The 44,545-nt window shown below is 58.5% G+C and carries 40 protein-coding genes and 1 pseudogene (1 of these 41 only partly in view); 7 read left to right on the top strand and 34 right to left on the bottom strand.

Features of this window, described 5'->3' with window-relative positions; genetic code table 11:
• Positions 1 to 83: 83 nt before the first annotated feature.
• From ABVS15_RS12040 to ABVS15_RS12020, 5 genes are all read right to left on the bottom strand, one after another.
• Positions 84 to 242: a hypothetical protein gene (locus ABVS15_RS12040; protein ID WP_369283924.1), complete on the bottom strand. Its 159-nt coding sequence runs from the start codon at positions 240 to 242 to the stop codon at positions 84 to 86.
• 125 nt (positions 243 to 367) lie between these two features.
• The gene (locus ABVS15_RS12035; protein WP_369283923.1) at positions 368 to 1,282 is read right to left on the bottom strand and encodes a GerMN domain-containing protein; all 915 of its coding nucleotides are present in this window, start codon (positions 1,280 to 1,282) and stop codon (positions 368 to 370) included.
• Positions 1,279 to 2,622 (bottom strand): sensor histidine kinase, encoded by a 1,344-nt coding sequence (locus ABVS15_RS12030; protein ID WP_369283922.1) that lies wholly within the window; start codon positions 2,620 to 2,622, stop codon positions 1,279 to 1,281. The genes ABVS15_RS12035 and ABVS15_RS12030 overlap by 4 nt, the downstream gene beginning before the upstream one ends.
• An 82-nt stretch (positions 2,623 to 2,704) precedes the next feature.
• On the bottom strand, positions 2,705 to 3,382 hold the full coding sequence (locus ABVS15_RS12025; RefSeq protein WP_369283921.1) for a response regulator transcription factor: 678 nt from the start codon (positions 3,380 to 3,382) through the stop codon (positions 2,705 to 2,707).
• A gap of 20 nt (positions 3,383 to 3,402) precedes the next feature.
• Positions 3,403 to 3,783 (bottom strand): ComEA family DNA-binding protein, encoded by a 381-nt coding sequence (locus ABVS15_RS12020; RefSeq protein ID WP_369283920.1) that lies wholly within the window; start codon positions 3,781 to 3,783, stop codon positions 3,403 to 3,405.
• A 342-nt stretch (positions 3,784 to 4,125) separates the two neighbouring features.
• Here ABVS15_RS12020 and ABVS15_RS12015 point away from each other — a divergent pair, with 342 nt between their 5' ends.
• Positions 4,126 to 5,490: a D-alanyl-D-alanine carboxypeptidase family protein gene (locus ABVS15_RS12015; protein ID WP_369283919.1), complete on the top strand. Its 1,365-nt coding sequence runs from the start codon at positions 4,126 to 4,128 to the stop codon at positions 5,488 to 5,490.
• A gap of 48 nt (positions 5,491 to 5,538) precedes the next feature.
• On the opposite strand, the gene ABVS15_RS12010 is transcribed toward ABVS15_RS12015, so the two are convergent.
• From ABVS15_RS12010 to yedF, 5 genes are all read right to left on the bottom strand, one after another.
• Positions 5,539 to 6,051 (bottom strand): nitroreductase family protein, encoded by a 513-nt coding sequence (locus ABVS15_RS12010; protein ID WP_369283918.1) that lies wholly within the window; start codon positions 6,049 to 6,051, stop codon positions 5,539 to 5,541.
• A 452-nt stretch (positions 6,052 to 6,503) separates the two neighbouring features.
• Positions 6,504 to 6,677: a DUF6472 family protein gene (locus ABVS15_RS12005; RefSeq protein WP_369283917.1), complete on the bottom strand. Its 174-nt coding sequence runs from the start codon at positions 6,675 to 6,677 to the stop codon at positions 6,504 to 6,506.
• A 94-nt stretch (positions 6,678 to 6,771) separates the two neighbouring features.
• Positions 6,772 to 7,008, bottom strand: coding sequence for a DUF3343 domain-containing protein (locus tag ABVS15_RS12000; RefSeq protein WP_369283916.1), 237 nt, complete (start codon positions 7,006 to 7,008; stop codon positions 6,772 to 6,774).
• Positions 7,008 to 8,147 carry an aminotransferase class V-fold PLP-dependent enzyme gene (locus tag ABVS15_RS11995; protein ID WP_369283915.1) on the bottom strand — a complete coding sequence of 380 codons (1,140 nt, stop codon included), beginning with the start codon at positions 8,145 to 8,147 and terminating at the stop codon, positions 7,008 to 7,010. Before ABVS15_RS11995 ends, ABVS15_RS12000 begins: the two co-directional genes overlap by 1 nt.
• Positions 8,144 to 8,761: a sulfurtransferase-like selenium metabolism protein YedF gene (gene yedF, locus ABVS15_RS11990; RefSeq protein WP_369283914.1), complete on the bottom strand. Its 618-nt coding sequence runs from the start codon at positions 8,759 to 8,761 to the stop codon at positions 8,144 to 8,146. The genes ABVS15_RS11995 and yedF overlap by 4 nt, the downstream gene beginning before the upstream one ends.
• A gap of 238 nt (positions 8,762 to 8,999) precedes the next feature.
• Here yedF and ABVS15_RS11985 point away from each other — a divergent pair, with 238 nt between their 5' ends.
• Positions 9,000 to 10,256 carry a diaminopimelate decarboxylase gene (locus ABVS15_RS11985; protein WP_369283913.1) on the top strand — a complete coding sequence of 419 codons (1,257 nt, stop codon included), beginning with the start codon at positions 9,000 to 9,002 and terminating at the stop codon, positions 10,254 to 10,256.
• Positions 10,257 to 10,494: 238 nt separating this feature from the next.
• Here ABVS15_RS11985 and ABVS15_RS11980 read toward each other — a convergent pair whose 3' ends face one another.
• The 7 genes from ABVS15_RS11980 to ABVS15_RS11950 all read right to left on the bottom strand — a co-directional run bounded on the left by ABVS15_RS11980 (position 10,495) and on the right by ABVS15_RS11950 (position 18,099).
• Positions 10,495 to 10,794 carry a hypothetical protein gene (locus tag ABVS15_RS11980; protein WP_369283912.1) on the bottom strand — a complete coding sequence of 100 codons (300 nt, stop codon included), beginning with the start codon at positions 10,792 to 10,794 and terminating at the stop codon, positions 10,495 to 10,497.
• Between the two features lie 85 nt (positions 10,795 to 10,879).
• A complete protein-coding gene (locus tag ABVS15_RS11975) occupies positions 10,880 to 12,250 on the bottom strand; it encodes a penicillin-binding transpeptidase domain-containing protein (RefSeq protein ID WP_369283911.1) in 1,371 nt (456 codons plus the stop codon).
• Positions 12,237 to 14,237, bottom strand: coding sequence for an FtsW/RodA/SpoVE family cell cycle protein (locus ABVS15_RS11970; RefSeq protein ID WP_369283910.1), 2,001 nt, complete (start codon positions 14,235 to 14,237; stop codon positions 12,237 to 12,239). Before ABVS15_RS11970 ends, ABVS15_RS11975 begins: the two co-directional genes overlap by 14 nt.
• 153 nt (positions 14,238 to 14,390) lie before the next feature.
• On the bottom strand, positions 14,391 to 15,578 hold the full coding sequence (locus ABVS15_RS11965) for a toxic anion resistance protein (protein WP_369283909.1): 1,188 nt from the start codon (positions 15,576 to 15,578) through the stop codon (positions 14,391 to 14,393).
• Between the two features lie 223 nt (positions 15,579 to 15,801).
• The gene (locus ABVS15_RS11960) at positions 15,802 to 16,344 is read right to left on the bottom strand and encodes a DUF6512 family protein (protein ID WP_369283908.1); all 543 of its coding nucleotides are present in this window, start codon (positions 16,342 to 16,344) and stop codon (positions 15,802 to 15,804) included.
• 65 nt (positions 16,345 to 16,409) lie between these two features.
• Positions 16,410 to 17,039 (bottom strand): MBL fold metallo-hydrolase, encoded by a 630-nt coding sequence (locus ABVS15_RS11955; RefSeq protein ID WP_369283907.1) that lies wholly within the window; start codon positions 17,037 to 17,039, stop codon positions 16,410 to 16,412.
• A gap of 100 nt (positions 17,040 to 17,139) precedes the next feature.
• Entirely contained in the window at positions 17,140 to 18,099 is a 960-nt protein-coding gene (locus tag ABVS15_RS11950; protein ID WP_369283906.1) for a DUF4349 domain-containing protein, read from the bottom strand.
• A gap of 170 nt (positions 18,100 to 18,269) precedes the next feature.
• Here ABVS15_RS11950 and ABVS15_RS11945 point away from each other — a divergent pair, with 170 nt between their 5' ends.
• Positions 18,270 to 19,307 carry an alpha-hydroxy-acid oxidizing protein gene (locus ABVS15_RS11945; protein WP_369283905.1) on the top strand — a complete coding sequence of 346 codons (1,038 nt, stop codon included), beginning with the start codon at positions 18,270 to 18,272 and terminating at the stop codon, positions 19,305 to 19,307.
• Positions 19,308 to 19,370: 63 nt separating this feature from the next.
• On the opposite strand, the gene ABVS15_RS11940 is transcribed toward ABVS15_RS11945, so the two are convergent.
• From ABVS15_RS11940 to ABVS15_RS11920, 5 genes are all read right to left on the bottom strand, one after another.
• Entirely contained in the window at positions 19,371 to 19,895 is a 525-nt protein-coding gene (locus ABVS15_RS11940) for a DUF4352 domain-containing protein (RefSeq protein WP_369283904.1), read from the bottom strand.
• Between the two features lie 41 nt (positions 19,896 to 19,936).
• A complete protein-coding gene (locus ABVS15_RS11935) occupies positions 19,937 to 20,698 on the bottom strand; it encodes an acyl-[acyl-carrier-protein] thioesterase (RefSeq protein WP_369283903.1) in 762 nt (253 codons plus the stop codon).
• A 17-nt stretch (positions 20,699 to 20,715) separates the two neighbouring features.
• Positions 20,716 to 21,681 (bottom strand): hypothetical protein, encoded by a 966-nt coding sequence (locus tag ABVS15_RS11930; RefSeq protein WP_369283902.1) that lies wholly within the window; start codon positions 21,679 to 21,681, stop codon positions 20,716 to 20,718.
• A 129-nt stretch (positions 21,682 to 21,810) separates the two neighbouring features.
• Positions 21,811 to 23,229 carry a spore germination protein gene (locus ABVS15_RS11925; RefSeq protein WP_369283901.1) on the bottom strand — a complete coding sequence of 473 codons (1,419 nt, stop codon included), beginning with the start codon at positions 23,227 to 23,229 and terminating at the stop codon, positions 21,811 to 21,813.
• A gap of 187 nt (positions 23,230 to 23,416) precedes the next feature.
• Positions 23,417 to 24,820: a GNAT family N-acetyltransferase gene (locus tag ABVS15_RS11920; protein ID WP_369283900.1), complete on the bottom strand. Its 1,404-nt coding sequence runs from the start codon at positions 24,818 to 24,820 to the stop codon at positions 23,417 to 23,419.
• Between the two features lie 201 nt (positions 24,821 to 25,021).
• Between ABVS15_RS11920 and ABVS15_RS11915 the strand changes: the two genes are divergently transcribed.
• Positions 25,022 to 26,584: a sodium-dependent transporter gene (locus tag ABVS15_RS11915; RefSeq protein WP_369283899.1), complete on the top strand. Its 1,563-nt coding sequence runs from the start codon at positions 25,022 to 25,024 to the stop codon at positions 26,582 to 26,584.
• A gap of 205 nt (positions 26,585 to 26,789) precedes the next feature.
• Here the strand turns inward: ABVS15_RS11915 and ABVS15_RS11910 are convergent, their stop codons facing one another.
• On the bottom strand, positions 26,790 to 27,647 hold the full coding sequence (locus ABVS15_RS11910; protein ID WP_369283898.1) for a helix-turn-helix domain-containing protein: 858 nt from the start codon (positions 27,645 to 27,647) through the stop codon (positions 26,790 to 26,792).
• 197 nt (positions 27,648 to 27,844) lie between these two features.
• On the opposite strand from ABVS15_RS11910, the gene thyA reads away from it, so the two are divergent.
• From thyA to recG, 3 genes and pseudogenes are all read left to right on the top strand, one after another.
• Positions 27,845 to 28,675: a thymidylate synthase gene (gene thyA, locus ABVS15_RS11905; RefSeq protein WP_369283897.1), complete on the top strand. Its 831-nt coding sequence runs from the start codon at positions 27,845 to 27,847 to the stop codon at positions 28,673 to 28,675.
• A 16-nt stretch (positions 28,676 to 28,691) separates the two neighbouring features.
• Positions 28,692 to 29,186, top strand: a complete 495-nt coding sequence (locus ABVS15_RS11900; protein ID WP_369283896.1) for a dihydrofolate reductase — start codon at positions 28,692 to 28,694, stop codon at positions 29,184 to 29,186.
• Positions 29,187 to 29,454: 268 nt separating this feature from the next.
• Positions 29,455 to 31,494, top strand: a pseudogene (recG, locus tag ABVS15_RS11895) (ATP-dependent DNA helicase RecG); the annotation flags it as partial.
• Between the two features lie 218 nt (positions 31,495 to 31,712).
• Here recG and ABVS15_RS11890 read toward each other — a convergent pair.
• The 11 genes from ABVS15_RS11890 to ABVS15_RS11840 form a co-directional block, all read right to left on the bottom strand.
• Entirely contained in the window at positions 31,713 to 32,822 is a 1,110-nt protein-coding gene (locus tag ABVS15_RS11890) for a glycoside hydrolase family 5 protein (RefSeq protein ID WP_369283895.1), read from the bottom strand.
• Positions 32,815 to 35,214, bottom strand: coding sequence for a glycosyltransferase (locus tag ABVS15_RS11885; protein ID WP_369283894.1), 2,400 nt, complete (start codon positions 35,212 to 35,214; stop codon positions 32,815 to 32,817). Before ABVS15_RS11885 ends, ABVS15_RS11890 begins: the two co-directional genes overlap by 8 nt.
• A complete protein-coding gene (locus tag ABVS15_RS11880; RefSeq protein ID WP_369283893.1) occupies positions 35,201 to 36,073 on the bottom strand; it encodes a ComEC/Rec2 family competence protein in 873 nt (290 codons plus the stop codon). The genes ABVS15_RS11885 and ABVS15_RS11880 overlap by 14 nt, the downstream gene beginning before the upstream one ends.
• Before the next feature lie 119 nt (positions 36,074 to 36,192).
• The gene (locus ABVS15_RS11875; protein WP_369283892.1) at positions 36,193 to 37,419 is read right to left on the bottom strand and encodes a hypothetical protein; all 1,227 of its coding nucleotides are present in this window, start codon (positions 37,417 to 37,419) and stop codon (positions 36,193 to 36,195) included.
• A 48-nt stretch (positions 37,420 to 37,467) separates the two neighbouring features.
• Positions 37,468 to 38,865, bottom strand: coding sequence for an MBOAT family protein (locus tag ABVS15_RS11870; RefSeq protein WP_369283891.1), 1,398 nt, complete (start codon positions 38,863 to 38,865; stop codon positions 37,468 to 37,470).
• Positions 38,866 to 38,875: 10 nt separating this feature from the next.
• The gene (locus ABVS15_RS11865) at positions 38,876 to 40,453 is read right to left on the bottom strand and encodes a CotH kinase family protein (protein ID WP_369283890.1); all 1,578 of its coding nucleotides are present in this window, start codon (positions 40,451 to 40,453) and stop codon (positions 38,876 to 38,878) included.
• 8 nt (positions 40,454 to 40,461) lie between these two features.
• A complete protein-coding gene (locus ABVS15_RS11860) occupies positions 40,462 to 41,142 on the bottom strand; it encodes a DUF4956 domain-containing protein (RefSeq protein WP_369283889.1) in 681 nt (226 codons plus the stop codon).
• A 56-nt stretch (positions 41,143 to 41,198) separates the two neighbouring features.
• The gene (locus tag ABVS15_RS11855; RefSeq protein ID WP_369283888.1) at positions 41,199 to 41,900 is read right to left on the bottom strand and encodes a polyphosphate polymerase domain-containing protein; all 702 of its coding nucleotides are present in this window, start codon (positions 41,898 to 41,900) and stop codon (positions 41,199 to 41,201) included.
• A gap of 256 nt (positions 41,901 to 42,156) precedes the next feature.
• Entirely contained in the window at positions 42,157 to 42,606 is a 450-nt protein-coding gene (gene sufU, locus ABVS15_RS11850) for a Fe-S cluster assembly sulfur transfer protein SufU (protein WP_369283887.1), read from the bottom strand.
• Positions 42,596 to 43,816, bottom strand: a complete 1,221-nt coding sequence (locus ABVS15_RS11845; protein WP_369283886.1) for a cysteine desulfurase — start codon at positions 43,814 to 43,816, stop codon at positions 42,596 to 42,598. Before ABVS15_RS11845 ends, sufU begins: the two co-directional genes overlap by 11 nt.
• Positions 43,813 to 44,545, bottom strand: partial view of a SufD family Fe-S cluster assembly protein gene (locus tag ABVS15_RS11840; protein WP_369283885.1) — the 3' portion only. It continues 344 nt past the right edge of the window; only the last 733 of its 1,077 coding nucleotides appear in the window; its start codon lies off the right edge, out of view; the stop codon is at positions 43,813 to 43,815. The genes ABVS15_RS11845 and ABVS15_RS11840 overlap by 4 nt, the downstream gene beginning before the upstream one ends.

Below are 44,545 nucleotides of genomic sequence, written 5' to 3'. Positions count from 1 at the left end.
TTTTACCACATCTTACTGTGTTTGTCAAGAACTTTTTCAACTGTTTTCGACATTTGAAACCGTTGTCTTGTTCGGCAACTCGATTAGATTACCACAGTTTCCCATGGTTTGTCAAGCACTTTTTTCAAGTCCTCAACACTTCTTTTCAAGTTCGCCGCCGCCCTCCCGGACAGCTTTGTTAGGATACCAGCATGTGCCCTCATTGTCAACCCTTTTTCGACCATTTTTTCACTTTTGCTCATATTTGCTATGTTTCCTGCTTATACCTCCCCGCCTACTGTCTAATCTGTTGATTAGGGCCTTTTTAGCCTTCCAAAAGGGTAGGCGGCCCCGGCGCACCGCTTTTGCGCCTGGGCCGCCTCTTTATTTAATTCTCCCGTGGATAGGTTTCCGCGATGGAAGCGGAGCCGAAGCTGCTGGCCGGCTCGCCCTCCATCAGATACCGCACCTGCTGCACCGCATCCAAAGAGATCAGGGACAGGGCCAGCGCATCCAGCGCGGTTTGCACGTCCGCATTCTCAGGCAAAGCGGAAAGGACGGCCGCAGAAAGATTGACATAGCACACACCATCGCTGAGCTGGGTGGTCAGCACCGTAAAGCCCTCTGGCAGGGCGGAAATCATTCCCCGCTCCGTCGGGCCCGCCTCCAGAGCTGCCACCAGGGCGGAAAGCTGGGTATCCCCCTCGTAAAGGTCAAGCCGGTCCTGAATCCCCACAAGCTCGCCCGACTCATTCAAAAACCACAGTGTCACCGGCACAGTGCTCACCACGTCCTCCATACTGCTCAAAAGCAGGTCCCCGCCGGTAAAATACTGCTGATTCCGATAGGCCAGCTCCTGCCCTCGGACCGTGACGGAGACAGAGCGAATCTCCGGAAGCTGCATCAGCGTCAGTGTAATGCAGTAATCCGCGATGGTCAGCCCCACACCGGACAGCGTGCTGTACGGATAGGAAAGGTCCACCGTGGCATGGCCATTGTCCAGAGACGCGGAGAGAAGCTGCGTCCCTCCGGGAAAAGGACTTTTCAGTTCTTCGCTCCGGGGGCCCTCCAGAAGCGCCTCTGTCAGCTTCTCCGCGGCGGCCCGGGTATCTGATTCCTGAAGTCCCTCCAGCAGCACCGGCTCGGACTGCACCGCGTCGCCTCCGGCGGCGGCCCGCAAATCCTCCGCCATATAGTATAATGTATAGCTATCCGCGTCCGCCCCCTGGGTCTGGCGCGTCGCATAAACGCATCCCGGCAGCAGCATCACGGTGCAAAGCAGCAAAAGTCCTCGAAATTTCATTCTCCGCCGCCTTCCTCTACCCGCGGCCAATGGACAGTGAATACAGCGCCGCCCTGCGGACGGTTCGCCGCCTCCACAGACCCGCCGCGGTTTTTCACGGTGTCCTGCACAATGGACAGTCCCAACCCCGTGCCGCCCGCAGCCCGGGAGCGGGCCTTGTCCACCCGGTAAAAACGCTGGAAAATCCGGGGCAGATCCTCCTCTGGAATGCCCACGCCGTCGTCTGCCACCGTCAAAACGGCCTGTCTTCCCTCTCGGCGCAGGGAAACCCGGACCTGTCCCCCGTCGTGGGAATACTTCACCGCGTTGTCCACAAGATTGTACAGCACCTGATGCAGCTCGTCCTTCGTGGCAAGCACCCGGCAGTGCTCCGCCGCGTCGCAGTAAAGCGCAATCCCCCGCTCCTCCGCCACCAGCTCCATCATCCGCAACACCTGCTCCAGCACCGGCGCCACATCCACCTCCGACGGCATCGGAACCGCTCCGCCGTCCAGCCGGGTCAGGCGGAGTAAATCCTCGCTGATGCGGCTGAGGCGGTCCGCTTCCCGTCCGATGTCCGCCACAAACTCCCGGGTGGTGGCGGGGTCGATGTTTTCCGTCTGCAAAATAGAATCCGTCAGCAGCCGGATGGCGGCCAGCGGCGTTTTCAGCTCGTGGGATGCATCCGATACAAAACGGCGGCGAACATCCTCCGTGGTTTGAAGCCGGTCTGTCAGGCGGTTAAACTCGTCGCCGATCTGGGCAATCTCGTCGTGGCCCCGGACAGCCGCCCGGTGGCTGTATGCCCCCGCCCGCACCTGGCGGATGGCGGAGAGCAGCTCACTGATTTTCCCCGTCAGCGCCCGGGACATGATAAAGGACACCACCAGCACCATGGCGGTGACGATGATGGACAGATTCCGAATGTTGCTTTGAAAGCCCCGCAGCAGCGCTGCCTGCCCCACGTCGTACTCATAGGCATACACCGCGCCGATAATGCGGTTCTGATACAGCACCGGCGCCGCCGCCCTGCTGCGAAACGCGCCGCTGCGGTAGCTGGCGGTAAACGCATCGTTTCCCATAAGTGCCTGCACTACCTCGGTATACAGCGCGTAGTCCCCCACAGCGCCGTCGGACTCTCTGGTGTCGTAGAGCACTTTCCCCGCCGCATCGGTGACGAGAATCCGGCTCATATCAGCGGCCGCCACCAGCGTCATGGCAGCGGAGACGTTCTCCTCCGTCAGGCTTTCCAGATTCGCAAGGGCAGACACCATCACGGACACGCTGTTTTCCATAGCGGTCGCTTTGGAGCGGAACGCCAGATCCTCCGACACGATCAGCGGATAGGTGTTCAGCAGCACCAGCACTGCCGCAATGAGGAGAATATAGCTCAGCCCGAATTTTATCTGGAGGCTGCCCCGAACCCGAGGCCGCTCTTTTTCCTCAGCTCTTGAAATAGTAGCCCACCCCCCACTTTGTCAGGATAAGCTCCGGTTCCGCCGGATTTTTCTCCAGTTTTTCCCGCAGGCGGCGGATATGGACATCCACCGTCCGATAGTCCCCGCCATAGGAATAGCCCCAGACCACATTCATCAAATTTTCCCGACTGTATACCCGACGGGGATTGCGCATTAAAAGTTCGATCAGGTCGTATTCCTTCGCCGTCAGCTCCACGGTTTTCCCGTCCCGAAGGGCCACCCTCTGCTCCGTATCCAAAGATAACCCTCCGACGGTGATCACGCTGCCCTGCGCCCGTTGGGTCCCCCCCGCCCGGCGCAGCAGCGCCCGCACCCGGGCCTTCAGCTCCATAATGTTAAAGGGCTTTGTGAGATAGTCATCCGCCCCGGATTCAAAGCCCATCAGCTTGTCCGCATCCTCACTTTTGGCCGTTAGCATAATGACCGGCACGTTGGAAAACTCCCGGATGCGCATGCATGCCTCAATTCCGTCCAGCTCCGGCATCATCACATCCAGAATGATCAAATCAAAGCGCTCGCTCCGGGCAAGGGATACGGCGGCGGCCCCGTCATAGGCGCACTCCACCTCGTAGCCCTCATTTTCCAAATTGAATTTCATGCCCTTCACCAGCAGTTGTTCGTCGTCCACCACCAAAATCTTCAAACCTCAGCGCTCCCTTCCTTCTATCCGACACATACGTACTCCCGCAGCGCGGCAAGCTTCCCCTCGCCGATTCCGCTGACGTTCACCAGTTCCTCTACCGTATCAAAGAGACCGTGTTCCTCGCGATACGCGATAATGCGCTCCGCCAGCTTTTCGCCAATTCCCGGCAGGGTGGCCAGCTCCTCCTGCCCGGCTGTGTTGATGTTGACAGGCCCTGTTTCCGTCTCCTCCTCCGGCAATAGCTCGGAGGACACCGCAGCCCTCTCGGTGCTCACCGTGTAGCGGCCCTCTGCCCCCGCACTCCGGGCGTGCAGAAGCAAAGCCAGCAGTAGGCAGAGAAACATCGCTGTCAGAATTAGCAGAATTTTCTCCGTTTTTGTAGGTCGAATTTCTCCTGTCACGGTTGAACTCCCCCGAAAAGTTTGTTATACTGAAAAAGAATACGGAACCGGCGAAGCTTGTGTCGGATATGAGCGGTCCGCCGCAATACTATATATACGTACGCAGCGGCGCATATTGCCCTCTCCCAGAAACGTGATACCGCCAGGGCTGCGCCCGAAGCATATCACACCATCATTTGCCGCTGCGGGAAAGCCGGGAGCAAACTTGCTCAAATCAAAGTATCATTGTCGTTTTGCGGCTATGATACCATCGCTGCGCAGCGGCGTTATCGTATCTATTTTAAATTTAAGTATCATGGCTGCTTTTCAGCTATTATACCACAGATTATTGGAGATTGTCACATGAAAATCAAACGCTTCCTCTCTGCTTTTTTACTGCTGGTAACGGTGGCGGGCTTCTCCGTTATCCCCGCCGTTGCCGATGAAATTGCCCCCGCCGCCGATCCCACCATCACGGCCAAGGCCGCGCTGCTGGTGGACAGTGAAACCGGCTCCATCCTCTACAAGAAAAACGAGCACGCCGAGCTGTACCCCGCCAGTCTGACAAAAATTATGACTGCGCTGCTGACATTGGAGGCCATCGATCAGGGCAAGCTTTCACTGGAGCAGGAGCTGACCGCCTCTGCCTCCGCGCTGACCGGCCTTGCTTCCGATGGCAGCTCCGCCGGGATTCAGGTAGGGGAAACCATGAGCGTGGAGAATTATCTCAAGTGTATGCTGGTGGTTTCCGCCAACGAGGCCTGTGACGTTCTGGCCGAGGCGGTCAGCGGCAGCGTGGCCGATTTTGTGGACGCGATGAACGCCAAAGCAGTAGCCCTTGGCTGCAAGAACACTCACTTTGCCAATCCCAACGGACTGCACGACTCCCAGCATTATACCTCCGCCTGGGATTTGTACCTCATCACTCTGGAAGCTATGAAATATCCGGAGTTCATGGCCATCTGTGACATGGGCGTGGCGGAAATCCCCGCCACCAACCTCTCTCCCGTCCGCCGTCTGCGCACTACCAACTACCTGCTCTCCAACTGGCGGGCCGTCGGCTATGTCTACTCCGACGCTCACGGTATCAAAACCGGTTCCACCTCCGAAGCGGGGCATTGCCTCGTCTCCTCCGCCACCAAAGGCAGCCGTACCCTTATCAGCGTTGTTCTGGGCGCAGATCGGGTTGTGGGGGCCGACGGCGTGGCGGACGTGCGGAGCTTTTCCGAAACCCGGCGGCTGTTTGAATGGGGCTTTAGCAATTTCTCCATGCAGACGGTTCTTTCCGATTTGGATATGCTGGCGGACGTTAAGGTGGATCTCAGCAAAATCGACAGCGTGGCCGTTCATCCCGCCGACCGGGTGGAACTGCTCCTGCCCAACCACGTAAAGTCCGAGGAACTGGAGCGAAAGCTGGATCTTCCGGAAACAGTGAACGCCCCCGTCACCGCGGGGCAGGAGCTGGGCACCGTAGAGCTGTCTCTGGACGGCACGGTATATGCCACCGTGCCTCTGGTGGCGCTGAACAATGTGGAGGCCTCCAAGCTTCTCACGTTCTGGTTCAATGTCCAGCAGTTTTTCAGCCAAATGGCCGTAAAGGCGGCGCTGATTGTTCTTGGTATCCTGGTTCTTTTGGGAATCGGTTGGAAGCTTACCTTAGGCCGTCGGCGCTATCGCTACGGAAAACCCTCCCGCCGCGCCCGCGGCTACCGGGGGCGGCGCAGATAATCGCATAAAAAAGCAGTCTCGCGGATATCCGCAAGACTGCTTTTTGCTTTACAGAACGGTGACAAACTCCTCTATGGGCTTGCGATCCTCGTGCAGGCGCGCAGGATGCGCTCCTTCTGCCGGATAGCCGATGGGCAAAAGGGCGACGGGTGTGCAGCCCGCCATCTCGGGGAACCGCTCCGCCAGCGCGGAAGGGTCAAACATCCCCACATACGTGGTGCCAAGCCCCAAATCCGCAGCCTGAAGCATCATCTGCGCGGCGACAATGGCCGCGTCAATCTCGCCGTGGTTCTTGCCGTCTCCCTCCCGGACCCAGGCCTTTTCGGCCTCATAGGCCACCACCAGCATCAGTGGGGGGTGAAAATGGCTGTCGGCACAGGCGTCGGCCTTTGCCAACGCCTCCTCGCTTTTCAGGACGAAAATGCGCTGAGGCTGTTTGTTGTGGGCTGTGGGGGCGCAGCGTGCAGCCTCCAGCACCAAATCCAGCTTCTCCTGCTCCACTGGGTGGTCGCTAAATTTCCGCAAGGAATAGCGGGCTTTTCCCAACTGTGCAAAATCCATGTCAGGTCCTCTCTTTCGTATCAGCGTCTCCGCGTTTTTTGACGGTTCAATATTTTTAATTGTATCACGCCGTCTTTTGCTGCGCAACCGTAAAATACATACGACCGCGCAAACCTCTCACGATCACGCGAAGGATCGCCCAGGGCCGGATAAGGCGGCTTTTCATAAAGCGCCGGCGGCGCGCGGCGGGGCTGACTCTTCCGGGCTCTCCGGAGTGGAGCTTGCCCGCGTCCGCCCCGCGCCCGCCTTTTCCACGGGAACCCCTGACCGCGGTCCCCGGAAACCGAAAAGCCATCGGCTTTTCGGGGCCTCGCCCAGCCCTGAGACAGTATATGCCCCACCGGAGGAAAGCGTCCGCCCGCTTCTCAGGCAAAACAGCACGAAGGAGCGGAATGAAGCGGGGCCTTTTTCTGCCCGGCCTAGCCTTGTGTTATAACGTGCATTTCCTCTGCTCACTGCCGCCGGGCCGTCTCATAGTCTCCGCCCCGGCGATAAAAGGGGCAGCTTCCCGCATCAGCCCGGAGGAACCGCTCCATTTCATCTTCATCCAAATCCATGCTGCAAAAGTCGGCGTCCGTCTCCTCGTCATAGTTCAGGTGGACGCATTCCTCGCATTTTCCGGCCATATCCAATCTCCATTCTTTCGCTCCGCCCGAAGGCCATCTTCCATCTTTGACAATCACACGCTAAATTAGCTGAACCCCGAATGCGAACGCATGCCTATCGGGGCCGGATCATGTCGTAAATCCCATCAATATGGATTTTCCGACGAATCACCAGCGCCTCCAGTGCTTCCCGGCTATCGGCCGGGGCCATCCAGCACATGCCGCACCCGGCGGTGACGCTGCGGGGCACCGGAATCAGCCTGCCGGGCAGGTCTTCTTCCCGACAGGCTTTTTCCATGGCCATAGCCCCCACGGTGGCGGGGAAAGTGACAATACACACTGTTTCGGCCATCACAGCTCCTCCGCCAGCGTCCGCACGGCGGCCGCAGCCTGATCCGCCTCGGTCGCGGTATTGAAGTATCCGAAGGAAAACCGCACCGCGCCCTGCTCCTTTGTCCCCAGCGCCCGGTGGAGCCGGGGCGCGCAGTGGGCGCCGGGGCGGGTGGCAATCTGAAAGCGCTGTTCCAGCTCGTCCGCCACCATGGCGCTGTCCCGTTCCCCCAGATTCAGCGCCACAATAGGCGCGCGGACCTCCGTCCAGAAGTCGCCATAGACCCGCACGCCGGGAAGCTCCGCAATCCGCTCGTAAAACCGGCGGGCAAGACCAAGATCGTGGGCGCGGACCTTCTCGACGCTCACTTCATTCAGCCAATCCAGCGCCGCGCCCAGCCCCGCGATGCCGTGGCCGTTCAGCGTCCCCGCTTCCATGCGGGTGGGGTACTCCTGTGGCTGGGTTTCGGAAAAGCTCTGCACTCCCGTGCCGCCCACCTTGAAAGGCCGGATTTCCACACCTGTTCCCACACACAGTCCGCCGGTCCCCTGCGGGCCATACAGGCCCTTGTGCCCGGTGAAGCACACCGCAGAAATTCCCCGCATCTCCATCTCGATTGGCAAAACGCCAGCCGTCTGGGACGTATCCAGCACAAATAGCAGCCCATGGGCGCGGCAAAACGTCGCCACCCGGTCGACATCCAGCACATCGCCCGTAAGGTTCGAGGCATGCGTGCAGACTACGCCCCGGGTGTTGGTCTTAAGTAGTTTTTCAAAATCGGCGTAATTGATCCGGCCCCCACTGTCGGCAGGAACAAAATCTACCTCACCGCCCTGCGCCTCCAACCGGTAAAGGGGCCGAAGGACGGAGTTGTGCTCCCAGTCCGTGGAAATCACATGGTCCCCAGGACCAAACAGCCCCGCAATTGCCGCGTTCAGCGCCTCGGTGGAATTGGGTGCAAAGCACACCCGCTCGGGACCAGAGCAGCCAAACAGGACCGCCAGCTTTTCCCTTGCGTCGTAAATCGTCCGGGCGGCAGTCAGCGCCTCGCCATGGGCGCCCCGGCCGCTGTTTCCAAAGTCATCCAGCGCCGCCAGAACCGCCTGTCCCACCGCCGGGGGCTTGGGCCGGGTGGTGGCGGCGTTGTCCAGATAAATCACGGCTTGACCACTTTTCCGGCCTGTGCCAGCGTCTCCACAATCTCATACATATTCGTGACGCTGCCCACCTCCAACTTGTCGGTCAGTCCGTAAAAATTCAGGCAAGTGCCGCAGGTGCGGATGTCCACGCCCTTATCTGCCAGCGCCTTGATATCCTCCAGCGAAGCGGAGCCCCGGCAGGTCAGATGTGCGCCCCCGTTATAGAACAAAACGCTTTTGGGAAGACTGGGAAGCTGGCTCACCGCAAACAAAAAGCCCTTCATCAGCGTTTTTCCAAGCTCCTCGCTGCCCCGGCCCATGGCGTCCGTATCCACCGCCACCACAAAGCTTCCGGAGGAGGGCAGCCCGCACAAATCCCCGGTAGTCTCCAGCGCAATGGGGGAAACCGGGCCGGTCACATCCATCACCACGGCGGAAATGCCGTTCCCCTTTGCCTCCACGTGCATAGAAAAATGATATCCCGCCGCCATGCGGCGAAGGTTCTGCACCGCTACGTCGTTGTTCACCAGAATCTCCAAAGTTCCTGCCTCTTTCATGGCTCCCAACGCCTTTGTGGCTTTCACCACGGGAATGGGGCACTCCTCGCCCACCGCGTTTACCGTAATTTTTTCCATACCGCCGCTCCTTCCGCCCGTCCGGGCTGATCTTGTCCCTTCATTGTAGACGCAGGCCGGGAGAATTTCAACAGTTGCTTTCAATATGTGCACGGTTTTTATAGAAAAGACCGATGCTCTGCAAATTTTTTATCAAATTCGTCATATTTCGTGGATTTTCTTGACACAAGAGCCGTCCGCGCATAGAATAGAATCCGTTCACACCGCGAACGGACTTGAATAATTGTGAGGTTTTCCCATGAAAAAACCCTTTTTAACAAAAGATCAGCTGGAGGCCGTCGCCGCCCAATACCCCACGCCCTTTCATATTTACGACGAGCGGGGCATTCGGGAAAACGCCCGCCGCCTGAAAGCCGCCTTTGCATGGAACCCCGGCTTCCGGGAGTACTTCGCCGTGAAGGCCACGCCCACCCCAGCAATTTTGAAAATTCTTCACGAGGAGGGCTGCGGCTGCGACTGCTCCTCCCTCACCGAGCTGATGCTGGCGGACAAATGTGGTGTCCGGGGGCAGGAGATCATGTTCTCCTCCAACAACACCCCCGCCGAGGAGTTTGAATTGGCTGACCGGCTGGGGGCCGTCATCAATCTGGATGACATCACCCATGTGGAGTTTTTAGAGCAGTCCATCGGCCATATTCCAGAGAAAATCAGCTGCCGGTACAATCCCGGCGGCATGTTCACGCTGGGAGAAACCCGAGAGGGCTTTCAGGTGATGGACAACCCCGGCGATGCGAAATACGGCATGACCCGCGCCCAGATCGCGGACGCATATCAGATGCTGCGGGACAAGGGCGCAAAGGAGTTCGGTATCCACGCCTTTCTGGCCTCCAACACGCTGTCCAACGAATATTACCCGGCTCTTGCAAAAGTCCTCTTCCAGCTTGCGGTGGAGCTGAAGGAGGAAACAGGCTGCCACATCACCTTCATTAACCTCTCCGGCGGCGTGGGCATCCCCTATCTGCCGGACGCGCCGGAAAACGACATCGCCGCCATCGGCGAGGGCGTGCGCCGGGTCTATGAGGAGGTACTGGTTCCCGCAGGAATGGGGGACGTGGCGCTGTGCTCGGAACTGGGCCGGTTTATGCTGGCGCCCTACGGGCATCTTGTTACCCGCGCCGTCCACGAAAAGCACATTTACAAGGAGTATATCGGTGTGGACGCCTGCGCCTGCAACCTGATGCGCCCCGCCATGTATGGGTCCTACCACCACATCACCGTAGCCGGGAAGGAGGAGGCCCCCTGCGACCATAAGTACGACGTGGCGGGCGGCCTGTGCGAAAACAACGACAAGTTTGCTGTTGACCGGATGCTGCCGAAAATCGACCGGGGTGACCTGCTGGTGATTCACGATACGGGCGCCCACGGCTTCGCCATGGGTTATAACTATAACGGAAAGCTTCGCTCCGCCGAGCTTCTTTGGAAGGAAGATGGCACCCCGGAGCTGATTCGTCGGGCGGAAACCGTGGAGGACTATTTCTCCACGCTGGTCTGGTAATTCGGCAGGACACAGATTTCCGGACCATATTTTGCGGGCACTTTCCCGGACAAAGCGTCTGTTCAACGCGCCGGGTGGGAGAACAACCCCGATTTTACCAAACCAAATAAACAGCGGGGGACGGATGCTTCATCCGTCCCCCGCTGTTTCATTTTCGCCGCTCCCTGCGCTTCGGACTCACCTATATCGGGTCTTAGGTTCACCCCAAGCCGGGATTTGAGGTCGTGCCTCCCGGATTTCAGGCCAGCAGTCCGGCCGCCTTCAGCACCACCGCCGCCGCCATGGCCAGCAGCACCGTCAGCGCCCCCTGTCCCGCCAAGCGGTTTCCGGAGATGACCTCTTTGCCCCCGTCCTGTCGGCAGGCAATCATCAAAAACAGCGTGGCAAGGGACAAAGCCGCTCCCGCCACGGCGACGGCCCCCAGCACGGCCTCGGGAAAGCCCAGCGCCCGCCCCAGAAAATAAAGCAGCAGCCCGGCGGCGGAAACAATGCTCCCAGCGTTCATCCACCGTTTTTTCTTCGTAAAGTCTTCCTGCATATTCATCTCTCCGGTTTCTGTCATCTTAAAGGCGCGGCAGGCTTTTCACTTTCCAAAAAACGCTCTCCGCGCTCATCTCACGGGTTCAATATCCGTTTACAATCGCATCCAGCACCCGGCCAGCCACCGTCCCGGCCACAGACGCGCCGCCGCCGCCGTTTTCCACCAGCGCCACAAACGCATAGGGCGTGTCCTCATCCCTGAGGAATCCGGTAAACCAGGCGTGGGGCGTTTTGCCCTCTCCCACCTCTGCCGTGCCGGACTTGGCGCAGATGTCCATGTTGGGAAAGCGCTTTGTCCCGTAGGATTCCGTCACGTTGTTGGCCATCAGGTCCGCCAGTGTTTTTGCGGTGTCGGCGTTAATCAGCCGCCCGGTATGGCGGGTCAGATTCAGCGAGGAGGGTAGCCCCAGACTGTCCCGTGTTTTTAAAATCAGCTTGGGCACGGCGGCTTTTCCCCCGTTCCCGACGGCGCCCATGTAAACCATCAGGGCGCAGGGATTTACCGTGTCGTGAAACTGCCCCACTCCGGCCCAGCCAAGCTCGCCGTCGGTGATCCCGTCGAAGGAAAAGCTTCCTTTTGCGGTGGGCAGACCGCTGACGGAATAGCTGTCCGTCAGCCCCGCTTTTGCCGCGTAAGCTGCCAGTGTATCGGCCCCCAGTTCCTCCGCCATCTCCGCGAAGGCAACGTTGCAGGAGTCGGCCAGCGCCTCGGCAAACGTCTCGTCTCCGTGGGTCCCGGAGCAGACAATCGTCTCCTCCCCGATTTTCACGGAACCCTGACAGTTCCATGTCCGTGTGTCGTAGTCCGGCAGCTTCTCAATGGCCGCCGCCGCCGTCACCGTTTTAAACACGGAACCGGGGGTAAAGGTGGAGGACAAAAACCGGTTGAGATACGCGCCCTTGTACCGATCGTTTTCCAGAATATCCGTCGGGACATTCAACGGGTCGTAGCTGGGTGCGGAAACCATGCACAGGATTTCCCCTGTTTTGTAGTTGTAGACCGCCACGGTCCCCGCCTTGCCGTTCAACGCCTGATATGCCTCATAATTATACCGCGCGTCGATCGTCAGGTACATGGAGTTTCCCTGATGGGCGGAAAACGCGCCGTTAACAAGGTCATATCCTGTCAGCTTGTCGGCAAAGGCGTTCAGCACGCCGGTGCCGATACTGCCCTGCAAATCCCCCACCGCGTGGAGGGTTGATTTACGGACCGTCTCGTTTTGATAGTAGGTGCGGTTTCCGTCGTCGTCCACAGCCGAGAGCACGTCCCCGTCCCGATCCAGCACCGTGCCGCTGGTCAGAACACCCGCATTGTTATACAAATGCCGATTGAAGGCCGAGGAGGCCCAGCCGCCCCCGTGAATCAAAAATTTCCCCACGAAAAAGAGCAGTCCCAGCCCCAGCGCCCCCGCCAAAAGCAGACACAGCACTGCCCGCCGTTCAATTTTCCGCATGGCGATCCTCCTCTCCGTTGGTTTCCCGGTTCCGGAGGAACTCCGGTATGGTAAACGAATTCTCATCGTCAAAGTACGGGTTCAGCGCATCGTTTTCCTGCGCAAATCCCGTGCCTGCCGATCCGCTCTCCGCGCCGCCCGTAGGGTTGAACTGTCCATCATCTCCGGCAGACTCCGATTTTCCGTCGCCCTTCATAGGCTCCCGGCGAAATTCGTCCTCCCGTACCGGCTCCGTACGGCGGCGGGCTTCCTCCGTCAGTCGCTTGCCTGGTCCGCGCCGAATGGCGAAGCTGGCATTTTCCCGGGTGTCCGTAGCCTTTAGAAAGGCCAGCAGTCCCCAAGCCGACAGCATGGCAGATCCGCCGTTGGACACGAAAGGCAGTGTCACCCCCGTCAGGGGCAGCAGGTCCACGGAGCCAAATACGTTCAGGCAGGTCTGGAACACCATCAGCGACCCGGCGGCGCAGGCGGCGATCACATAAAAGCTGGACCGGCCCACCCGACACGCCCGCACGGCAAACACTGCCAGCGTCACGATGGAGGCAATGGCCAGCACCGCCACAATCAGCCCCCACTCTTCGCACAGCATGCCGAATACCAAATCCGTGTCACCCGCCGGAATTTTATAAAGCCAGCCCCTTCCGGCTCCCATGCCCACAAGACCGCCGCTGGCGGCGGCGGACATGGTACGGGTCTGCTGATAGGCCGCGCCCACCGACGCGTTTTGCCACGCGTGGCCCCATGTGGCAAAACGGCTGAGGATATACGGCTTAAACTGCACAATCAGTCCCGCCCCGAACACCGCCCCGCCGCAGATCAGCCCCAGCGTGGCAAAGTCTCCGGAGCGGAGATAGGCAATCACCAGAAACGTGACAAAAAAGACGGCGGCGGTACCGAAATCGCTCATCAGTCCCAAACAGCCGATGCAGACCCCGGTGAGGACGATGAACAGCGTCAGGTTCCGCCTGCGGAACAGGCGCTCCAGCGTGGCGGACCCGGCAAAAATGTAAAAGATTTTCGCAATTTCCGAAGGCTGAATAGAGAATGGCCCCAGAATAATCCAGTTTTTCGCGCCAAACACCCGGCTGCCCAACACCAGTGTCACGCCTAAAAGTCCCATGGCCACCGCTGCGGAAATCCACCGGAGCTTCTGCACCCGGCTTAAATCCCGCAAAGCCAGCCCTAGTGCCAGAAACAACACCAGCCCCAGCACAACGGCGATAAACTGCTTGAGCAGCGACCCCGGTGCGGAGGACGCGGTGACGGAAAGGGACAGCGTGGATAGGAAAAATGCAATGGTCTCCATCTCAAAGCCCACGCATTTGGTGGCCCGCAGGGCGATGTAGTAAATCCACATCACCGCCGTCAGCCCCAGAAAACTCAGGGGCAGGACCACCGTGGCCTTCTCTCCCGCCGCCACAATGAGCTGGAGGCAGGCAAGGACCTGAAACACCGTCAGCCACAGAAACGAGGGCCACACAGCAGCGGGCCGCTCCGCCTGCCGCCGCCGCTCTGTCTCCTCCCGCTCGCCCACGGTCTGGGGCAGGAACAGCAGGGGTACACCGCCAAGGCCCACGGTGTCCCCCACCCGCACAGGGGCGGAATCAGTCACCACCTCGCCGTTCAGCAGCGTGCCGCCCTTGGAGCTGAGGTCATACAGCGTCCAATCCCCCGCTTCATTCCGGCACAGGGCCGCATGCTGGCGGGAGATGCTGGGATAGTTTAGAATTACGTCCGCCGTTTTGCTGCGGCCCAGAATATTTTCCCAATGCGTCAGGGGAAGAGCCGTGCCGTTGGGCAGGCTCAGCTGAGCCCAGGTTTCCGGTGTGTGGGGGATGCGCAAAAGCCCCCGGATGGCCCGGAATAAAATCAGCACCGCCAGCACAGGGAACAAAAATCGAACCACGGCGGAAAACCACGCGCCCGCCATGGGCACGGCGGCAAGCGCCGCCGTCACAGCGTCCAGTATGGATTGCAGGCCGGTCATCTCACCGCCTCCTTTCTACTTTCCAAAGGGCATCATTTGCTGCTTTTGCAGACCTCGCAGCCTTTTCGGCTTCTTTCAGTCCTGCTTCTCCCGGCCGGGCGCATCGATCCCATCCGGAAAATCATCCACCTGCCGGGCAATGCCTGCCGGACTTTAACCGCGCAGCTCCATCAGCTTCTGCTTCAGCTCCCCCTCGATGCGGCCAAGCTCCACCTCGGCAGCCCTGCGCCTTGCCGCGCCCTCCCGCTGAACGGTCATCACCTCGTCCAGCGTGGAAATCAACTGCTGATTGGTGTGCTGAAGGGTTTCGATGTCCACAATGGACCGCTCCGCCTCCTTGGCGGCGGCCACCGTGCCCATTTTCAGCATGTCCGCGTTCTTCTTCAAAAGCTGATTGGTGGTGTCGGTCACGGCGGACTGGGCGGCGGTGGCCTGACGGGAATGCTCCAGCCCCAGGGACAGCACCATCTGGGACTTCCACAGCGGAATGGTATTCACCAGAGACGACTGGATTTTCTCCACCATCAGCGTGTCGTTGTTTTGCAAAAGGCGGGTCTGCGGCCCCATCTGCACGGAAATCATGCGGGTCAGCTCCAGATCGTGGAGCTTCTTTTCAAACCGCTCGCACATCTGCACCCGGTCGTTGTACGTCTGCGCGTCCTCCTGTGTGCCGGTGGCCTCCGCCTTTTTACGCAGCATCTCCAGTTCTCCGGCCCGGTAGTCGGCAAGCTTTCTCTTTCCCGCCAGAATGTACATGGTGAGCTCCTTGTAATATTTCAGGTTCAGCTCGTACATCTGGTCCAGCATGGCCACGTCCTTCAGCAGGATGATCTGGTGCTGCTCCAGCTCACGGGCGATGCGCTCCACATTCGTCTCCACCTTGGAGTATTGGGCCTTCATCGTCTCCATTTTATTCCCGGCCTTTTTAAACACGCCGAACAGGCCCTTTTTCTCCTCCTCCTCGCCAAAGCCCCGCAGCTCTGCCACCAGCGAGGAAAGGGACTTGCCCACGTCGCCCAGGTCCTTGGTTTTCACGGAGTTGAGCGCGTTTTCGGAGAAGCCCGCCACATTTTTCTGAGCCGCCGCGCCATACTGCAAAATCATATTGGAATCAGTAAGGTCGATTTTTTTGGAGAACTCCTCCACAGCCTTTTTCTCCTGCTCGTTTAAAAGGCTTTCATCCAGCCGGACGGGTTCTACCTCCGGCTTGGGCGCAGGTGCGGCGGGGGCGGTGGGGGTGGAAGTCGCTCCACTTTCCAGCGTCAGCTCCGGAATTGCTTCAGCCGCAGCCGCGGTCGATTCCAGCGTCAGCTCCGGCACTTTTCCAATCTCATCAGCCATGTTTTCTTCCTCCATGCGTTTATTTACCGCTTTGCGGCTCTTGCGGCCGGGGCCTGTCCCCCTCCGCGCAATGCCGATGAAGCCCTGCGGGCGGCTTTACAAAGCCTCTCCGCCCAGCCCCCGGCCCTGAATCTTCAATCGGTTTATTATACTCCCGTCCAAACGCCCCGGTCAAGAGAAAGCCCCCTGAAACAGCGCGTTTCAGGGGGTGTTTACAGTCTATTCACGACGCAAGCCCGTACACGCCGGCTGCCGCGTCCCAAAACAAGGGCAGTCTGGGCGGGCGATAGGTCCACAGCACAAACAACAGCGCCAGCGCCCACAGCGCCGCAAGGCCCGCCGCCTGCTGCCATCCGGAGGTAAACCGTCCCGTCCTTCCAAGGCACCAGTCCAGCAAAAAAACCGCCGCAACCGAAACCAGAAACACGGCGATATCCGCCCACAGCGTATGAAAGCCCACAATTCCGCTGTACGTGTAATACAGCACCGGAATCAGCGCCGTCCCGATCCATAGGGAAACACCTCGCACCGCCAGAAAGTTCCGGGAGTCCCGCAGCCAAACCTCCGCCATGGAGAGGAGAAAAGCCGGGAAAAACAGCAGCTTCATGTGCTCCCAAACGGATTCGTTGACCGAACAGAAGGCCGCCGCGATGCGGCTTTCCCCCGTCCAGCCCCAGAGAAAATGCAGCGCCGCTCCCGCTGCCGCGGTAAAAAGAAAGCCACCCAGCGCCCAATACCACTCGCGCCGCCGCGCCGCCACGCCCATATCTCCGCCTCCGTTCCAAATCCGCATTTGGAAACAGTGTGCGCAAAGGCGGCAAAACTATGCGCTCAGGCGGGATATTTTGGAACCAGCACCACGGGCGCGGTCATTTCCCCTCCCGACTTGGCAAGGTACGTAAAGGAGCTTCCCGGAAGACGCTGCACGGCCTCCTGAGGCCACAGCGCCAAAAAGTCCTCCACTCCAGAAACCTTTTCAAGCCCGAAAGGCGCGTGGCGGTAATGCATGGGGACCACCGTCCGAGGCCGCAGAGTCTCGCATACGGCCTTGGCCCCGGCTGCATTCACTGTGAAGGTCCCTCCCACGGGGACCAGCAGCACGTTGCATCTGTCGATGGCCTCTGCCTGCTTTTCAGAGAGCAGATGGCCCAAATCCCCCAGATGGCAGACCCGAATGTTCCCTGCCGAAAAGACGCGGATGGTGTTTTCTCCCCGGAGGGCGCCCCCCTCCCCGTCGTGGAACGAGGGAATCTCCTCCACGGAAAAGGGGCTCTCCCGCCCCGACAGCAGCCTCACTCCATCGGTGTAGCTGTGGTCAAAATGCCCGTGACTGCAATAAACTTCGTGAGCTTCCAGCTCCAGCGCCGGATAGCCGGGAACGCCGGTATAGGGATCGACGACGATCCGATAGCCGTCCTGCTCCAAAAGAAAGCAGGCGTGGCCCAGCCATGTGACGGTCATAAAAATCCCTCCTGTTTCATTTGCGAACCTGCCCCGCAGGCGCGATGCGCCTGCGGGGACATCTTACGTACATATCCGCTTTAGAGACAGTATACAGGATTTATTCCTGTTTGTCATCCTGTGTTTCCGGCGCGGGCACTTCCTTAATGGTCTGCGTCTTCCGCTTCCGGCGCACCAGAACAGCTCCAACCACCGCAAGAACCACCAGCGCCACCCATACCCAGGCATAGGCCAGCATCAGCAACGCGTTCTGGACGAAATCCGCAAAGCCCCGCGCTCCGGAGGTCAGCGCCCCGGCAAGACGGCTGAAGAACCCGGTGGCAGGCTGCTCCACGTTGGAGAGCTGATATACCTCGCTCAGGGAAAACTGCACCGTGGAATAGTCCACCTGCGAATCATAGTGCTTCATCTCCCCGGCCAGTGATTCAATCTGGCTTTCCGCCTCGGAAATGGCGCTCTCAATGGTAATGATGTCCTCCATGCTTTCGGCCTTGGCGAGAAGGTCCTGCAACCGCGCAAGCTTCGTTTTCTGCGTCTCCAGCCGCCCTGCGGTGTCATAGTACAGTTCGCTCACATCCTCCACGTTGGAGCTGGTGTAGGTCACATGGGCCAGTTCCCCCGCCCGGGTGAGAAACGTGCTGAATTTTTCCTTGGGAACCCGGACGGCATAGCTGCCATACCGATAGCCGGAGCCGCCGTAGCTCACACTGCTGTTCTGGGTCCAGCCGCCAAGCTCCTCCACCAGTGCCGACAGGTTCTTGACCGTATCGTCAAAGGTGGTGGTTTCAAGGTTCAGATCCGCGGTGTAAATCAGCTTGCTCCCGTCCCCGCCATCCTTTTCCGCCCGGAGTTGGCTTTCCACTCTTCCGCTTTCCTCAGAGGCCGCAAAGCCGTTCATATCCATCGCCGCCCCGGATTCGGCGGAGGGCCGCTCGGCAGGGGCGGCCGTACTGTCCATTTCGCCGCCAAAGGATGCCCCGCCGCCGGATGACGCGCCGCAGCCCGCCGCCAGCACCGTCAGACACAGGGTCGCCAAGAGCATCGCAAACTTTCTTTTCATCGTTTTATCCTCCTTGTCGTTCGCCCATCGACTTCCAACTGATGTGCATTTGTCACTTTAGACGCAGGTACATGGAAAAAGTTACACAATTTGTTGCGTTTTTTTTCAGGCGGCGTTAAAATGACGGCAGTACGCGCGCAAACACCGCGCAGCATGGGAGGAATCGCTCTATGACATATCAGGAAGTATTGGAAAGCGCCCGCACCCGCGTCGGTCCCCATTGCAAGGCCTGTCCGGTCTGCAACGGCGTGGTCTGCAAAAACACCGTCCCCGGCCCCGGAGCCAAGGGCATCGGCACCGGCTTCATCCGCAATTATCAGAAGTGGCAGGAGCTGTGCGTCAATATGGACACCATCTGCGAAAACAAACCCGCGGATACCACGTTCAAGATCTTCGGCCAGACCTTTGACCTGCCGGTATTTGCCGCGCCCATCGGCGCCATGACCCTGCACTATGGCGATCAGTACGACGACCTTACCTACAACGACCTGCTTATCTCCGCTTGTTCGGCGGCGGGCATCGCCGCCTTTACCGGCGACGGCACCAACCCCGCCGTGCTGGAGGGGGCGGCAAAGGCCATCGCCGCCAGCGGCGGTCACGGCGTGCCCACCGTCAAGCCCTGGAATCTGGAGCTGATTCGGGAGAAGATGGCGCTGGTAAACACAGGCAATCCCTTCGCCGTGGCCATGGACATCGACGCGGCGGGCCTGCCTTTCCTGAAAAACATGCAGCCCCCCGCCGGAAGCAAAACGGTGGAGGAGCTGCGGGAGATCGCGGCGCTCGCCAAAAAGCCCTTTATCCTCAAGGGCATCATGACCGTGGAGGGCGCGAAAAAAGCCCTGAAGGCCGGGGCTTCGGGCATCGTCGTGTCCAACCACGGCGGACGCGTGCTGGACAACTGTCCAGCCACGGCGGAGGTTTTACCCGCCATCGCAGATGCCGTAGGCGGCAAGCTGACTGTCTTTGTGGACGGCGGCATCCGCACCGGGATGGACGTATTTAAGGCGCTGGCTTTGGGCGCAGACGCGGTGCTCATCGGCCGCCCCTTCGTCACCATGGTGTACGGCGGCGGTTCCGAGGGTGTTGCCATCTACGTGGAGAAGCTGAAAGCCGAGCTGGCCGACACCATGGCCATGTGCGGGGCCCACAGCCTTGCCGATATCCGGCGGGACATGGTGATGACTCCCCGGGATTTAGAGCGGCTCTGATGTTTGCAGTAAAAGGCGGTCCCGGACAAATCCGGGGCCGCCTTTTATATTCAAATAGCTGTTTTACACAGACACTCCTGCTTCTTTTGCGGTAAAGAATACCTCGTACAGATTGCCGGTTTCGCCGGTGTCAAATTCCTCCAGATAGACAACGGAAAAATCGTCAAAATCCGCCGGAACCTCAAAAATCAAAAGGCCGGTCCGCTCCTCATCCACTGCCAGATCGTATTCAGACTCAAGCTGTTCTTCGCTCACAATGGTATCAACGGGATTTGAAAACGCGTTGTCCTGATCGTCCTTGTCATTCCACTGGGCCTGAAAATCGGTGTCAAACATGGGGATGGTTTCGCTGAACGTGTTCTTGATCGTCAGTTCCGACACCAGCAGCTTATAGTCCTCCTCAGGGGTATATCCCTCGTATGTATCAGAGATGTAGACGCTGTTGACCGTGAAGTCAAAAAACTCACTGTGCATCACATCTCCGATGCGGCCCTCTTCATACTCTTCGCTGCTTCCACCGCAGGCAGACAGCATCAGCATCGCGGCCAATGCCGCCACGGAAATCCATTTTTTGTTTCTCAGCTTCATTTTTAATACCTCTTTTTCTTTCTTTATTTTTTCTCTATATCTCATTGCCCAGCCGGACCAAACTCGCACCGGCAGGAAAAGCACAGCGTCTCTCCCAGCCGCCCCTCCATTGTGTAGGCGCTTTCCTCCCGAAAGCCGAACAGCCCGATCGTCTCCCCCAGCACGGCCTCCTTGCTGTAATTCACGTACAGCTCCCGCAGGGGTGCGGACTGCAAATCCGACGGCAGCGCGTCCCACACGATGTCGCCGTAATTCCCGCTGTGCACATGGCCGTTGCCATCCAGATCGGACCAGCGGACGGGACGCGGCCCCAGTTCTTCCAGCCCGTCCTTGGGCAGGAAGATTTTCCTGCATTCCGGGCTGTCGATCGCCTTGGGACAGACATGCACCGCCTTGCGTTTAAAATCGGAGGGGCGGAGAATTTTCCGCTCCGCCGGGTCAATGAGAATCCACTCGCTGCGGGCGCTCACGGCGGCGGCGCCGCTTTCGTCCGTCAGCTCGTAGGCCCGGCGCAGATGGGCTCCCCGGATGCCGTCCTCCCATGTGGAGATGGTGATCACCTCCCGGTTCACGGGCCGCCGGTGAATCCGCAGGGCCACCCGGGACAGTAAAAACACCTGCCCAATCTCGTGAAGAATTTCATAGGTCAGCCCTCTTGCGTCATAATCAAAGCCCGCCGCCCCCGCCACAAGGCTCAAGAGCTTTGCCGGGCGCGCATATTTGTCTTTGTCGCAGTCGGCAAAGGACAGCTCCACCTCCCGGGCGTAGCAATCCTCCGTCAGCCATTGCCGAAATGCTTTCAAGTCCATCCTGCTCCTTTTTACTGTCCGCCCGCAGCGGGCGCTTCATCCTCCGGATTTTCCGTTTCTTTCAGAGGGACCTTTCTCTCAGCACCGGTGCGTTCCTCCGGCAAAGAAGCCGCTGCCTCAGCGGAGGACTGCTCCCGCGCCTGGGCCAGATAATCCCGGTGGGCCTCCTTGGGGCTGGGGACAAAGCTCTGGGCCGCCGTCCGGCTTTTACCCTGACTTTTCACATAGAAAAAGCCGGTGACGGAGAATACCGTCGCGCCGATGAAGTTCACAATCAAATCTTTCATGGTGTCGATCAGCCCAATGTCCAGATAGCCGCCAAGACCCAAATCCGCTCCGTTCACCGTCACCTCGGTGATCTCCGGAACCACCACCACTTTGTTGCTGCGGCTCGCGTCCAGCATCACCGTTTTAATCGTGTGGATTATTGTATCCTTCTGCATGTCTGTTCCCAAAAAATAGTCGCAGCCAAACTCAAAAAACTCCCACAGCACGCCGATGGTCATAGAAAAGCAAAACGCCATCAGCGCCATAAATACCGGCGAGAGATCAAACGTGAGCCGGGGATTGTCGTTCAGCAGCACCACCATGGAAAAGCCCACCGCCGCAGCAAGAAAACCGTTGAGCGTGTGCAGAATCGTATCCCAGAAAGGAATCACAATGTAAAATGCGTTGACCTCTCCCAAAATCTCCGCCGCAAAAATGAAGCACAGCACCGTGATTTCCAAAGGCGGCGGAAGCTCAATCCGCAGCCGCACCTGCACCCAGCTTGGCAGGTAGAGCAGCAGCAGCGTCAACACGCAGAAAAAGGCGCTTTCATAGCTCCCCAGCCAAATCTGGCGGGCCAGAGCCAGGATTACCAGCGCCCGCAGAAAATAAAATACGAGGAAAGAACTTTTGTGTTCCCGCAGTTCTTTGTTCAGGGCCATTCTGAAATTTCGGCGCTCCGTCCGCCGACGTTCCTTTTTGTGATTCATCGCTCCCCCTTTCTGCATTCCCAGTGCCCGTTTCGGCTTTGGGCTCAGGCAATCAGAATACCACAAATTTCTTCTTTTTGCAAGAGTTAGGCGGCTTTGTATCCCCCAGGATGCCAAAGCCGCCGTTTTTCACGTATTGTCCCGTCCGATAGGCTCGCGAATCAAAAGCCGCTTCAGGGCCTTGCCGTTGAAGGGAATCAGCGGATACAGATAGCCCGGTCCCACCACTGTCTTATTGGTGGCCACCAGCCAGAGAATCAGCAGGATTCCGCCTATCAGCCCCCACATGTCAAAGATTGCAGAGAGAATCAGCAGGAGCATCCGCAGCAGCTTCACGGCATAGCCCAGCTCAAAGCTGGGCTGGGAAAAACCGGAGATAGACACCACCGCCATATACACCAGCACCTCCGGCGTAAGCCACCCGGCCTGCACCGCGAAATCTCCGAAAATCAACGCGCCCAGCATGGAGAAGGAATTGGACAGGGCGCTGGGCGTATTCAGGCAGGCAAGCTTTAAAAGGTCAATGAGAAATTCCACCACCAAAAGCTGCGCCAGCAGGGGCAGGGCGCAGGGCTCCGGCTTTGCCAGAAACACCAGCCAGTCCGGCAGGCGGTTGGGCTGGCTGACCAGCAGATACCATGTGGGCGTGATGAACAGGCTCAGCAGCATCACCGACATCCTGAGCAGCCGCAGATAGGTTCCCACCAGAGGTGGAAAATAGAAATCGTTGGCCTCCTGCGTAAACCCGAAAATGGTGGTGGGCAGCAGCATGGCTGCCGGGGTGTTGTCCACCAGCACCACCACGCTTCCCTCCATCACCGTGGCCGCCGCCGTGTCGGGCCGCTCAGTATACCTAATTTTGGGAAACGGATTATACCATTGTTTGGGGCGGATGGCTTCCGCCAGACTTTCCTGCCCCATAGAAAGGGAGTGAACGTCCACTCCTGCCAGCTTTTCCCGAACCTGCTCCAGCACCTTTCGGTCCACCCGGTCCTCCATGTAGCACAGCACCACATCCGTCCGGCTCCGCCCCCCAACCTTGTGGCTCTCCATGGTCAGCTGCGGATCCCGGATCCGGCGGCGCAGCAGCGCCATGTTGGGCACGACGGCTTCTACAAAGCCGTCGTGAGCACCCCGCAATACCTTTCCGTCCGCAGGCTCATCCACGCCCCGGGAGGGATAGCCCTTCGCGTCCATCATCGCCCCGCCGATAAGCCCCTCCATCAGGAACAGGGTTTTCCCCAGCAGAACGGAGGTACAGATGTCCTCCAGGTCCTCCGTCACGTTCGTCTCGGAAAAGGTAATGAACCGGTCGGCAAACTCCTGCATCTTCGTGAGCGTCCTCACCTGCTCCGGGCGCAGCGACAGCCAGAAAGCCCCCATCCGCTCTAAAATTGTATCCTCGCCATAGCCGTCGATCACCCAGATGCGGGCCTTGCGCCCTCCGATGACAAAATCCCGTGCCACCATGTCGCAGTTGCGCCCTGCGCCAAGTAGCTCATCCACACGGCGGACGTTGTCGTCATAGCGGGTTGAAAGCTGTTCCATACCGCACCTCCCTTTTGGGGTCTAGTATGGATTTTGGGGCAAGAAGTTATGTAAAAACCGGCCAAAATCAAAATCCACGTTTTCATTCAAGGGGCTGAGGAAGCACATTCCTCAGCCCCTTGCTTTACGTTGCCCGCAGGAGACAAACTGATTCGTCAAAAATCCACATCACCAAAATTTTTAAGGCTCATACCTTTTTCTCGAAATAATAATATGTTTCATCCTCGCCTGCGGGCCGCATACAGGAGGCAAGCATCTTTCGGGACGCCTCGTTCTCCTTGAAGCACTTGGCCACCACCCGCGTCAGATGAACGCCGTACAGTCCCCATTCGGCGGCAGCGGTAAATGCCTCCGTCCCATAGCCGTGGCCGCCGTATTCCCCTGCAATGCGGCAGCCAAGCTCCGCGTCACCCCGGTAGTCAAAGTGGTAAAGCACTGCTTCACCGATGAGCTTTCCCTCCAGACGGATGGCAAAATTCACCGCCGCGCAGTTGCAGTAATCCCGCTTCGCCACCTCGTAAAAGCTCCGTTCCTCCACCGGACCGCCAAGCCCTGCCACATCATCATAGCCCCACCATTGATTCCGCTCTCCGTCCAGAACCAGCGCGTTGTATGCGGGAATGTCCTCCTCCGTCAGCTCGGAGAGGGTCAGCCGCTCCGTGGTCAGCACCGGCAGGGTCTTTACATGGCACAGCAGCTCGTTTTGGGGAGCAAAGTGATACTTGGGCGCCAGATGGTTCGGCCCGTATTGCAGCTTCGAGGTCCGCAGCCCTCTGTCGGCGGCGTCGTCTTCCCGGTTGAGCCAGACGGCGTCCCCGGCAAAGTGCCGGGCAAAGGCCTGCACCATGGCGGGATAGACCCCCACGTAAGAATACAGCGCCTTTTCGATGTGGATAATCAGGGTGTCACCGCACCGCTCCGCCAGCGCCAGAGAGAGCAGCTTTTTCCCGCTCATCATTCCCCCGCAGAAAAACCACGGCTTATCCAGTTGTCCCACCGTCCGCTTTGCCAATTCCAATTCCGTCGCGGCTCTGGGGTCGTCCGCCTTGGCAAACTCCTGCCCGTAATCCTCCCAGAACCGGTTTACAAGCGGCATATCCTCTGCGGTCAGAGGCTTAAACTCCGCGCCGGGGCAGGCGGCAAAAAACTTCTTGATGTGGTTGCGCTGCCCGGAATACCGCCGTCCGGTAAAGTTTTGCAAATCCTCCGCCTTGTACAGATAGTCCTGCCAGGTGCGCACGTTGCGCACCCCCACATAGGGGTAGCGCTGCAAAAGCCGGGGCGCCTTTACTGCCGGAACCACGGAAATCACCGGGGGAACCCCCTTCTCCATGCACCAGTCTTCAATGGCGGAAAGAGCCGCGTCCTCGTCCCCCTCCGGGCCGGGAACGGGATAGTCAAACAGAAATTCCCCCTCCAGCTCGTTGCGGATGATGAGGCATCCCGCCGCCTCCGCAAAGGCGGGGTGAAGCCGCTCCCCCCACATCAGCTTTGTTCCCGCGGAGTATTCGCAAAGTCCATAATTGCATGTCTCGTAATACCCACGCAGCAATGCTCCATGTTCGGCGGCTATCGTCGTAAACTCAAGCATATTCCTTGATCCTTTCCCGGGTTCTCCATCGGCGGCCATCCGCCACGCAAACCCTGTTCGTCTGCCAATTTTGTTCTTTTTGTTAATTTTGTAACGTATATAAGAAAATTTTTTGTACAATTTTCACACGTTTCTCTTGACTTCACAGTTTGTTAATAGTATATTTTTACCACAAATCCATTTAAGAAAGAGGGGTTATTTGTGGAAAATGAGAGGGGCAGTTGGGGAAGCAACATTGGCTTCCTGCTGGCGGCAATCGGCTCGGCCGTCGGCCTTGGCAACATTTGGGGCTTTCCATACAAGATGGGCAAATCAGGAGGCTTTACCTTCCTGATCGTCTATCTGCTGCTGGCGGCCTTCGTGGGCTTCACCATTATGATGGGGGAGCTGGCACTGGGCCGCAAGACCGGGACCGGACCTATTGGGGCCTATCACGCGGTATCCAAGCGGTTCAAGTGGATCGGCTGGCTGGCAGTCTTTTCCCCGTTCATTATCATGAGCTTTTATTCCGTTCTGGGCGGCTACTGCATTGAGTACATGGCACTGAATCTGAGCAATCTTGCCTTCCAGAATCCAGCGATCTCCGGCGGCGACCTGTTCCACGCCATGCTGACAAATCCCTTGGGCTCCGTTGTTTACACCATACTGTTTCTGATTATCTGCTATCTCATCAATCGCGGCGGCATTTCCGGCGGCATTGAGAAATTCAATAACGTCGGTATGCCCGCCCTGTTTGTGATGCTGGTCATCATCATCATCAAGAGCCTGTCTATGCCCGGCTCCATCGAGGGACTGAAATTCATGTTCGTCCCGGGCTACGCGGTGGCGGGCGGCTTCATCGAAGCCGCGCCCAGCATCAGCACCGTATTAGCGACTGCGGGCGGGCAGATGTTCTTCTCCCTGTCTCTGGCCATGGGCGCCATGATTACTTACGGCTCCTATCTTGGCAAAAAGGAAAATCTGGTGACAAACTCCGCCATCATCGTGATTTCCGATACGACCATCGCCGTCATGGCAGGCATCGCCGTCATCCCCGCCGCCGTGGCCTACGGCATCCAGCAGGGCATCCCCGTTGGCGAAATCGCCCTCGGCGGCCCCAGCCTTCTGTTCGTCACACTGCAAAACGTATTCAACAGCATGGGCAGCGTAGGCGCCCTGTTCGGCATCATTTTCTATCTGCTGGTGCTGATTGCGGCCATCACTTCCGCCATCTCCCTGATTGAAGTCATCACCACGTTCTTTCTGGACCGTGCGGCCCAAAAGGGAGGCAAAGCCAGCCGTCCCAAAATCGTCCTTTTGGTCTGTCTCGCCATTCTGGTGGAAGCCACCTTGGTGGCGGTGGACGGATTGGGTTCCAACGGCGTTCCCGTCCCCTTCAAGGAAACCACGGCTGTCATCATAGACGGCGTAACCCAATATGCTGGCTGGAACGACTGCTGGCTGGACTTCATGGATATGCTCTCCGAAGGCCTTGCCATGCCGCTGGGCGCAATGCTGATGAGCATTATGATTGGCTGGGAAATTCATCCCAAGTCCATGCTGGACGAAATTCACTCCGGCGGTGGCAGCGGAATCGACGGATTCTTCTCCATCTGCATGAAGGTCATCGCTCCTCTGGGCATGGTTCTGATTCTCTCTGGTCAGATTTCCGACTTCTTTGGCAAGGATGCCCGGATTGCCGGCTATATCATCGGCATCGTCGTCTACGTAATCGGCGTGGCCGTGGCCGTCACCTCTCCGATGCGCAAAGCAGCGCACAAATAAGGCTTGCTTTTCCTGTTCTCGTCCCGGGGAGCGCCCACGGCGCTTCCCGGGATTTGTGCGCATCATGACTTTATTAGAATATCAAGCTTTTCTAAACTGTTTCAATGGCATTTACAACACTCTGAAAAATTTTCCGTTATTTTGTCCCATATCTGCCCTTTCTTTCCCGCACAACTGTCCAACCGGCAAATACCTGCGGCCGTTGTCACCGGCGGGGCTGAAAATCCCGGGGACTTGCGTGAAATGTGGCGCGGAAAGCCCGCAAAAACGCAGAATAGTCCCCAAACCCCGCAAGGGCCGCCGCCCGCATTACCGGGGTTCCCTCCCGCAGGAGTTCGCCTGCCAGCAGCAGCCGCTTCTGGCTGATATACTGGTGCATGGTATAGCCCGTGACCTCCTTAAACCGGTGCATCAGGTAATACCGGCTGAGAAAAAACCGCTCCGCGAGCGCATCCACCGTCAGCGGCCCATCCAGATTCCCTGCAATATAGTGCAGAATTTCTTCAATTTTCGGGTCGGAACGATAGGCGTCCTTCTCCCGCTCCGCCGTTTTGTCCCGCAGACTGTCCCGGTTCACGTCAATCAAAAGCTGCTGGCAGCAAGCGTCGGCCATTCGGCCGCTGCCATACTCCCGGGATCGGACTGCCTCCTCCAGCTCCTGAAACCGGCGCAGGTAAAAGGGCCGACGCTCCCCGTCCGTCCGCAGGAGGTGAAACCCCCGGCGGCAGGCCAAATCAAAGCAGGCCGACAGCGGCTCGTCCGGATCACTCCGCCTGTCCATCCATTCCCGCCCCAGCCACAACACCATTCGCTCATAGGGTTCCCCCGTGTCAATCAGCGCCCGGTGAATTTGGTTGCGGGGCACCAGCAGCAAATCCCACGGCTGGAGGAAGTAGGTCACGCCCTCCACCATATAGGTCACTCTGCCGCCCAAAAGCAGGATGAGCTTATCAAATTCGTGATAGTGGTACTCCAGCGTCTTTGTGCTGGTATCCTTCAGGCGAAACAGACGAAAATCCTCCAGTAGATAGCCCCGCTTGTCGCCCTCCAGCCCTTCCGGCATCCTCCACACCCCCTCTGATTTTATGGACTGTCTTTTTTATTTTACAGCACTTTTTGCACAGATACAACCGTCATTTTACCAAAAGGCTGCAATTTTATGCGGAACTTTTTTCGCCGTTCCCAATCAATCCCCGTTGAAACCGGCAGCTTAGTCTGCTATACTATACTAAGTTAAAACAAAAAACGGGAGGATTCATCATGAGCCGCGCGGACGAGCTGTTTATACAAAACTGCCGGGAGATTCTGGATACCGGCGTGTGGGACAGGGACCGGGAGGTCCGACCCCGCTGGGAGGACGGAGCCCCCGCCCACACCGTCAAGAAATTCGGACTTGTAAATCGGTATGACCTTACCGCCGAGTTTCCGATTCTGACCCTGCGGCGCACCTATTGGAAAACCGCAATCGACGAGCTTTTGTGGATTTGGCAGAAAAAGTCCAACAACATTCACGATTTAAACGCTAAAATCTGGGATCAGTGGGCCGATGAAACCGGCTCCATCGGCAAGGCATACGGCTATCAGCTTGGCGTGAAGCACCAGTACGCCGAGGGCGAGTTTGATCAGGTGGACCGTGTGCTGTACGATTTGAAGCACAACCCCGCCAGCCGCCGGATTCTCACCAACATCTATAATTTTCAGGATCTCCACGAGATGAATCTCTATCCCTGCGCCTACTCCATGACCTTCAACGTCTCGGGGAACACCCTGAACGCCATTTTGAACCAGCGCAGTCAGGATATGCTGGCCGCCAACAACTGGAACGTGGTGCAGTATGCCGTGCTGACGCATATGCTGGCTCAGGTTTCGGGCCTACGGGCCGGGGAACTGGTCCATGTCATTGCCGACGCACATATCTACGACCGGCACGTTCCCATCGTGGAAGAGATTCTTACGCAGACCCCCACCGCCGCCCCGCGGTTTTCCGCGGATTCGTCGGTGACGGATTTTTACCGGTTTACCAGGGACAGCTTCCGGCTGGAGGGCTATACCCCCGCCACGCTGGAGGCGAAAATTCCCATTGCCATATAAAGAGGGAGGCTTTTTTATGAACGCGATTTTATCCGTGGCACAGGATTGGGGCATCGGCAAAGACAATCAGTTGCTGTTCTATCTGAAGGAGGATATGAAGCGCTTCCGCACGCTCACCTCCGGAGGAACCGTTATCATGGGCCGCAGGACGCTGGAAACCCTGCCCGGCGGAAATCCCCTTCCCAACCGGCGCAATATCGTCATCACGCACGACAAAGAGTTCACCCGGGAGGGCGCGGAAATTGTCCACAGTGTGGAGGCCGCACTGAATCTGGTGGACGTAAGCGGCGACGACGTGTGGGTCATGGGCGGCGGCAGCATCTATGCGGCCATGCTCTCCCGCTGCAAAATGGTGTACCTGACCCGGGTCGAGGCCGTGATTCCCGGAACGGATACTTTCTTCCCCAATCTGGATAAGCTGACCGCGTGGAAAGTCGTCTCGCAGTCGGAGCCGATTGAAGAAGACGGACTTACCTATCGGTACGTAGAGTATCTTAATTTGAATCTCTAAGCCTCCCCGCCAAAAAACCAGACGCAAAGCACCCGGCGGAAATCGTTTCTACACAGGGCGGACCTCTCCGGAGGTCCGCTTTTTTGTTACACACTTTCTAACTGCCGTATTTTACGATACCGCCGTTTTCGCGACCATTTTTCCCAAGCTTTCTTTCCCGTCCCTCTTTTCCGTGCCTCCCTTTTCCCGGAAAACCGCCTTGCCAACCGGGCGGGGGGCAGCTATAATGGAACAAGCAATATGAGAGGAGGCGGTCCCCACGGCGGATTTAAATACAAGCGTGCAGTTCATCAAGGGGATCGGCGTCCAACGGGCCAAGTCCCTAGGCAAGCTGAATATTTGCACTTTGCGGGATTTGATTTCCTATTTTCCCCGGGCCTATGAGGACCGGACGCTCACAAAGCGAATTTCGGACCTCCAGCCCGGAGAGCTTGCCTGCGTGGAGGCGATGGTAACCTCTCCACCTACCCTCTCCCGCGTGCGCAAGGGGCTGGAGCTGGTGAAGCTTCGTGCTGTGGACGACTCCGGTGCGCTGGATGTGACCTTTTTTAATCAGGCATGGCTGAAAAACAGCCTGAAAGCCGGGGAAACCTACATTTTTTACGGAAAGGCGGAGGGGAACCTCCTCCGCCGCCAGATGGCGAACCCCGTGGTGGAGCTTGCGGTGCGACGGGAGCAGACAGGCCGCATCGTCCCTGTTTATCCCCTCACCGCCGGGGTGAGCCGCCTGATTCTCTCTCGTTCCATCCGTCAGGGGCTGGATGCCTGCGGGGACATTCTGCCGGATGTGCTGCCGGAGGACGTGCGCCAGGCGCATCAGCTCTGCCGCGCAGGCTTTGCTTATGAAAGCATTCACTTTCCCACCTCCCCCGAGGCGCTGGAACTGGCGCGACGGCGGCTGGCGTTTGAAGAGCTGTTTTTGTTCACCATCGGTCTGCGCCGCCTCCGCTCCCGGCGGGATGAGGTGCGCACCACGCCGTTTGAGGGCGTTGATATGGCCCCTTTTTACGCCGCGCTCCCCTTCACGCTTACCGCCGCCCAAAAACGCTGCGTGGAGGAGGCCCTTGAGGATATGCGCTCGGGCCGTCCCATGAACCGGCTGTGTCAGGGAGATGTAGGCTCCGGAAAAACCATGGTGGCCGCCGCCAGCGTATATTTCTGCGCAAAAAACGACCGTCAGGCCGCGCTGATGGCCCCCACGGAAATTCTGGCCCGCCAGCACTACGACGGCCTTTCCCCCCTGCTGGAGCGTCTTGGCGTACGCTGCGCCCTGCTGACCGGGTCCATGACGGCAAAGACCAAGCGCACCCTCTCCGCCCAACTGGCGGCAGGAGAAATTGATTTCATCATCGGGACCCACGCGCTGATTTCCGGAGGCGTTGAATACCAGCGCCTTGGGCTGGTGGTGACGGACGAGCAGCACCGCTTTGGCGTGGGCCAGCGGGCGGCGCTGGCCTCCAAGGGAGACAGCCCCCATATGCTGGTCATGTCCGCCACTCCCATTCCCCGGACGCTGGCCCTGATTCTCTACGGCGATCTGGATGTCTCCGTCATTGACGAGCTGCCCCCGGGACGGCAGCATATCGGCACTTCCGCCGTGTCCGGCGGATACCGCTCCCGACTGTATGCCTTTCTTCGCACACAGGTGCAGGAGGGGCGGCAGTGCTACGTGGTCTGCCCCGAAATCACGGAGAGCGAGGACGGGGACGACGGGCGAAAGGCCGTGATGCAGTACGCCGAAACCCTTAGGACGGAGGTCTTCCCCGATCTGCGGGTGGCTTTTGTCCACGGGAAGCTGAAATCAAAAGAGAAAGAGGCCGTCATGTGCGCCTTTGCCGCGGGAGAGACAGATATTTTGGTGTCCACCACGGTGATTGAGGTAGGAGTGGACGTGCCCAACGCCACGGTGATGGTGGTGGAAAATGCGGAGCGGTTCGGCCTGAGCCAGCTTCATCAGCTCCGGGGCCGGGTAGGCCGGGGCGTCCACAAATCCTATTGCATTCTGATCTCCGACAGTAAAAACGAGGACACCCGCCAGCGCCTGCGCGTCATGACCCAGACGGCGGACGGCTTCAAAATTGCAGAGGAGGATTTACGCCTGCGGGGCCCGGGCGACTTTTTTGGCTTGCGGCAGCACGGTCTGCCGGGACTGCGGGTGGCGGACCTTGGCTGCGACGCGGCGCTTTTGAAGGAGGCCCAGACGGCGGCGGACGCGCTGCTGGCGCAGGATAGGGACCTTGTCTCCTGTCCCGCCGTGGCCGCCCGGGTTTCGGAGCTGTTTCACCAGAGCGCGGACGCTCTGAACTGAAACGTCTTCGCATTTGCCCTCTAACGAAGCGGTCTTCTACAAAGCAGAGCAGCTTTGCGGAATTGTCTTCCGCACCCCATAGGAACGCACCGAACACAAACAGAGCCGCGAGAGATATCATCTCTCACGGCTCTGCTTTCCTCAATTTTGAGCAGTTTTCTCCGCCGCTTTCCAGCGCATCCGCGCGGAAACCATGCCCGTTTATCACGGCGCTGTCTTCACTCCGTCAGCGCGGCAGTCAGGTCCGGAAACAGCCACATGCGGCCGTACCGATCGTACAGGGAAAAGGATTTCTCATCCTCCTGCCTGCCGCCCGCATCCCACCAGACACAGGGGATGCCCAGAGGGCGGGCGGCTTCCAAAACATACTCCGCCCACCGGATGCGCGCGTCCTCGTTGTCCTTGTCCCGCGCGCCAAACTCGGTGATGATCACGGGAATGCCCTTGCGCGTGAACAGGCGCTCCACATCCCGGAAGGTCTGGTCGATGGCCTTCGTGTCCCTCTCACTGTCGGGGGAAAAGTCGTCGGGACCGGACTCCTGATGGGTAAAGTCATACGGCTCGTAAAGGTGCAGGGAAACAATCAGCCGCTTCCCCTCCGGCATTTGTAGGCCCTCCAGCGCGTCTGTCCCCGTGCGGGCACAGTAAGTGGGCAGCAGCAAATAGCGGTCAGAATTTTTTCCGCCGGAAGCACGAACAGTTTCCACAAACACCTGGTTGAGACGATTGACAATTTCCCGCGCCTCGGGCGTTCCGTCGCCCCACTCCTGCTCCGTACCGATGAGCCGGGGCTCGTTCATGCTCTCAAACAGAAGCGTCTCATCATATTTCTGAAACCGCAGCGCAAGCTGGCTCCACAAGGCCCTCGTCCAAACCTCGGCCTCCTCGGCCTGCGACTCCAGCGGCGTGTACCACGGATCGTGGTGTGCGTTTATGATGACGGACAGCCCTGCCTCCAGCGCCTCGTCCACCACTTGCTGCACCCGGTCCAGCCACGCTCCGTCCACCTGGAGGTCCTCGTCCACATGCTCGTACCAGGTCACGGGAATGCGCACCAGATCAAAGCCCTCCGCTTTCACATCGGAAAACAGCTCCGGCGTGGTGGACGGGTTGTTCCAATATGTCTCATACGCGTTGGGGTCGTCCGTCTCCTTGTGGAGGTTATGCGCATCCAGTGTATTGCCAAGGTTCCAACCAGCGCCCAGCGCCTTTACAAAGCGCCGCTCCTCGCCGGCTTTCCAGCGATACGCAAAAATTCCTCCCCCAACCAGCAGCAACACCAGCAATACGGACACCCACCGCCGCAGCCTGCCGCCCCGCCTACGCATCCAAAGGCTCCCTGTCCGCCGGTCCAACGCCCAGCAGGCAGTCCTCCAGCTCCGCATACCGAGGCCTTTCAGCGGTCACTTCCGCCGCAGGAGTCCCCTGCTTCATGGCCCATAGCAGCCATTGACTCAGCCGCGCGACGGCTCGTTCGTCGTTGTGCAACGCGTCATAATTGGCCACGGCATACAGCTTTTTTCCGCTCGGCAGGTTCCGTTCAAACGCACACATCAGCGTCAGTCCTTCCCTTAGCTGCAAAGAAAACTCAGACGGCAAATTTCTGGTATCCGTCGCCAGATATTTATAGTCGAAATTGTCGATGTGCACCGCGCGCCCCAGATCTGACGGCACCGACACATCCAGAGAAACACGTGCATGTCGTCGGTTTTGATACATCACGGCCTGGGTCCGGCGCATCAGATTCAAACGCAGATCGTCGAAAGTACTGTGAGATTTATTAAGGGTGGTGGGCAGACCGGGCACCCGGTCATACAGCATCTGCATATATTCCCCCTTACTTTGACCGTAATCGGTAATGAAAAAAGAGCATTTCCAGCCGCCCGGAATGGGGCCGATGTGCACCGCCCGGCCCTTCAGCCGCGCGGTATAGAGCTCGGTTTTCAAAAGGATTTCCGCTTCCTCCTTGTCATCGACATCTATGGGGACGGACAGGCGCACGGCAATGCCGGTTTCGGAAAAGTCCTTTGTAACGCATCGCAGCTCTCGCAAAGCGCCGATGCTTAAAAGGCAGTCCACCTCGGCCTCCACCCGCTCGTTCATGCGCAGAAAGCCCCGTCCCAGCACAAAAAACAGGGACATGATCAGGTTGAACAGATTCACGCTCAGCCAGAACAGCACCGCAATCGGCGCGATGCTGCCGCTGCGGAAAATCATGCTTACGCAATTGAAAATTCCCAGAACGGACAGCCCGATAAACAGCGCGAAAGGGACAGCATAAAGCGCGGCCCGGACCCCGTCTCGGCCGCCGCCGTCTTTTCTCGTGACCTGAAATTTCTTGAGAGAAATCCCAAGGCTCTCGGCCAGCACAGGGAAGAACAGGAAGGGAAAAAACACTGTCTCATACACGTTCGTCCATTTGGTGGAACGGATACCCTGACTGAGCATCCGCAGCGTCACGTTGCTGGAAAGATACATGGGCAGCCAGAAAATCAGCACCTCCGGCAGGGTGCACTTGATGACCATAAAGCCGAACACGGCAAACAAAATGGGCGACATGATGTAAATAAAGCGCTTGACAGGCCCGAACCAATACCAGATGGAGGCCCAATAATTTGCCTTCTGGCCCATGGTCAGCTTCGGCGTAAAAAGGATATGAAGCTTGCGCCCCGTCTGGATACAGCCCCGGGCCCAGCGGATGCGCTGCTGAATCAAACTGGGCAGGTCCGTGGGGGAAAGGCCGCTGGCCAGCACCTCGTTGATGGCATAGCAGGTATATTTTTTCTTTTGCAGCAAGATACCCGTCGCAAAATCCTCGGTGATGGCGCCCTGATAAAATCCGCCGATGTCCTCTATGGCGGCGCGGCTGAGCACCGTGTTGGAGCCGCCGTAAATCACGCTGTTAGAGCGGTTACGGGACACCTGAATATCCTTGTAAAAATAGTCCTGTTCATTGGGAATTCTGTTTTCGGAGTAAAGAAAAAACTGAAACAGATCCGGGTTGTAAAAGCTCTGGGGCGTCTGGACAAAGCCCATGCGGATTTTGTCCTTTTCGGACCGGGTTTTGTTTTTCAGCTCCGCGTCCACGAAATAGGGGACGCAGTGCATCAGAAATTTTCGCTGGGGGATCATGTCCGCGTCCAGCGTGACAATCAATGGCGCGCTTGTCCGGGCCAGCGCGTTGTTCAGGTTTCCGGCCTTGGCCCCCGTGTTTTCGCTGCGCCCGATATAGCGGATTCCCATCTCCCGGGCCAGCCTTCGGATTTCCGAGCGGTTGCCGTCGTCGCACAGGTAAATGTGGACCTTCGCCGGGTCTGGATACTCCATATATTTGCAGCCGTTGACGGTCTTATACAAAAGCTCCTCCGGCTCGGCATAAGTCGCGATGAAAACATCCACCTCGGGAAACAGCTCCGGCGGCACATCCGGCACGGGATGGTTTTCGATGCGGTGCATATTGAAGTAATGCACCAACGACTCCAGCGCGCCCAGCACCTCTATCACCAGCAAAGCAACACCCGCGATGATGGAAATTGTACCGTATTCCAGCGGCAGGGTGTATCGAATGCGCCAATAGAGATAGACGGTATTCAGGATGACCGTCAGTAGTACCCACGACCGGTTGCGCAGCGCTCTGGCGTCGCCGCCTTTGGAAAAGGCGTTGGCGGATGTTTGAGGCGGGGCCTCGCGGATCTCCGCCTCCCGTTCAAGTATCGGCATATGGCTGCTCCTTATCCTCGGGATACAGACGGGTCAAGGCTGTCCCGTCGCTGGAAAAGTGAAGGGTTCCGTCCATGGTGTAGAGCAACTCCGCCCCCACCCGATTGCAGGCCTCCCGAATGGCGCTGTCGCTGCCTTTTGAGGGGCTCACAGCATACTGTGGGTTCAAGCGCTCAATCAGCGCCCCGGACGAGGGACTGGCCCTGCCGTGGCGGGCTACCTCATAAAGCTGCACCTCCGGCCAATGGACGCGCAGCAGCTCTCCCAGCCGCTTTTCCTCCGCGTCTCCCGGAAACAGCATATTGATTTCCCCGTGGCGCACCAGAACCGCCAGTGAATAGTTATTATCCTTGCGATACTGCCGCTCCAGCGGCGGATAGACGGTCATCCGCAGACCGCCGCAGGTGAAGCTGCGGGGGCGCGTGGGAGACAGGGGCTTGACGTCAAGCTCTGCAAATATATCTTCCAGCGCCTCGGCCTTGTCGTTTTCCTTAGTATAATAGGGCTGAATCACCGTGCCCACGGAAAATTCCGCCAGCACGGCAGGCGCCCCACCGATGTGGTCCTGATCGGGGTGGGTCAGAATCAAATAGTCGATGCGGGAAACGTCCTTTTCCCGCAAAAATTCCACAATGGCGGGTCCGTCCACTGCCTCCCCCGTATCCACCAGAATCACAGCGTCCCCCTGACGAATCAGGGTGCAGTTGGCTTCGTTCTGGGTGGAGAGAAAGAATATCTCTGCCGGGCCGTCCTCGGAGGGTGCGGCGTTGGCTTGCCATACCAGCCCGAACGCCCCGACCAGCACGGCCAGAAACAGCAGCAGCCGCAGTGAAAAGCCCACCTTTTTAATGACCGTCATTGAAATCCCCCTCCCCTTTGTGTTTCACGGAAATACCGCATCATTCCAACCCTGAAAGATGCTGGTACGTCGGCAAATAATTTTTAAAAGCTCCCCAACTTGCGGGTAGCTGCCTGAAATTACTCCTCAAAAAACGGGAACATGGCCGCGCCGATGCTCTGACTCTGGCATGCAACCACAATGCAGTCGTAACCTCCGCTGGAAACCATCCGCTCCACCTGCTCCGCGGAATTAACGCTGATCTCTACCGCGTCCACCCGGGCGCACATCATCGAAAGATATGCAGCGGTGGAAAAGAAATTCTCGTCGCACACCAGAAGCACCCGCGCCCCCTCCGGCAGCTTGTGGTTTTCAATCTCCACCCGGGCCGTGCGCTTTCCGTAATAAATGGGGAACAGGTTCCCGGGCGCGCCCGCCAGCTCGTCGACCTCCGTTAAGTCCAGAATGGTCTGGTTAAAGGTCCCCCGGCGGCTTGTCTCATGGTCGCTCTCATCCGTCAGCTCCACCGTCAAATCCGTGGCAAAGGACGGGGCGAGGGTTACAAAATCGTCCGTCCCGCTCCAATATAAGCCGGAGGCGCGGCCCTCGTTTCCAAGAAGCTGACCGGGGTACACGGTCTCCTCGTAGCGGGCGGGATCGGCCGCCCATCCGCTGGGATCAAGTTGTAGTCCAAACAGCTCTTCCAGCCGCTGAGCAATGCTTAAGGCGGCGAACTGGGCAGCCCGTGCCGTCCATTTCACGTCCGTCCGATAATAATACGCATCATAGGCCAGCGGCGCTTCCCGAAAGCTCTCGCGCAAATCCAGTGTGTCAACTCCAACCGCCATCAAGTCAATGAACAGCTCATCCAGATTGCGAAGGCTGGCATAATCGGGCGTATAGCCGGAGGGAAATTGACTGACGCCCGGCGTCAGCTTTCCCGACGCACCCACAAACAGCACCGACGCACCCGTCTTTTGGGCGGCCATGCGCAGCCGTTCAAGCCGCTGGGCATATTCCATCACGTCGGGGTCGACCGCCTGATAGAGATTGGTCCTGTAAAGAAAGCCCTCGTCGTCCTTAAGAATGTAAAAATCGCCGCTGGTGCGCCTGCCCTGCGCCACCAGCGCGGCGGAATAGACCAGGTTTGCCGTCTGCTTGGGGAGGTCAGTCCGCATGCTTTTTTCCACGCTGCTTTGCAGCTCACCCGGATTCAGCCGGTTTTCCCACAGGTCAAATTTCAGAGCGGTCCCCACCGCACCATTCCCGGCGGTATACAGGGCAAAGCCCCCCGCCGCCAGCAGGATGGGCAGCAGCAATATACCCGCCGCCCGCCGATACAGTTCCGTTTTGCCTGATTGTTTCATGCTGCCTCCTTGCACTGGTTTAGCTGCGCCTGCGAAATGGGCGGCGACTCATCGGGCGAGAAACGCCAGACACAGAATCAGCAGCGCCGCAAGTCCCACCGAATATCCAATGGCCGCCACGCACCGCAAGACCCGGCCCCGCCGCCCAAGAAACACCGAGAGCCTCGTGGCAACCGGCGTTGCAAACAGCACGCCGAAAAACAGAGGCGCCCAATATTCCCGCAGCGCAGCGTAGAAAAAGTCACCGGAAAAAGCGTTGTTCCCAAGGCCCAGCAAGTCAATAAAAAACTGCCCCGCGTGATACAGAGTGGGGCTTTTCAGCAGGACAAAGCCCACCGCCACCGTCAGCAGGGTGTAGATGCGGCGTAGCGCACCGCCCGGTATCCGCGCCACATGGCGGAAGGAATTTTCCGAAAGAAGCACCGCGAAGTTCCAAACGCCCCAGGCCAGAAATGTCCACTCAAGCCCGTGCCACAAGCCGAAGCACAGCCACACCAGCGCAAGGCTGCGAATCACCATGTCCTGGTTTTCCTGCCGGGGTATGGAGCCGTACAGATACTTGCGAAACCAGCCCAAACTCGTAATCTCCCAGCGCCGCCAAAAGTCTGCCAGACTGTCGGCCTGAAAGGGGGCGCAGACCTGCTCCGGCAAGGTGAAGCCAAACACCAGACCCAGCCCGATGGCCATATCGGCATACCCGGACAGCTCATAGTAAAACTGAAGGCACAGGGCCAGCAGCCCCAGCCAAACCAGCAGCACCGGTACCTGCACCACGGTGTTGTCCATGCTGGTCTGGTTAAACACAAAGTCCACCAGATAGGCCAATTGCCCCGCCAGCAGGATTTTTTTCGACAGGCCCAGCACAAAGCGGCACAGACCCCGGTTGACTTGCCCGGCGCTGTGGGTCCGGTGGGTGAGCTGCCGCCGAAAATCGGCAAAGTCCACCAGAGGCCCGCCAGCCAGCTTGGGGAAAAAGGCTAGATGCAGCCCCACGTACAGAGGATTACGCTCCGCCGGGATGTCCCCCCGGTACACATCCAGACAATATCCTATCGACTGGAGCGTAAAAAAGGCCAGCCCCAGCGGAACCACCGTGGGCACCGCAAGTGTTAATCCCTCCGCAGACGGATACACAAGCGCCAGAATCGGCCCGGCCAGCCGAAAAAGCGCCAGCAAAAGAACGTTTGTGACCACGGCCAGCCCCGTCACGCCCAAGCCCCTGTGTCCCCGCGCCTTGCGCCGGTTAATCCACAATCCCAGCACCCAGCTCCACAAAATCCAAATGGCCAGCACGGGCAGATAAACCGTCTGCCCAAAGGCGTAAAACACAAGACTTGCCACCAGCAGCACGCCGTTTTGCAAAGGGCGGGAAAAAAAGCACAGATAATACAGCACGATACAGGCCGGCAGTCCGTATACCAAAAACGCCAGACTGGAAGTCTCCATGAACAGCCTCCTATTTGCGGGATGCGTAATATGCGGGAACGGCAAACACCAAAATCGCCAGCAGCAGAGCCAGCGGCGTGTAAAGGGACGCGTCGGTGTTCATCTTGGCGGACTTTTCAAGCACGCTCAGATACGGGCCGATGGCCTCGGCGTGCCGGGAAATACTGGTTTTAATGCGATAGACCTCCTGACGAAACTCGGAGGTGTTGCGCACAAGCTCGCCGTCGTTTTGCATACTGTGTCGGTTGAACGTGGTGTAAATATGTCCCCAGCGGGTCCACTCCCGCTCTACGGCGGGACCAAGATATGCGGCGATGCCGTCCACCGTCTCATACAGCGTTTCATCCGACAACGGCCCCCTGCGCAGCTCGGCATACCGCCGCTCCAGCTTGTCAAGGAAATTATCGTCCATGGACAGTCGGTCAAACCACGGCTGGGTCTGGAAGGCGGTTACCTCCCACTCCAGCGGCTCCGCGATATAGTTGTCCAGCGCGCCGTCCAAATCCCACACCGGGCCCATGTGCAGCTTTCCGCCCAGCTCCTTGTACATATAAGTGGAGTTTTTGCCCGCGTCGTAGCTTCCGAAAAATTCGTTGAACAGAAAGTAGTCCACAAAGGAATCCACGTCGATATAGCGGGAATAGGTGGCAAAAATCTCCGGATCATCGGAATAAAGCACCTTCTCTATACGGCTCAAATCCTCGGTGACATACTCAATTGCCTCCGGCGTTGCGTTTTTCTGCGCGGGATAAATCAGGCCCAGCCGGGCCTCCTTAGAGGGGCCGGCCGTGGCCCATGTATCCAGTATGATTTCATCCTCCGCCGCCCGGTCCCGCCGCACGATATAGGACGGAAATTTGTCCGAGCTCTTGGCGTCGGAAATGTCCACCCGCTCCGGCCCCTGCCTGATGCTTTCAATCAGCAGATACACGCCCTCGTAATGGTACTGCCCGTTTTCGTAATAGAGCACCTCACAATAGCGGGAATCCGGCGTATAGGGCATAAAAGCGGAGGCCATGCGGTAGGAGAGATAGTTCCGCATCATGCTCTTGTCCGCCATGGAACCGTTGAGCACCCACTCGGATTCCGCCCCCATGCCCATCAAATCCAGCTCATTGTCCTGCCCGGATTCCGTCACCAGCTTCACCAGATACTGGGCCTTTTCATAGAGCATGGAGCTGTTGCCCCGGCGCTTGAGACGCACGTCGCTGACGTATGACGCCTTGTCCCCCAGCGTGTTCACATCTCCTGTGTCAATGACCCGGAGGGTACCCGCCCGGTAGGGCTCTACCCCCGCAATAGGGCTGAAGGTACCGTCCTTCTCCTGCTCCATGCTGATGGGCGGGCGCTCGTTCCCGGTGTCCAGAATCACCAGAGGGAGATTGGAGGAAAAGCTTTTGTCCACCGTCCAGTCCTCAGAAGAAATGCCCTGCATCGCGTCTTCGGTATGGGGCGCCGGGGTTAGGGGCAGGTCATAGGCCCCGCCCTGCGTCTGCTGCTTTTCCAGCGCACCCAGCAGGCTCAGTCCCACCACCGCCGCCAGCAGCACCACGATTCCCACGATGGCAGTTTTTCGCTCATTTCTCATCCCGCGGCCTAGCGGTTAATCTCGTCGTTCTGGCTAACCAGATTGACCGCAGTCATCCCCTCCAGCTTATTAAGCTGAAGCGTCAAAGAGCCGGTTTTCTGGTCTGCCTGCCGGACCTGCTTTTCAGAAAGCTCATAAATGTACTCCAGTGTATCCCGGGAGGTGTTTTTGACCCGGAAGCGGGCCTTCCCGCCAAAAATCTGCCCCACGGTCTTTTCCAGCTCCTCCTCCACGGCTCTGTCGCCCCGTAGCACCAGAAGATAGCGGTCGTTGCTCTTCACCGCGCCGAAAAGGAGCATGAACAAGAAGATGACGCCCGAGCCGATGGCGGAAATCAGATACTCCTGCACCCCGCAGCAAATCCCCACGGCCACCGCCCAAAAAATGTACGCGGTGTCCCGCGGGTCCTTGATGGCGGTGCGGAAACGCACAATGGACAGCGCGCCCACCATTCCCAGAGAAAGGGCGATATTGTTGCCGATGACGTTCATCACCAGCGTGGTAATCAGTGCGAGCATAATCAGGGAAACGTTAAACTTCGCGCTGTACACCGCCGCTGTGTGGGACACGCGATAGGACAGGTAAATTACCACGCCCAAAAGACTCGCAATCAAAAAATTCAGCAGAATATCCTGCAAGGTCAGCGCGCCCGTGTTTGCCGCCAGCAGGGCCAAAATCTCTTCTCTCATCGTTTCATATCCTTCTTTTCCATGTCATTTAAGGGCTGTTCGCGCCTGGAGAACGCTTATCGGAAGGTGTGGCTGATCCGGCGGGATATCACATATTTACTGTAAGACACCGGCAGCTTTTCCACGCCCTCCAGCAAGTCCCGGATGTAGCTGAACAAAAAGCGGTTGAATTTCACTTCCATGGTCACGTCGTCCGGCGCGCCCACGGGATAGAGGAACTTCTCCTCGTCAAACAGCGCCGGAATCCCCTCCCCGGCAGTCAGATACCGGTCAAAGGTGATGCGGATATCGTTTGCGGGCACCACAAAGGCATAGCGCCGGTATTCCACAGTGCAAACAGGACGGTAAAGCTCCTCAAGCATCAAGCGGTAAAGCTGCTGCGCCAGCGGCTGCGTCAGCGCGGCAAGAGGATCGTAATCTCCCCGTATCAGTCGCTCCGCCGCTTCCCGGGGCAAAATAAGAGACTGCTTGCGCTGCCAGGCGCCGTCCTTTTCCTTCAGCTCCAACTTGGCCACCGCGGCGGCGGGAGAATAGACCCGCAAGCGCACCTTTTTCCGGCGCTCCAGTCCGTCCTCCTTCTCCTCATAGTCGCGGTTTCGAAGACTGTCGAAATACAGCGAGCGCACGGTATATCCGTCGGGCCCGTTGTTTGCGTCCCCCGGCAGCACCTGAGAGAGCAGCTGCTGCGCCCGCAGAGATTCCGCCAGAGAAATGCGGTATTTCAATTCGCGCCTGCGTACATCCAGCGTCTCACTCACGAAAGTGTCTCCCCCCTCTCCGGTGCAGCCAGTTTCTTCCTGATTGCAAAGGAACTGCCCATGTTAATTTCCCACCCATTATAAAGTATTTTTCCAAAAGAAACAACCACACTTTTTAATCTAGAAAGTATTACCTGCACTGTTAACGCAACCCAGGCCCAAAAAAGCGGCGGCCGATCAAAAGACCGGCCGCCGGAAATTCTCACCTGCGGAGGAATGTGCAAAAATGGCAACTTTAACCTAGCGTTTGAATGGGTTACAGCCGAAGCTCCTGTGGCTGCTTGCCGTCCAGCGCCTCTTCCAGCGTGTGCCACGCCAGCACGGCGCATTTCACTCGCGCGGGCATATGGGAAACTCCCTGTAAGGCCACGGCATCTTCAAGCTCTTCCAGCCGGGTTTCGTCCGCCACCTCTCCCTTAATCATGCCGAAAAAGAGATGCAGCAGTTCCCTTGCGTCCTCCACCGTCCGGCCCTTGACCAGATCGATCATCAGCGAAGCGGAGGCCTGAGAAATTGCGCAGCCGTCTCCCGTAAAGCCCGCGTCTTCAATGACGCCCTCCTTTACCCGCAGCTCCAGGACTATGTCGTCCCCGCAGCTTGGGTTCACGCCCTCCAGCGCGATGGTTGCATCCTCCACCTTGCGGCGGTTTTGGGGCGCGCGGCTGTTTTCCACGATAATCTGATTGTACAGGGCGTTAAGTTCCAAGGCCCATCCACCTCCTGACCTGTTCCACGCTGCTTAAAAACGCGTCCACGTCTTCTTCCGTGTTGTACACGGCGAAGCTGGCCCGGGCGCAGGCAGTGATGCCCAAAAACTCCATCAGCGGCTGGGCACAGTGATGCCCCGCTCGGACTGCAATGCCGCTTGCGTCCAGAATCGTGGCGGTGTCATGGGGATGCACGCCGTCCACGTTGAAGGAAATCACGCCGCACCGCTCCTCGGGGACCGGTTCGCCGTACACCGTTATATGGGGAATGGCGGCCAGGCCCTTCAGCGCCCGGGCCGTCAGCGCCTTTTCGTGGGCTTGGATCTGCTCCCAGCCGAGGGAGTCCATAAACCGGATGGCGGCCTCCAGGCCCACCTCGCCGCCCACGTTGCGGGTTCCCGCTTCAAAGCAGCGGGGAATTTCGGCGTAAGAAACGCTTTGCTCATGGACGGAGGCAATCATATCGCCGCCGCTGAGGAAGGGCGGCATTTTTTCCAGCAGCGCCTTCTTCCCATACAGCGCGCCCACGCCCATGGGCGCATAAAGCTTATGCCCGGAAAATGCCGCAAAGTCCACGTCCAGCGCCTTCACATCCACAGGAAGATGGGGCGCACTCTGGGCACAGTCCAGCACCACCACCGCCCCCACGGCGCGGGCTCTGCGGACAACGGACGCCACCGGCGCCTCCAGCCCCAGGACGTTTGAAACCTGCGCAATGGCCACCAGCCGGGTGCGGTCCGTAATTTTCCGGTCCAGCTCCTCCTCGCTCAGGCGACCATCGGGACCGGGATAGAAATACACCAGCTTTGCACCAGTGGCCTTGGCCACCCGCTGCCACGGAACCAGATTGCTGTGATGCTCCGCCACGGAGAGTGCGATTTCATCCCCCGCCTTCAAAAATTCCAAACCATAGCTGTACGCCACCAGATTCAGGCCCTCAGAGGTATTCTGGGTGAAGATCAGCTCCTCCGGCGCGGCGTGGAGAAAGCGGGCCACCGCCACCCGGGCGTTCTCATGGGCATCCGTGGCGCGAACGCCCAGCTCGTATACGCCCCGATGGGGATTGGCGTTGTCCTGACGGTAATAGTCCTCCACCGCCTTTAAGACAGACAGCGGCTTTTGGGTTGTGGCGGCGTTGTCCAGATAAATCAGACGTTTTCCGTTTTCCGGCACGGTTAAAATGGGAAACTGTTTTTGCAGTTCGTTCATGGCTGACCCAGCCTCCTTCCGATGTTTTCAAGAATTTCCGCACGCAGCGCCTCGTCCGGGATTTGATCCAGTACCGGGGCAAAGCGGGCCTCAATCATCAGGTGCTTGGCCTGCGCGGGGGACAGTCCCCGGGAGCAGAGGTAATAAAGCTGCCCCTCCTCAAACCGGCCCACGGTGGCGGCGTGCTGCCCCTCCACCAGCTCCTCACCGCACAGAATCAGCGGTGCAGTGCGGTTGCGGGCGGTGGGGCTGAGCAGCAGCACAGTTTCGTTCTCATGCCCCACGGCGCGGACGGCCCCTTGGCGAAAGTCGATGGTCCCCCGCAGGATTTTGCGGCTTCGGTCCCCCAGCACACCGGCGGTGCGCAGCTCACTGTGGGTATCTTTTCCGGTGTGAATCACCAGATCATTGAAGTCCAGCGACTGTTCTCCGTCTCCAAAATAGGCGGTATCCAGACTGTATTCCGCGGCCCGGCCCTCCAGTTGAATCTGGGTTCCGCAGGCGGCCACGCTGCCGCCCAGCACAGCCCGAACTACTTCCACCCGTGCACCCTCGGCAACCCGCGCACCCACGGCGCTCCAACTCCGGCTGTCGGTTTCCAGCAGCTGAATCTGAATGATGCGCACCACTGCGCCCGGCTCCGCGTCAATCTGGGTCAAATCCGCCGCCGCGCCGTGGTCCGCCCCGCCCCGGAGCACCTGCACCACGGTGAGGGCGCTTCCCGCTCCG

Origin of the sequence: Oscillibacter sp. GMB15532 (assembly GCF_041020825.1) — a bacterium.
In the GTDB taxonomy this organism is placed as follows: domain Bacteria; phylum Bacillota; class Clostridia; order Oscillospirales; family Oscillospiraceae; genus Oscillibacter.
The sequence above is the reverse complement of the archived record's forward strand: the minus strand, read 5'-3'. Positions and strand labels throughout refer to the sequence as shown.

What these genes read in the sequence shown, in the direction of transcription:
- ABVS15_RS12040 (WP_369283924.1), bottom strand. Translation starts at nt 242, where the DNA reads ATGAGCAAAAGTGAAAAAATGGTCGAAAAAGGGTTGACAATGAGGGCA.
- ABVS15_RS12035 (WP_369283923.1), bottom strand. Translation starts at nt 1,282, where the DNA reads ATGAAATTTCGAGGACTTTTGCTGCTTTGCACCGTGATGCTGCTGCCG.
- ABVS15_RS12015 (WP_369283919.1), top strand. Translation starts at nt 4,126, where the DNA reads ATGAAAATCAAACGCTTCCTCTCTGCTTTTTTACTGCTGGTAACGGTG.
- ABVS15_RS12010 (WP_369283918.1), bottom strand. Translation starts at nt 6,051, where the DNA reads ATGGATTTTGCACAGTTGGGAAAAGCCCGCTATTCCTTGCGGAAATTT.
- ABVS15_RS12005 (WP_369283917.1), bottom strand. Translation starts at nt 6,677, where the DNA reads ATGGCCGGAAAATGCGAGGAATGCGTCCACCTGAACTATGACGAGGAG.
- ABVS15_RS12000 (WP_369283916.1), bottom strand. Translation starts at nt 7,008, where the DNA reads ATGGCCGAAACAGTGTGTATTGTCACTTTCCCCGCCACCGTGGGGGCT.
- yedF (WP_369283914.1), bottom strand. Translation starts at nt 8,761, where the DNA reads ATGGAAAAAATTACGGTAAACGCGGTGGGCGAGGAGTGCCCCATTCCC.
- ABVS15_RS11985 (WP_369283913.1), top strand. Translation starts at nt 9,000, where the DNA reads ATGAAAAAACCCTTTTTAACAAAAGATCAGCTGGAGGCCGTCGCCGCC.
- ABVS15_RS11980 (WP_369283912.1), bottom strand. Translation starts at nt 10,794, where the DNA reads ATGCAGGAAGACTTTACGAAGAAAAAACGGTGGATGAACGCTGGGAGC.
- ABVS15_RS11975 (WP_369283911.1), bottom strand. Translation starts at nt 12,250, where the DNA reads ATGCGGAAAATTGAACGGCGGGCAGTGCTGTGTCTGCTTTTGGCGGGG.
- ABVS15_RS11970 (WP_369283910.1), bottom strand. Translation starts at nt 14,237, where the DNA reads ATGACCGGCCTGCAATCCATACTGGACGCTGTGACGGCGGCGCTTGCC.
- ABVS15_RS11965 (WP_369283909.1), bottom strand. Translation starts at nt 15,578, where the DNA reads ATGGCTGATGAGATTGGAAAAGTGCCGGAGCTGACGCTGGAATCGACC.
- ABVS15_RS11960 (WP_369283908.1), bottom strand. Translation starts at nt 16,344, where the DNA reads ATGGGCGTGGCGGCGCGGCGGCGCGAGTGGTATTGGGCGCTGGGTGGC.
- ABVS15_RS11955 (WP_369283907.1), bottom strand. Translation starts at nt 17,039, where the DNA reads ATGACCGTCACATGGCTGGGCCACGCCTGCTTTCTTTTGGAGCAGGAC.
- ABVS15_RS11950 (WP_369283906.1), bottom strand. Translation starts at nt 18,099, where the DNA reads ATGAAAAGAAAGTTTGCGATGCTCTTGGCGACCCTGTGTCTGACGGTG.
- ABVS15_RS11945 (WP_369283905.1), top strand. Translation starts at nt 18,270, where the DNA reads ATGACATATCAGGAAGTATTGGAAAGCGCCCGCACCCGCGTCGGTCCC.
- ABVS15_RS11940 (WP_369283904.1), bottom strand. Translation starts at nt 19,895, where the DNA reads ATGAAGCTGAGAAACAAAAAATGGATTTCCGTGGCGGCATTGGCCGCG.
- ABVS15_RS11930 (WP_369283902.1), bottom strand. Translation starts at nt 21,681, where the DNA reads ATGAATCACAAAAAGGAACGTCGGCGGACGGAGCGCCGAAATTTCAGA.
- ABVS15_RS11925 (WP_369283901.1), bottom strand. Translation starts at nt 23,229, where the DNA reads ATGGAACAGCTTTCAACCCGCTATGACGACAACGTCCGCCGTGTGGAT.
- ABVS15_RS11920 (WP_369283900.1), bottom strand. Translation starts at nt 24,820, where the DNA reads ATGCTTGAGTTTACGACGATAGCCGCCGAACATGGAGCATTGCTGCGT.
- ABVS15_RS11910 (WP_369283898.1), bottom strand. Translation starts at nt 27,647, where the DNA reads ATGCCGGAAGGGCTGGAGGGCGACAAGCGGGGCTATCTACTGGAGGAT.
- thyA (WP_369283897.1), top strand. Translation starts at nt 27,845, where the DNA reads ATGAGCCGCGCGGACGAGCTGTTTATACAAAACTGCCGGGAGATTCTG.
- ABVS15_RS11900 (WP_369283896.1), top strand. Translation starts at nt 28,692, where the DNA reads ATGAACGCGATTTTATCCGTGGCACAGGATTGGGGCATCGGCAAAGAC.
- ABVS15_RS11890 (WP_369283895.1), bottom strand. Translation starts at nt 32,822, where the DNA reads ATGCGTAGGCGGGGCGGCAGGCTGCGGCGGTGGGTGTCCGTATTGCTG.
- ABVS15_RS11885 (WP_369283894.1), bottom strand. Translation starts at nt 35,214, where the DNA reads ATGCCGATACTTGAACGGGAGGCGGAGATCCGCGAGGCCCCGCCTCAA.
- ABVS15_RS11880 (WP_369283893.1), bottom strand. Translation starts at nt 36,073, where the DNA reads ATGACGGTCATTAAAAAGGTGGGCTTTTCACTGCGGCTGCTGCTGTTT.
- ABVS15_RS11875 (WP_369283892.1), bottom strand. Translation starts at nt 37,419, where the DNA reads ATGAAACAATCAGGCAAAACGGAACTGTATCGGCGGGCGGCGGGTATA.
- ABVS15_RS11870 (WP_369283891.1), bottom strand. Translation starts at nt 38,865, where the DNA reads ATGGAGACTTCCAGTCTGGCGTTTTTGGTATACGGACTGCCGGCCTGT.
- ABVS15_RS11865 (WP_369283890.1), bottom strand. Translation starts at nt 40,453, where the DNA reads ATGAGAAATGAGCGAAAAACTGCCATCGTGGGAATCGTGGTGCTGCTG.
- ABVS15_RS11860 (WP_369283889.1), bottom strand. Translation starts at nt 41,142, where the DNA reads ATGAGAGAAGAGATTTTGGCCCTGCTGGCGGCAAACACGGGCGCGCTG.
- ABVS15_RS11845 (WP_369283886.1), bottom strand. Translation starts at nt 43,816, where the DNA reads ATGAACGAACTGCAAAAACAGTTTCCCATTTTAACCGTGCCGGAAAAC.